General features: G+C 45.8%; 57 protein-coding genes (2 of these 57 running past the window's edge). 17 read left to right on the top strand and 40 right to left on the bottom strand.

Translation table 11 applies throughout. From position 1 onward, the window contains the following. A protein-coding gene (locus tag BLU98_RS04170; protein WP_257574693.1) for a serine hydrolase crosses the window boundary here: on the bottom strand, window positions 1-751 show its 5' portion. The gene continues 146 nt to the left of window position 1, outside the view; 751 of the gene's 897 nt are visible here — the first part of the coding sequence; the start codon lies at window positions 749-751; its stop codon lies off the left edge, out of view. Between the two features lie 88 nt (window positions 752-839). Between BLU98_RS04170 and BLU98_RS04175 the strand changes: the two genes are divergently transcribed. Beyond that, window positions 840-1,547 (top strand): DUF4197 domain-containing protein, encoded by a 708-nt coding sequence (locus BLU98_RS04175; RefSeq protein WP_092722309.1) that lies wholly within the window; start codon window positions 840-842, stop codon window positions 1,545-1,547. A 38-nt stretch (window positions 1,548-1,585) separates the two neighbouring features. Here BLU98_RS04175 and BLU98_RS04180 read toward each other — a convergent pair whose 3' ends face one another. The 16 genes from BLU98_RS04180 to BLU98_RS04255 form a co-directional block, all read right to left on the bottom strand. Next, complete coding sequence (locus tag BLU98_RS04180; protein WP_092722311.1) at window positions 1,586-4,741, bottom strand: WD40/YVTN/BNR-like repeat-containing protein; 3,156 nt, start codon at window positions 4,739-4,741, stop codon at window positions 1,586-1,588. Window positions 4,742-4,778: 37 nt separating this feature from the next. Beyond that, complete coding sequence (locus BLU98_RS04185) at window positions 4,779-7,676, bottom strand: VPS10 domain-containing protein (RefSeq protein ID WP_092722313.1); 2,898 nt, start codon at window positions 7,674-7,676, stop codon at window positions 4,779-4,781. A 10-nt stretch (window positions 7,677-7,686) separates the two neighbouring features. Then, window positions 7,687-7,869, bottom strand: coding sequence for a hypothetical protein (locus BLU98_RS04190; protein ID WP_092722315.1), 183 nt, complete (start codon window positions 7,867-7,869; stop codon window positions 7,687-7,689). 109 nt (window positions 7,870-7,978) lie between these two features. Next, window positions 7,979-8,416: an HvfX family Cu-binding RiPP maturation protein gene (locus BLU98_RS04195; protein WP_092722317.1), complete on the bottom strand. Its 438-nt coding sequence runs from the start codon at window positions 8,414-8,416 to the stop codon at window positions 7,979-7,981. Window positions 8,417-8,425: 9 nt separating this feature from the next. Next, window positions 8,426-9,166: an HvfC family RiPP maturation protein gene (locus BLU98_RS04200; RefSeq protein WP_092722319.1), complete on the bottom strand. Its 741-nt coding sequence runs from the start codon at window positions 9,164-9,166 to the stop codon at window positions 8,426-8,428. Further along, entirely contained in the window at window positions 9,153-9,983 is an 831-nt protein-coding gene (locus BLU98_RS04205; RefSeq protein ID WP_092722461.1) for an HvfB family MNIO-type RiPP peptide maturase, read from the bottom strand. The genes BLU98_RS04200 and BLU98_RS04205 overlap by 14 nt, the downstream gene beginning before the upstream one ends. Window positions 9,984-10,049: 66 nt before the next feature. Next, window positions 10,050-10,391, bottom strand: a complete 342-nt coding sequence (locus tag BLU98_RS17520; RefSeq protein ID WP_139173829.1) for a hypothetical protein — start codon at window positions 10,389-10,391, stop codon at window positions 10,050-10,052. A gap of 98 nt (window positions 10,392-10,489) precedes the next feature. Then, window positions 10,490-10,759 carry a hypothetical protein gene (locus BLU98_RS04215; protein WP_092722321.1) on the bottom strand — a complete coding sequence of 90 codons (270 nt, stop codon included), beginning with the start codon at window positions 10,757-10,759 and terminating at the stop codon, window positions 10,490-10,492. Further along, window positions 10,756-11,349, bottom strand: a complete 594-nt coding sequence (locus BLU98_RS04220; RefSeq protein WP_092722323.1) for a sigma-70 family RNA polymerase sigma factor — start codon at window positions 11,347-11,349, stop codon at window positions 10,756-10,758. The genes BLU98_RS04215 and BLU98_RS04220 overlap by 4 nt, the downstream gene beginning before the upstream one ends. Before the next feature lie 2 nt (window positions 11,350-11,351). Further along, entirely contained in the window at window positions 11,352-14,591 is a 3,240-nt protein-coding gene (locus BLU98_RS04225; protein ID WP_092722326.1) for a S41 family peptidase, read from the bottom strand. A 112-nt stretch (window positions 14,592-14,703) separates the two neighbouring features. Further along, window positions 14,704-15,447, bottom strand: a complete 744-nt coding sequence (locus tag BLU98_RS04230; protein WP_092722328.1) for an RNA polymerase sigma factor — start codon at window positions 15,445-15,447, stop codon at window positions 14,704-14,706. Window positions 15,448-15,501: 54 nt separating this feature from the next. Continuing rightward, on the bottom strand, window positions 15,502-15,852 hold the full coding sequence (locus BLU98_RS04235; RefSeq protein WP_092722330.1) for a YciI family protein: 351 nt from the start codon (window positions 15,850-15,852) through the stop codon (window positions 15,502-15,504). 36 nt (window positions 15,853-15,888) lie between these two features. Then, complete coding sequence (locus BLU98_RS04240; RefSeq protein WP_092722332.1) at window positions 15,889-16,374, bottom strand: DinB family protein; 486 nt, start codon at window positions 16,372-16,374, stop codon at window positions 15,889-15,891. Window positions 16,375-16,455: 81 nt separating this feature from the next. Then, window positions 16,456-17,619, bottom strand: a complete 1,164-nt coding sequence (gene uxuA / locus BLU98_RS04245; protein WP_092722463.1) for a mannonate dehydratase — start codon at window positions 17,617-17,619, stop codon at window positions 16,456-16,458. 33 nt (window positions 17,620-17,652) lie between these two features. Beyond that, the gene (gene xylA / locus BLU98_RS04250) at window positions 17,653-18,963 is read right to left on the bottom strand and encodes a xylose isomerase (RefSeq protein WP_092722334.1); all 1,311 of its coding nucleotides are present in this window, start codon (window positions 18,961-18,963) and stop codon (window positions 17,653-17,655) included. A gap of 13 nt (window positions 18,964-18,976) precedes the next feature. After that, window positions 18,977-20,455, bottom strand: a complete 1,479-nt coding sequence (locus BLU98_RS04255; RefSeq protein WP_092722336.1) for a xylulokinase — start codon at window positions 20,453-20,455, stop codon at window positions 18,977-18,979. A 127-nt stretch (window positions 20,456-20,582) separates the two neighbouring features. Here BLU98_RS04255 and BLU98_RS04260 point away from each other — a divergent pair, with 127 nt between their 5' ends. Genes BLU98_RS04260 through BLU98_RS04275 form a run of 4 tightly spaced genes read left to right on the top strand, consistent with a single transcriptional unit; the run spans window position 20,583 to window position 24,352 of the window. Then, a complete protein-coding gene (locus BLU98_RS04260) occupies window positions 20,583-21,614 on the top strand; it encodes a LacI family DNA-binding transcriptional regulator (RefSeq protein ID WP_092722338.1) in 1,032 nt (343 codons plus the stop codon). 14 nt (window positions 21,615-21,628) lie between these two features. Next, on the top strand, window positions 21,629-22,384 hold the full coding sequence (locus BLU98_RS04265) for an SDR family NAD(P)-dependent oxidoreductase (RefSeq protein ID WP_092722340.1): 756 nt from the start codon (window positions 21,629-21,631) through the stop codon (window positions 22,382-22,384). A 12-nt stretch (window positions 22,385-22,396) separates the two neighbouring features. Further along, complete coding sequence (locus BLU98_RS17685) at window positions 22,397-23,410, top strand: glycosyl hydrolase 115 family protein (protein WP_257574694.1); 1,014 nt, start codon at window positions 22,397-22,399, stop codon at window positions 23,408-23,410. A 12-nt stretch (window positions 23,411-23,422) separates the two neighbouring features. Further along, a complete protein-coding gene (locus tag BLU98_RS04275) occupies window positions 23,423-24,352 on the top strand; it encodes a sugar phosphate isomerase/epimerase family protein (protein ID WP_092722342.1) in 930 nt (309 codons plus the stop codon). Window positions 24,353-24,355: 3 nt separating this feature from the next. Here the strand turns inward: BLU98_RS04275 and BLU98_RS04280 are convergent, their stop codons facing one another. Beyond that, complete coding sequence (locus BLU98_RS04280) at window positions 24,356-24,769, bottom strand: DsrE family protein (protein WP_092722344.1); 414 nt, start codon at window positions 24,767-24,769, stop codon at window positions 24,356-24,358. A gap of 111 nt (window positions 24,770-24,880) precedes the next feature. On the opposite strand from BLU98_RS04280, the gene BLU98_RS04285 reads away from it, so the two are divergent. From BLU98_RS04285 to BLU98_RS04305, 5 genes are all read left to right on the top strand, one after another. Beyond that, window positions 24,881-25,255, top strand: coding sequence for a hypothetical protein (locus BLU98_RS04285; protein WP_092722346.1), 375 nt, complete (start codon window positions 24,881-24,883; stop codon window positions 25,253-25,255). A 97-nt stretch (window positions 25,256-25,352) separates the two neighbouring features. Beyond that, window positions 25,353-26,261: a hypothetical protein gene (locus BLU98_RS04290; protein ID WP_092722348.1), complete on the top strand. Its 909-nt coding sequence runs from the start codon at window positions 25,353-25,355 to the stop codon at window positions 26,259-26,261. 157 nt (window positions 26,262-26,418) lie between these two features. After that, the gene (locus BLU98_RS04295) at window positions 26,419-26,892 is read left to right on the top strand and encodes a hypothetical protein (RefSeq protein WP_139173831.1); all 474 of its coding nucleotides are present in this window, start codon (window positions 26,419-26,421) and stop codon (window positions 26,890-26,892) included. A gap of 69 nt (window positions 26,893-26,961) precedes the next feature. Continuing rightward, window positions 26,962-28,572, top strand: a complete 1,611-nt coding sequence (locus tag BLU98_RS04300; protein WP_092722352.1) for a discoidin domain-containing protein — start codon at window positions 26,962-26,964, stop codon at window positions 28,570-28,572. Between the two features lie 58 nt (window positions 28,573-28,630). After that, window positions 28,631-31,396, top strand: a complete 2,766-nt coding sequence (locus BLU98_RS04305) for a TonB-dependent receptor (RefSeq protein WP_092722354.1) — start codon at window positions 28,631-28,633, stop codon at window positions 31,394-31,396. Here BLU98_RS04305 and BLU98_RS04310 read toward each other — a convergent pair. The 6 genes from BLU98_RS04310 to BLU98_RS04330 form a co-directional block, all read right to left on the bottom strand. Continuing rightward, window positions 31,386-32,441 (bottom strand): NAD(P)-dependent alcohol dehydrogenase, encoded by a 1,056-nt coding sequence (locus BLU98_RS04310; protein ID WP_092722356.1) that lies wholly within the window; start codon window positions 32,439-32,441, stop codon window positions 31,386-31,388. The genes BLU98_RS04305 and BLU98_RS04310 overlap by 11 nt on opposite strands. Window positions 32,442-32,477: 36 nt before the next feature. Beyond that, window positions 32,478-32,654, bottom strand: coding sequence for a hypothetical protein (locus tag BLU98_RS17690; RefSeq protein ID WP_257574695.1), 177 nt, complete (start codon window positions 32,652-32,654; stop codon window positions 32,478-32,480). A 107-nt stretch (window positions 32,655-32,761) separates the two neighbouring features. Beyond that, window positions 32,762-34,024 carry a multidrug effflux MFS transporter gene (locus tag BLU98_RS04315; protein ID WP_092722358.1) on the bottom strand — a complete coding sequence of 421 codons (1,263 nt, stop codon included), beginning with the start codon at window positions 34,022-34,024 and terminating at the stop codon, window positions 32,762-32,764. A gap of 44 nt (window positions 34,025-34,068) precedes the next feature. Beyond that, window positions 34,069-34,770 carry a LytR/AlgR family response regulator transcription factor gene (locus BLU98_RS04320; RefSeq protein ID WP_257574696.1) on the bottom strand — a complete coding sequence of 234 codons (702 nt, stop codon included), beginning with the start codon at window positions 34,768-34,770 and terminating at the stop codon, window positions 34,069-34,071. After that, the gene (locus BLU98_RS04325) at window positions 34,770-35,798 is read right to left on the bottom strand and encodes a sensor histidine kinase (protein WP_092722360.1); all 1,029 of its coding nucleotides are present in this window, start codon (window positions 35,796-35,798) and stop codon (window positions 34,770-34,772) included. Before BLU98_RS04325 ends, BLU98_RS04320 begins: the two co-directional genes overlap by 1 nt. A gap of 21 nt (window positions 35,799-35,819) precedes the next feature. Then, a complete protein-coding gene (locus tag BLU98_RS04330) occupies window positions 35,820-37,037 on the bottom strand; it encodes an acyltransferase family protein (RefSeq protein ID WP_092722362.1) in 1,218 nt (405 codons plus the stop codon). A gap of 242 nt (window positions 37,038-37,279) precedes the next feature. Here BLU98_RS04330 and BLU98_RS04335 point away from each other — a divergent pair, with 242 nt between their 5' ends. Together BLU98_RS04335 and BLU98_RS04340 are read left to right on the top strand one after the other, a co-directional pair. After that, window positions 37,280-40,531 carry a SusC/RagA family TonB-linked outer membrane protein gene (locus tag BLU98_RS04335; RefSeq protein ID WP_092722364.1) on the top strand — a complete coding sequence of 1,084 codons (3,252 nt, stop codon included), beginning with the start codon at window positions 37,280-37,282 and terminating at the stop codon, window positions 40,529-40,531. A gap of 26 nt (window positions 40,532-40,557) precedes the next feature. Beyond that, window positions 40,558-42,330 (top strand): RagB/SusD family nutrient uptake outer membrane protein, encoded by a 1,773-nt coding sequence (locus tag BLU98_RS04340; RefSeq protein WP_092722366.1) that lies wholly within the window; start codon window positions 40,558-40,560, stop codon window positions 42,328-42,330. A 35-nt stretch (window positions 42,331-42,365) separates the two neighbouring features. Here the strand turns inward: BLU98_RS04340 and BLU98_RS04345 are convergent, their stop codons facing one another. After that, the gene (locus BLU98_RS04345) at window positions 42,366-42,809 is read right to left on the bottom strand and encodes a putative quinol monooxygenase (RefSeq protein ID WP_257574697.1); all 444 of its coding nucleotides are present in this window, start codon (window positions 42,807-42,809) and stop codon (window positions 42,366-42,368) included. Window positions 42,810-42,993: 184 nt separating this feature from the next. After that, window positions 42,994-43,455: a hypothetical protein gene (locus tag BLU98_RS04350; RefSeq protein ID WP_092722368.1), complete on the bottom strand. Its 462-nt coding sequence runs from the start codon at window positions 43,453-43,455 to the stop codon at window positions 42,994-42,996. Window positions 43,456-43,650: 195 nt separating this feature from the next. Here BLU98_RS04350 and BLU98_RS17695 point away from each other — a divergent pair, with 195 nt between their 5' ends. Together BLU98_RS17695 and BLU98_RS04355 are read left to right on the top strand one after the other, a co-directional pair. Further along, the gene (locus BLU98_RS17695; RefSeq protein ID WP_257574698.1) at window positions 43,651-43,785 is read left to right on the top strand and encodes a hypothetical protein; all 135 of its coding nucleotides are present in this window, start codon (window positions 43,651-43,653) and stop codon (window positions 43,783-43,785) included. Window positions 43,786-44,051: 266 nt separating this feature from the next. Next, entirely contained in the window at window positions 44,052-44,927 is an 876-nt protein-coding gene (locus BLU98_RS04355; protein ID WP_092722370.1) for a creatininase family protein, read from the top strand. Between the two features lie 21 nt (window positions 44,928-44,948). Here the strand turns inward: BLU98_RS04355 and BLU98_RS04360 are convergent, their stop codons facing one another. The 5 genes from BLU98_RS04360 to BLU98_RS04380 all read right to left on the bottom strand — a co-directional run bounded on the left by BLU98_RS04360 (window position 44,949) and on the right by BLU98_RS04380 (window position 47,890). Then, a complete protein-coding gene (locus BLU98_RS04360; protein ID WP_092722372.1) occupies window positions 44,949-46,010 on the bottom strand; it encodes a glycoside hydrolase family 53 protein in 1,062 nt (353 codons plus the stop codon). A gap of 121 nt (window positions 46,011-46,131) precedes the next feature. After that, entirely contained in the window at window positions 46,132-46,701 is a 570-nt protein-coding gene (locus BLU98_RS04365) for a dihydrofolate reductase family protein (RefSeq protein WP_092722374.1), read from the bottom strand. Between the two features lie 135 nt (window positions 46,702-46,836). Continuing rightward, window positions 46,837-47,139, bottom strand: coding sequence for a hypothetical protein (locus BLU98_RS04370; protein WP_092722376.1), 303 nt, complete (start codon window positions 47,137-47,139; stop codon window positions 46,837-46,839). Continuing rightward, window positions 47,115-47,402 carry a hypothetical protein gene (locus BLU98_RS04375; protein WP_092722378.1) on the bottom strand — a complete coding sequence of 96 codons (288 nt, stop codon included), beginning with the start codon at window positions 47,400-47,402 and terminating at the stop codon, window positions 47,115-47,117. Before BLU98_RS04375 ends, BLU98_RS04370 begins: the two co-directional genes overlap by 25 nt. A gap of 29 nt (window positions 47,403-47,431) precedes the next feature. Continuing rightward, window positions 47,432-47,890 carry an ImmA/IrrE family metallo-endopeptidase gene (locus BLU98_RS04380; protein WP_092722380.1) on the bottom strand — a complete coding sequence of 153 codons (459 nt, stop codon included), beginning with the start codon at window positions 47,888-47,890 and terminating at the stop codon, window positions 47,432-47,434. Window positions 47,891-47,982: 92 nt separating this feature from the next. Between BLU98_RS04380 and BLU98_RS04385 the strand changes: the two genes are divergently transcribed. Together BLU98_RS04385 and BLU98_RS04390 are read left to right on the top strand one after the other, a co-directional pair. After that, window positions 47,983-48,291 (top strand): hypothetical protein, encoded by a 309-nt coding sequence (locus BLU98_RS04385; protein WP_105471299.1) that lies wholly within the window; start codon window positions 47,983-47,985, stop codon window positions 48,289-48,291. Between the two features lie 48 nt (window positions 48,292-48,339). After that, a complete protein-coding gene (locus tag BLU98_RS04390) occupies window positions 48,340-50,496 on the top strand; it encodes a TonB-dependent receptor (RefSeq protein WP_257574699.1) in 2,157 nt (718 codons plus the stop codon). A gap of 169 nt (window positions 50,497-50,665) precedes the next feature. On the opposite strand, the gene BLU98_RS04395 is transcribed toward BLU98_RS04390, so the two are convergent. Continuing rightward, a complete protein-coding gene (locus BLU98_RS04395; protein WP_092722386.1) occupies window positions 50,666-51,343 on the bottom strand; it encodes a hypothetical protein in 678 nt (225 codons plus the stop codon). Window positions 51,344-51,383: 40 nt separating this feature from the next. Then, window positions 51,384-51,956, bottom strand: coding sequence for a dihydrofolate reductase family protein (locus BLU98_RS04400; RefSeq protein WP_092722388.1), 573 nt, complete (start codon window positions 51,954-51,956; stop codon window positions 51,384-51,386). Window positions 51,957-52,083: 127 nt separating this feature from the next. On the opposite strand from BLU98_RS04400, the gene BLU98_RS04405 reads away from it, so the two are divergent. Next, the gene (locus BLU98_RS04405) at window positions 52,084-52,998 is read left to right on the top strand and encodes an alpha/beta fold hydrolase (RefSeq protein WP_257574700.1); all 915 of its coding nucleotides are present in this window, start codon (window positions 52,084-52,086) and stop codon (window positions 52,996-52,998) included. A gap of 295 nt (window positions 52,999-53,293) precedes the next feature. Here BLU98_RS04405 and BLU98_RS04415 read toward each other — a convergent pair whose 3' ends face one another. The 7 genes from BLU98_RS04415 to BLU98_RS04455 form a co-directional block, all read right to left on the bottom strand. Then, window positions 53,294-53,752, bottom strand: coding sequence for a hypothetical protein (locus tag BLU98_RS04415; RefSeq protein WP_092722394.1), 459 nt, complete (start codon window positions 53,750-53,752; stop codon window positions 53,294-53,296). A 635-nt stretch (window positions 53,753-54,387) separates the two neighbouring features. Continuing rightward, on the bottom strand, window positions 54,388-54,810 hold the full coding sequence (locus BLU98_RS04430) for a type II toxin-antitoxin system VapC family toxin (RefSeq protein WP_092722400.1): 423 nt from the start codon (window positions 54,808-54,810) through the stop codon (window positions 54,388-54,390). Next, a complete protein-coding gene (locus BLU98_RS04435; protein ID WP_092722402.1) occupies window positions 54,800-55,081 on the bottom strand; it encodes a DUF6364 family protein in 282 nt (93 codons plus the stop codon). The genes BLU98_RS04430 and BLU98_RS04435 overlap by 11 nt, the downstream gene beginning before the upstream one ends. A gap of 222 nt (window positions 55,082-55,303) precedes the next feature. Further along, window positions 55,304-55,504: a hypothetical protein gene (locus tag BLU98_RS04440; RefSeq protein ID WP_092722404.1), complete on the bottom strand. Its 201-nt coding sequence runs from the start codon at window positions 55,502-55,504 to the stop codon at window positions 55,304-55,306. A gap of 47 nt (window positions 55,505-55,551) precedes the next feature. Continuing rightward, a complete protein-coding gene (locus BLU98_RS04445; protein ID WP_092722406.1) occupies window positions 55,552-56,265 on the bottom strand; it encodes a hypothetical protein in 714 nt (237 codons plus the stop codon). Next, window positions 56,231-57,460, bottom strand: coding sequence for a hypothetical protein (locus BLU98_RS04450; RefSeq protein WP_092722408.1), 1,230 nt, complete (start codon window positions 57,458-57,460; stop codon window positions 56,231-56,233). The genes BLU98_RS04445 and BLU98_RS04450 overlap by 35 nt, the downstream gene beginning before the upstream one ends. Window positions 57,461-57,514: 54 nt before the next feature. Next, a protein-coding gene (locus BLU98_RS04455) for an 8-oxoguanine DNA glycosylase OGG fold protein (protein ID WP_092722410.1) crosses the window boundary here: on the bottom strand, window positions 57,515-57,671 show its 3' end. Its footprint extends 494 nt past the window's final position; 157 of the gene's 651 nt are visible here — the last part of the coding sequence; its start codon lies off the right edge, out of view; it ends in the stop codon at window positions 57,515-57,517.

The following is a 57,671-nucleotide window of genomic DNA, read 5'->3' on the forward strand; positions in this document are numbered from 1 at the left end:
GGTGTACCCCGGTAATAGAACCAGTCTTATGCGCCACTTTTATACCCGGCGGCAGTCCGGCAGGTATCACGCTGCTGTCTTGCTGGTCAAGCAATACATCGATCATGCTTTTAGAAGCAGCAACGCTTACGGCTTTGCCCAACGACAGTTGTTCGTAGATCAGCATCAGGTCATAAGCGGTGGTCGTATTATTCAGTCCCTTATCAAAAGCTTTCTGGTCTTCCACACCCCTTAACACCTGTATGTCTTTGGCTCCCATGGAACGCATGGTCTTTGTTACTTCTGCGCCGCTCACCATTTCCATTAAAATATTGGTGGCCAGGTTGCTGCTCCGGATGATCATTTGCCGTACCAGTTCTTTCAGGAGCATTTTGGTTCCTGTTTGATGATACAAAGCCTGCTGGCTGTCGTCGGTACTGTCTAGCTTATAGGGGCTGCCATCCACTATGCTTTTGAATGCATTCTTCACTGGTATTGAATCGTTGAGGGAGAACCTGCCCGCTTCAGCCTGTTTAAACACTTCAATCATCACAGGTGTTTTCATGGTGCTCGCCGCGTGGAACGATTCATGTTCGTTCCACAAGAGGGTTTCGCCGGTGGACAGGTCCCTGAAAGCAACAGCAAAAAATCCTTTTTGCAGGGCGAGCGTATCTTTTACCTGCTGCATGAGTTGTTCGGGAGAAAGCCGGGACTGAGCAGTAGCTGTTTCGATCATGGTCATCAATAATAACAAGAATCTAATCCTTTTCATACTTCAATTTACAAAGAGAAATAGTATTTTGATCCCATTATCATATCAATTGGCATACAATTGGTACGCACAACATTAAAATCCAGTTATGAAGCAACTCGCCACATCCGTACTATTGATGGCAACCTTTTTCCTTTCCGGTTGCAGTACTTTAAGAAATGTTTTTTTATCTGAATCCGATGCTGCCAGCGCCATTCGTGAAGCGTTGATCCTGGGGGTCAACAACGGGTCTTCTGTACTCGGACAAAAAGGCGCCTTTGGCAAAGACTTAATCCTGAATGCCATCCTGCCGCAGGACCTGCAAAAAGTAGTAAGAACCCTCGACCAATTGGGCTTTACCCCGCAACTGAACCGTTTCACGACTACATTGGAAAATGCTACTGTTGAAACGGTTGCCAAATCTACGCCCATCTTCCTCAGTGGTATCAGGCAACTGACCATCCGCGACGCCGTTACACTCGTAAAGAACGGAGGCACTTCCGCTACCGATTATCTTAGAAGGAGTGTCGGTGACACCCTGCACAGGGCAGTTACGCCAATCATGCGCAATATGCTCGATCAATACAATATCTCGCAAGAATGGAATAAACTGGTGAGTCCCGCCAAGCTGCTGTTGGGCAACAAAGTAGAACTGAACCTGGGTCTCGACAATATTATGGCCTTACTGGTGGTGAACCAGATGTTCAAGAAAATTGAAGAACAGGAAGTCGCTGTTCGTACCAACGCACAGGCCAGGACTACTCCGCTCCTGCGGCAGGTATTCGGCCGGGATTGGAGTAATGTCAACGTTCGATAATCATATCCGGAACCCCATCATCATTTGCAGATTACCCGTTATGGTTTGAAACCAATGACGGGTAATTTTTCTTCATGTATCAGGTTATTGAATGATGCCAGGTCATTACTGAATATATTGTCAAGTTTTTGCAATTGCTGCACCGCCTGCCCATTCAATTCTGCAAATGCTTCCTTTGCCTGTTTGCTGGGTGTCGTATTTCCGCTGGATACTACCCAGAAAATACCGGCAATCTTATCATTCAACCGGATGGGATAATTCAATACATCCTGTCCGCTCTTCGCTTTGGTCTGGTACAATGTTTCTTCTATTGCCGTCAGTTTTGTTTTGATGCTGTCTGCCTCTTTGCGAACATCTTTTGTTGTAGCCGTATCCAGCTTCGCCGTAAAATCATTGATCTGTGTTCTTACTTCCCGGATACGTTTGATGGCTTTCTGGATATCGCTGAAACTTTGTTTAACATCCAATAAAAACGAAACCGTGTTGTCGTAATCCACTTCCGTCATACCATAAGCTGGATTGTCTTTGATCACAAAAGGTACATCCATCGAATCTTTTTCATAGCGGAACCTGGCCATGTACTTGCCGGGGGCCGCTTTTACTGTTCCTACATTGCCGTTCCACAAAATCATATTATCGATCTTTTCTGCAGGCGGGTAATTCATATCCCATACAAACTGGTTCATGCCGCTGCTGAAATCTATCTTATCAGCTTCTTCTTTAGCATTCTTGCTGAAGGTTCTGATGGGCATATTCTTTTTATCGAAAACAGTAATGGAGAATTTCGTTGAATCATTCGCCTGCTTCAGGTAATAATTGATGACTGTTCCGTTAGGCGGATTGGTACCTGTATTGGGCGGTGTTTCCATCCCTGCTTCTGAACGGGCCCTTCTTCCTCCGCCCTCCATCCGGTAAGCATCGCTCACTGTAAACACATGCCAGGATTTACCGGTGGTAGATCCATCTTTTTGCTGTATCACACTTAAATCGTCAATGGCCCAGAAAGCTCGCCCCTGTGTGGCCACCAGCAGATCATTGTCTTTGATCGTAAGATCGGTAACCGGCACCACGGGCAGGTTGAGCTGGAATGATTTCCATTGCGCACCGCCATCGTAACTGATGTACATGCCGTATTCTGTACCGGCATACAATAACCCGGGCCGCTTTTGATCTGCACGCAGGCAACGGGTAAAATGCATGTTATTGATGCCATTGGTGATCTGCTTCCATGTTTTACCGTAATCGGTGGTTACGAATATATATGGCGCATAATCATCGAGCTTGTATTTGGTTCCCACAAAATAGGCGGTACCTTTTTGGAAAGGATCGGTTTCTATACAGTTCCACATCATCCATTTCCCTGCCTGCGGTGGTGTTACATTCTCCCAATGTTTGCCTGCATCTTTACTTACGTATACCAATCCATCGTCGCTGCCGGTCCACAAGAGGTCTTTTTCCAGGGGAGATTCCGTTGCGGTAAAAATGGTACAATAATATTCTACCGAAGTATTGTCTTTGGTGATGGCGCCTCCGCTGGAAGCCTGTTTGCTTTTGTCGTTCGTGGTGAGATCGGGGCTGATGGTTTCCCAACTGCGTCCCTCGTTCTCCGTTACGAATAACTGGTTGCCGCAAGCATAGAGCCGTTTGGGATTGTGTGGTGAAAAGAAAACAGGGAAGTTCCATTGGAAACGGTATTTCTGTACATCAGCGCCGGCGCCCATAGGATTATCGGGCCATACATTGATGGCCCTGTTTTCACCTGTCTTATGATCGAGCCGGGAAAGATAACCACCATAATTACCACCATACACGATATCGGGATTCAATGGATCAGCCACCACATAACCACTCTCGGCGCCTGCTGTAGGATCCCAGTCGCGCTCGGTGATACCTGCACCTGCCGAGCGGCTGCGGATGCGCACGGTAGAATTATCCTGCTGTGCGCCCAGCAAACGATAAGGATAGGCATTATCGGTTGTGATGCGATAGAATTGCGCCGTAGGCTGGTTGTTCATGGTACTCCAGTTGGCCGCCGCATCGAAACTGATCTGCGCACCCCCATCATCCCCAATGATCATCCGGTTGCCGTCTTCCGGATCGATCCAGAGATCGTGGTGGTCGCCATGCGGCGTGGAAACGGGTTGAAAGGTTTTACCACCATCCTTGCTGCGCATGAATTCCACATTCAGGCAGTATACCAGGTTATCGTTCTTGGGGTCTACAAATATTTTGGAATAATACCAGGCGCGCTGGCGAATATTATTATCGCTGCTCTGCAATGTCCAGCTGTCTCCGCCGTCGTTGCTCACATATAAACCGCCATTGGCATTCTCTATGATAGCAAATATTTTATCCGGATTGCTGGGTGCAGATGCTACACCTACAATACCCCAGGTGCCTTTGGGCATCCCTTTTTTGGTAGTGAGGTTGGTCCAGGTTTCGCCACCATCGGTGCTCTTCCACAAACCACTGCCTTCACCGCCGCTTTCCATGTTATAGGGCCTGCGTATCACATGCCACATACCGGCATACAATACAGAAGGGTTACCTGCTTCCATTACCAGGTCTGAACAACCGGTCTGGTCATTGGCATACAACACCTGTTTCCATGTTTTACCTCCATCGGTGGTTTTGTATACGCCTCTTTCTTTGCTGGGTCCGAATAAATGTCCCATCACCGCTACCCATGCCGTGTTCGGATCTTTGGGATGTATTACGAGGCGGATGATGTGCCGCCCTTCTTTCAATCCCAGGTTATGCCAGCTCCTGCCACCATCATCACTGCGCCAGATACCTCCCAATCCTTCCGACACATTGCCACGCAGGGTATTTTCACCCTCACCTGCATACAGGATGGTTTCATCACTGGGCGCTATGGCTACTGCACCAATCGATCCGCCGAAATATTTATCTGAAATATTTTTCCAGTTACTGCCGCCATCTGTTGTTTTCCATACACCGCCACCCGTAGCGCCAAAATAGAAAGTGGTCTTGTTTTTATAACTGCCGGTAACAGCAGCGCACCTTCCACCGCGGAAGGGACCTATCAAACGATACTTGACATTCGAAAAATAAGTCGCGTCATTATTCGCGACAGGTGTTGCAGTAACAGGCTTTGTCTTTTTTTTCTCCTGTGCAAGGGCCGGCACGGTTAAAAGGCCGATCGCAACCAGCAGGTAGAAGGCTTTTCTCATGGTGTAACTGTTTAGCTAAAATTGGGCAATAAATGTATCAATGTTTAGTGGAATTCAAAGATTGCAATTTTTGCTGCCAACGTTTTACTGCTGCGATGAGCTGTTCGGTTGGCGGATTATCTGTTTCTTCCAGTTGTTGTAAGAGTGATAAAAATGCATTTTTTACTTCGGTATATGCCGACTCTCCTTTCTCCATCGCTCTCCTGCTGCCTTCATAACAGATCATGGCATAACGGTGCTGATCAGACAAATCTTTCAACGATGTAGTCACCCGCGGATCCATTTTTACCTGTAAGGGCTGCACATAACTGCTTCCGTTCACCGTGAGTGTAACCGTATAATTGCCGGGCATCACCCAGGGCGATCTGGGGTCAGGAGCTGTGTTCCCATAAATAGCGGCAATGGGAAATGAAACCGGAACCGGTAACGGCGCATAATGCAGGTCCCAGGTAAAGCGATGCGCTCCTGCTGCAGTGCCCAAGCTTTCCTGCGGACGTATCCAATACAAAGGAATGTTCACTGCCGGCAATGCATAAGGCTGATCGCTGTTACTGAATTTTCTCACCGATTTTCCGTTGGCATCTTTTATCTCCAGGGTAACGGCACCTGCCGGTACTTCCAGGAAATAATCAATGATGGCGCCATCGGGCGGGTTTTGTCCCGCCGGCTCTTCCTGTGGCAAAGGCGTATCGGTATTCATGTTCCAGCGCACACGGATAGCTTTTTGTGGGCGGAACAAAACAGTCTGTGTTGTAGTTGTTTTTTGTGCAGCCAGTTGGCGCAGTGAAGTGATGTTATCGAGTATCCAGAAAGAACGGCCATGGGTGCCTACCACTATGTCATCATCTTTGATCACCAGGTCGCGGATGGAAGTAGCCGGCATGTTCAATCGCAGCAGTTGCCATTGTTCACCATCGTTGAACGATACATAAACAGCCGTCTCAGAACCGGCGAATAACAATCCTTTCTGGTAAGGATCTTCCCGTACCACATTGATAGGATCATTGGGCAACCCGTTCACGATCTCTTTCCAGCTAACACCATTGTCGTTTGTTTTATAAATATGCGGATGCATATCATCGAGCCTGATCCTGTTCACAGCTGCATACGCTGTGCCCTTATCAAAATGACCGGCATCCATCAATGATATCTTGCTCCACGAATCAATAGCAGCGGGTGTTACATTTTTCCATGTCTTGCCACCATCGCGGGTGAGTTGTATCAAACCATCGTCTGTGCCGCACCAGATGGTGTTGCTGTCTTTGGGTGATGGGGCTACTGTGTAGATCACTCCCCTGCGTGGCATTTTTTTCAGCTCATCTGTAGTGAAGATGCCTACACTGGCGGGGATATCCCAGGTGCTTCTTGTTAAATCGGGACTGATCTCTTTCCAGGAATGCCCACCGTTATTGGTTTTGAACAACACATTGCCGGCAAAGAAGAGTGTCTTAGGATCAATGGGTGAAAAAAGAACCGGCGCCGTTCGCAGGAAACGGTACTTACCGCTGCGCACCGCTTCGGGTGCGATGTTTTGTACCTGGCCTGTGCGTTTATTATACTTTGTGATCTTTCCTCCGTAAATAATATCGGGGTTCAACGGATCGGCGGCTACATAACCATATTCTTCTACTCCCACCGGATGCCATTCGCGGAATGTAACCTGTCCGTCGTTGCCGCGGGATGCAATACCTACAGAACCGCTTTCCTGTTGCCCTCCATATACGTTATACGGGAATGCATTATCGGTACTCACATGATAGAACTGTGCAGTAGGTTGATTATACCAGGATGAAAAAGTTTCGCCACCGTTAACGGTAATGATGGCGCCCTGGTCCGATGCAATGAGCATGATATTGGTATGTTCCGGATCTATCCATATACGATGGTAATCATCTCCGCCCGGCGCCCCCCTGAAATCTTTCCAGGTATTGCCACCATCGGCAGACCGCCATACCACTACATTGGCTGTATATACGATATCGGCATTTTTAGGATCGGCCTTTACTTCTGCAAAATCGCTTCCACGGCCCCAATACCTTCCGTCGTTGCTGATGCTGGTCCAGCTTTCTCCTGCATCATCACTTCTATACATTCCTCCATACTGGCCCGCATCTACTGTTGCATACATACGATTGGGATTGCTGGGTGCAATGCAAAAACCAATACGTCCCAATCCCTGCTCTGCCGTAGGCAACCCTTTGGTGAGATGTGTCCAGGTGTTACCGCCATCAACAGATTTATACAATCCGCTACCCGGACCATTCCAGGCGCCGTTCTCCCACGGGCCCTGGCGACCGGCCCACAAATCGGCATAAACGATATTGGGATGTTGCGGATCGATAGCTACCTGTATGGCGCCTGTGTTCTCATCTTTATACAATACCTGTTGCCATGTCTTGCCGCCATCGGTAGTGCGGTATACGCCGCGCTCTTTATTGGGCCCATAGGGATGTCCCAACATGGCTACAAACACACGGTTGGGATCATGCGGATCAATGGCAAGACCACCTGCCTGTTGTCCTTCACTCAATCCCAGGTGTGTCCATGTTTTACCCGCATCGGTTGATTTATAAATACCATTACCTACTGAAAGATCGGGTCTTTGCAAGCCTTCACCGCTTCCTGCATAAATGATATTGGGATCGGAAGGAGCTACTGCTACATCGCCGATAGAGCCTGTAGACTGCTGATCGAAAAGCGGAAACCATGTGCGGCCATAATCTGTGGTCTTCCACACGCCGCCATTGTTCACACCAATGTAAAAAGTACCAGGCTGCTGCGGCACACCTGCTGCGCCTACGGTGCGGCCGCCGCGGTGCGGACCGATCATCCTCCATTTCAATGCCTGTAAATAACCTGACGGGGTGTTTTGTGCAAAAGAAAAAACAGCTGGCAACGCTATTGTTGCCAGCAAAGCAATTCGAAGGTATTTCATCTGTGTATTTTTAAGCTACTACTGTCTTTATCGTTCCGGAAGCGATCAACGAAAATAAACCCAATATCAATCCGGAAACAACACCGATCACCGGCACTATGACCAGCTGCATTACCCGGGGGTTCTGACCGGGCATTTTTGCATTCATTTGCGCGGCCATATCGGCATGATGCGCCATATATGTATCGTACAAGATCAGGTGTACAGCGATGATCCATACACAATTAAAAATACACTAAAAAACTAACTATATCTATTAAATGAACCTTATTTCTTCTGGAATGAGCTGGCTGTGCGTCTTTTTACGACCTCCGGCGGATCAGGTAGTCGACACTCCATTTACCCGGGCCATATACCAACAGGGTCAGGAGCATAATGGTATAATAAAGGGGTATCTCAAAGCCGTTATCGGCTGCTTCAAAACCATTGGTCCAGTGTACTGTTTTGATGGCTACCAGCATGGTAATCACCAGCGGTATAGCAATCAGCCGCGTACCCAGTCCCAATACCAGCAAGACCACTCCCAGCATTTCCGTACCTGCCGCCAGGTAAGCGTTGAATACTGGCGCCGGTATACCAATGCTGCCAAACCAATCAATGACACTGTTGATATCTTTCCATTTCATTTTGGCCGGTCCGTAAAAACCATAGGCCAGCACCAGTCTCAATAAGAGCAAGGGTACAGCAGCTGATTTTTCAAGATGACCAACCAGCGAATAGTATTTTGTTGAAATAGACATATAGGGTGTTTAAAAAATGATCAATTCTTGCGCTAAGGCGCTTTTGAAAAAAAGATGCATGGCCTGCCTGTCGCTTGCTGAAGAAACGATACCATAATCTTTCTCCAGCGTTTCCAGCAGTTCGTCAATAGTAGCTGGCGCCTCTTCCAGTAAAGAAAGTATGATGGCCAATGCAGGCGAGAGATCGGTGAAGATCACCGTACCGGCTGTATTCCGGTGTGCCGCCAGGAAATAATTTCCTTTATCTGCGATTGTGATATCATGTGCCGGTTTAAGATGCACCGGGTATTGAAATGAAAACAATTGATGCTCGGGGTTGATGACCAGCTTGCCGGTTTCCAATGAATAGGTAGCTGCCGGCTTTTCTCTCCTGTCTTCCATCATGAACAACTCCACTTCCGCCCATTCAAAACACAATAATTCTTCAAGGAAAGGATATTTTTCCAGTAGCGGATGTTTTACCGTTACCAGGTACTGGTAAAATTCTTTGGGCATATACCATACCTGTGGCGACTGGCAGGGGTGATGCGTGAAGAATTCATTCACCAGGTTCTTCCATTCAATTGCACCAAGTAAAGCGTGTGTCAACGGGTAAGCATTTTGCAGCATATCATCCACTACATTGTACACAAGCCTCCTGTAATGACTGATGTGTTCGTTGTGGATACCGGGAATGGGTTCCAGTTGTCCGCTGCGACAATAACCGGCCAGGGCCGACTGGTACCGGCGGGTAGTATCATGCAGTAACATAGGATGGTTGTTTTAAAGCGGCTGTTTTGATGGTGTTCAGCCTGTTTATTTCTTCCTGCAGTTCTTCCAGTTCAGGGATATTGAAATCTCTTTCGAGTAATACCGGTACATCCCTGCCAAGCCTGCGCATGGTATAATCGAAGAGCTCATAAACAGGATCGATAATGGCTTCGCCATGCGTGTCGATGATCAATGTATCGGATACCTGTTCGTGTCCTGCCATATGTATATACCGTACACGTTCCATCGGCAGTTGATCGATGAATGCTTTGGCATCGTAACGATGGTTGAAGCTGTTCACATAAACATTGTTCACATCCAGCAACAGATCGCAATCGGCTGCTTCCAATATAGCATTGATAAAATCAATCTCTGAGAGTTCGGGTGCAACCGGACTGTAATAACTCACGATCTCGATGGCCATTTTTCTTTCCAGCAAATCCTGTACTGTTTTGATACGTTCCGATACATGTGCTACTGCATCGGAAGTGAAAGGGATGGGTAATAGATCGTACAAATGTGCGTTATCGCATTTGGCATAGCTGAGGTGTTCCGAATAAACAAGGGCTCTGGTGGATGCCAGAAATTGTTTCAGCTTCTTCAGGAATGCAAAATCAAGCTCATCCGGACTGCCGATCGAAAGCGACAAACCATGTGTAAAGAGCGGATATTTTTCCAGGGCTTCCCGGAATTTCTTGTTCCAGAAACCACCCACTCCTATCCAGTTCTCCGGTGCCACTTCAATAAAAGCAGGTTGCAATGTGCTGCTTTGGAGGAAAGCTTCGGCGAAGTCTTTCCTGTATCCGATTCCTACCATATCCATTGGTTTAAAAGTGAAGAATAAGGACAGGCTACCAACGTAACCCGTCCTTACCGGAAAGGATTACATGCCGGATTTTGTTTTTCCGCTCTTGTCCTTGGTCTTGTTGGCTTTTTTGCCGTCTTTCTTGTGACTACCACATTTACCTTCTCCGCACTTGCCTTCGCCACATTTCCCATCCTTTCCTTTTTTGCCCATGGTTGAATCGGCTTTCCCTTTCTCACCGCATTTCAATTCCAGGCTCCTGCTAACAGCAGTACGGCTGAGCAGGTTACCCCTTACCGCTTCTCCTGAGCCCATATTGTTGTAGTGAAAGGTTCCGGCAGCATTGGCTGCAATACCTGATACGGCAATCATGGCTCCTGCGAGGATAGAGCCGGCTACGATGTTTCTTTTCTTTTCCATTGTTGGATGGTTTTAGTTTAAAAAATGATGCATTTGCAGGAATAGTCTGCGCATTCTTTAAAACCTGACAATGGAGTAAAAATTTTTTTTGGGGAGATTTACAAACGTTCGATGATGCGTTCCTTCAATTCATTGTTTTGCAGTTGAGGAGCATTTTCTTCGTGGTGATCATGGAGGTGGAGGTGGTGGTGCAGGAGCCGGTCAATCAGTCTGCTCTGCTTATCGTAAGTAGTACAAGCGTCGCAAAGGCTTTTATGCATGAACAGCCTGATACTTTCTATCCAGGATAAGCCCATGACCGACCGTTTATCGATCAGCTCTGTTGCTTTCCTGCACGAGTATAAGATGATGTGCATTATCTTTTTCATTCCCCTCTTTTAAACCAGTTGTGTTCCAGGCATTTTCTCAATTGCAACTTTGCACGATGCAGTATTTGCCAGAAGTTAGTCGGCGCAATTTGTAATTCCTGACAAATCAGTTCGCCTTTTTTTTCTTCCAGGTATTTTAATTGCACAGCAGCCAGCCAGGTTGCCGGAAGTTTGTGCATGCATTGCCGCAAAACTTTGGTGAAATCCATATCATCCAGCAGGTGTCCCTGCTCATCTCCCCATTGCTGCGGCCGTTCCTTTTTCACCCACGATCCTTCTTCATCAAAAAAGCTTTCCATCAACGCATTACCGGCCCGTTCCTGTTCCACCTGTTCCGTAACAGCAGCACGCTTGTATTGCTGCCGGTAATGATCGGCGATCTTGTGATTGAGAATGCCCAGCAGCCAGGTCCTGGCATCAATTCCTTTAAAAGAGAGCAGCGACTGGCAGGCGGCCAGGAAGGTTTCCTGCACAAGGTCCTCTGCTGTCTCTTTATTATCGGTCTTGTAGAAGGCCCAGGAATACAGATCGTCTGTATACCTGGTTACCCATTCTTTGATTGTATTTGCCGGATTGTCGGAGTCTGACATATTTATTTCTTCACTTTTACCGGGAAAGGCGGCCGCTGGGGCGCTTCCTGCGGATGCTGTTGCAATTCTTTCATGGCTACTTCAATGGCTTTCTGCAGTTGCGGATCGTTGCCTTTGATCACTTCCGAAGGCGTTTGTTCCACTTCTATATCGGGCGCCACACCTACGTTCTCTACTACAAAGCCGTCCTTGGTCCAGATACCCACATTCGGCGCTGTTACGCCACCGCCATCCATGAATTCGGGAAAACCGAGAATGCCTACCAGTCCGCCCCAGGTGCGTTTGCCTACTAAGGTACCCACTTTGAATTTGCGGAACATCCAGGGCAGCATATCACCACCCGAGCCGGCTGTTTCATCGATCAACATTACTTTGGGGCCTTGTATAGAAGCGCTGGGACTTTTGAGATCATTGCCATACCGTGTGTGCCAGTACGCCTGTAAAGGTCTTTGTAAGATGTCGATGTAATAATCGGCCAACTGTCCGCCCCCATTGAAACGCTCATCAATGATGATGGCTTTTTTATTGGCCTGGGGGAAGAAATAACGTTTGAAGTATTCGAAGCCCAATCCGGCGGTGTTAGGTACGTACACATAAGCTACCTGCCCTTTGGTTGCTTCTTCTACTTTCTTCAGGTTACCTTCCACCCAATCCCTGTTGCGCAGGTCGGTCTCGTTTTCCACCGGCACTACTTTCACCGTGCGGGAGCCGGTGTAATCAGGGTTCGGGCCAATGGTCAGCGTAACGATCTTCCCGGCGGTTGCTTCAAAAAACTGGAAAATATTTTCTGTCGCTGTTACGTCTTTTCCGTTCACTGCTAAAATGTATTCTCCTGTTTTCGCATTCACACCCGGTTCGGTAAGCGGTGAACGGAGGTTAGGGTTCCAGTTGAGTCCGCCATATATTTTTTTGAGCTGGTAACGGTTGTTCGCAATGGCAAAATCAGCGCCCAGTAACCCACCGTTAACAACAGCCGGATTCATTCTTCTTTCACCAAACGCGGTGAGCCGGTGGTGGCCTATCGCCAGTTCACTGCACATCCATTGTATGAGGGTATTCAGGTCGCTGCGGCAGGAAAGATCGGGCAGGAATTGCGCATATTTCTTTTTGGTAGCTGCCCAGTCAACACCGTGCATGCCGGGATCGTAAAAATAATCGCGGTTGATACGCCAGGCTTCATCGAATATCTGCGGCCATTCTGCTAACGGATCAAACTTCACCTGCAGGTCGGCGGTATTGAGCATGCCCTTTCCGGGTTCCGGCTTATCGCCTGTGGGTGCGATACCCCAGGCGCCGCTTTTGTTATACAGCATTTTCTTGCCATCGGCAGCAATGATGTATCCGTCGAGCTCCATCACCTCATTGTCTTTTCTTTTTTTGATGTCGTATTTGTGCAGCATACCGGCAGCTCCATCATAACCATATACTACGTACAGCAATTCTCCTTCCTTACCCATGCCCAAACCGTGGTAATTACCCGCTTTCAGGGGTATATCGATGGTACGCTCCTGGATGCCGTCCAGGTCGATGCGGAAAGTTTCAGTTGTTTTTTTACCCGCTTTGGCAGTGTCCTGGCCCTTTGTTTCTTCATCGCTTTCTTTGGCGAAAGGTGAAATGGTTTCTTTTTGCAGTGTGAGCAGGTAGATGGAATTGGTGGAACGGGTATCGTTGTTGGATTGATCGAACCAGTTCACGACCGGACCCGCATCGGTGGAAGCAAAGAAGAACAGGTATTTGCCTCCGCGGTCAAAGATGGGTTCCGATACATCGCTCAACCCGTCGGTTACGGGGAAAGATTTATTCTGGTCAACCGAATAAAGGATCGCTTTTTTGAAGAAGGTACCGGTTACTTTGGTATACACCAGCCATTTGGAATCGGGCGACCAATCGCCGAACTGCTCGCGGAAAGCGCCTGGCACATATAATTCATCTGCATCTATCTTTTGTTGGTTTCCTGATGCTACATCCAACAGATAGAGATTCCTTCCATTGTCTGCAAAACATATTTTCTTACTGTCGGGCGACCAGTGTATGTTGGCATAGAAGCCGGTTCCATTCAATTTCAGCGCCCTGGCAGTCCCCGATCCATCCTGTGGTTTGATATGCAGTGTATATTCACCGGAGGCATCGGAGAAATAAGCGATGGATTTTCCATCGGGCGACCAGGCAGGATATTTTTCGTGCGCATTATCGGTTTCGGTGATGTTGCGCGCATCGCCTTTCTCTGCCGGCACGGTCATGATCTCACCCCTGAAATCAAAAACAGCCCTGTTACCCGAAGGAGAAATATCGGCGCTGCGAATGTACCGGCCGCCTTTTGCAAAACGCTGGCGCAGTTCCAGCAGATCTGTTGCAATGCCTACGGTGATGTCTTTAGGCGCGTTAGCAGCTAGATCGAAATGGTGCAGGTAACCGGCTTGTTCAAATACAATCTTTCCGTTTCCGGCAGATGCATGTATAATGGGAAAATCTTTGTAGGCAGTTAATTGTTTGATCTCTTTCGAAGCAATCGTGTAAGCGTACAAATTGAACTCTCCGTTGCGGTCACTCAGGAAATAAATTTTGTCTTCTATCCACATGGGTTCTGTATCGTTACAGCCCTCTTCGGGTTGCGGAATTTTAACGACCGATTTGTTGGCAAAAGAAAAAATAGATATCGTAGAAATAGTACCGCCACGATAATGCTTCCACTGCCGGAAAGCTTCAGCAATCGGTGTATACGCCATAAACTTCCCATCGGGCGAGTAAGTAGCATGGAAAGCGTTGGGAATTTCCAGCTGTGTTGGATAGCCTCCTGTAACGGGGACTGTAAAGAGCTGGGCATATCGATTGGTGAATACAGCGCGTTTTGAAATAAACAGCACATTTTTCCCGTCGGGCGTGAAGCCTCTTACAATATCTATTCCGGGATGCCAGGTAAGGCGTTTGGGAACGCCGCCTTCTACCGGAACCACAAACACATCTGTATTACCATCGTATTGTGCGCTGAAAGCGATCAGCTTGCCATCGGGCGAAAACACCGGGTTCGATTCGATGCCCTCATCAACGGTTAATCTTCTTGGTTGAGAGCCATCAAGATTGGCCACCCAAAGATCTTCTGCATAAATAAAAGCAATATGGTTAGCACTGATAGCCGGTTGCGACAACATACGGGTATTATGTGTATCGATGGCGAATAAGGAAACCGGCAATACCAGTAAAAGGCATACCCCAAGCCCAAGCAAGTGTTTACGTAACTGCATAAGCATTGTTTTAAGATAGAAACAAAATGTGCACAGATGGGATAATAAATATAAACAACATTACTATTCGGCAAAAATAAAGGTCAAAATGGCTGCAACCCGCACCTGAATACTATATCAACGCTGCTATTTTATTTCTCAGCACTTTTTTTTCCGCTTCCGATCCTGTCAACTGAATCGCTTTAGTAAAAGATTGTTGAGCCTCATTCTTGCGGCCGAGTTGAGCATACAGCTCTCCTAACAGACTGTGATAGAGATAATAAGACTGGATGGCTTTTTCAGGTGCCAGGTCATTGAAAGCTTCCAGCGCTTGTTGCGGACCATACACCTGCAATATGGCCACCGTTTTATTCAGTGCGGCGATGGGTGAATAAGCAACCCGGCATAGCCACTCATACAATTCCAGTATCCGCTGCCAGTTGGTTTGTTCAAAATTTGGAGTGGTGCAATGTTCGTAAGCAATAGCAGCTTCTATATGGTAAGGAGTAATCACAGAGCCGAATGCCGCTTCATTCATATAAGCATTACCCAGTTCAATTCGTTTGGCATCCCATTTCGACCGGTCTTGCTGCGGCAGCAAAATGATCTCTCCCTCGGCAGTGAGCCGGCTGTCGCTGAAATCGAACTGAACGGCATATTTATTCCGGCGGATGCTGTCGATCGCTTTGTTCTTCGCCACACGAAACAGCCAGGCAGAAGGGTTGTCCGGGATGCCTTTCAGTTTCCATACATGAATAGCATCTATAAAAGTCTGCTGTACCACATCTTCTGCCAGCTCCAGGTGTTCTGTACCGAATACCCTGGTTAAAATAGAAACCATCTTTCCCGATTCGCGCCGGAAAAGATGGTCGGTCAATTTATTGATATCATAGTCGTACGTAATAGCCGGGCTATTTTGGCCAAATGTAACTTACACTTTCAATTCCTGTATCTCTCTTACTTCCACGATACCGCTATCGAACAAAAGGATCGGACAACCGTTTGCGATCTCTACTGCCTCTTCATAGTTATCGGCTTTGCAGATCATGTAACCGCCTACCATTTCTTTTCCTTCCATGAACGGCCCGTCTGACAATACTTTCTGACTGCCTTTCACCACTTTACCATCTTGTTTCAGGGGTTGTGCACCACCGAACTTACCTACTGCTGATAAGGCCCCCATCCATTCTGTCCATTTCTGCATGTGGGCTTGCCATTTTTCGGGTGATTGTTGTAATGCAGGAGCTTCACCTCCTCTGAATATTAAAAGATACTCTGCCATTGCCAATGAATTTTATTGTTTAAAGAATGATTTGCATTAATTGTACTTCATTGCTTCCCCGGTATAATATTTTTTGAGGAAAGCAATTTGCCCGATATCATAGCTTTCGTGTTGGGCCAGGAAAGCTATGGTACCACTGATGGTTGTGTCGCCCATCGGGCTCTTAACAGGCGATTCTGCAGCGAGCTGTGTTGCTGATACTGCCTGGAAGGCCTCCTTCAACAAAGCACTCGCTTTATGCCACTCTGCTTTGATGGTTTCCAATAGGGGGTATTCGATTGAGTCGCTGTAAGCTTTGAATCCTTCGAAATGTGCGTCGAACGGATTTTTAGCAGGTTGGCCCAGGAACATCAGTGTATTGTACCTGGCCCATACCGTATGAGCCGCAATCCAACTGATGGGGTTATTATGCCCGCTAAGCCTTTCTTTAATCTGTACTTCTGTAAGCCCGTCCAATGCATTGATGAAAAGGCGCTCATTCAAATTGAAAATGAGCACTGAATGATAAATTTCGTTAGCCATCTTTACCTGTTTTATTGTTTTCTGATCTAATGACGAACAGAAAGGTAAAATTTGGACAGGGTTCCCGAAATTATTTTTTAATTACTTCTGCAAGTTCCTGCTGATACCGAATTCCAGTCCCCTCAGTTCGGCCAGTCCGCGTAAACGGCCAATGGCGCTGTAACCCGGGTAGGTTGTTTTTTGGAGGTCATCGAGCATCTGGTGCCCGTGATCAGGCCGCATGGGAATGCTGCATTGCCTTCTGCGCATCAGCAGCACGATCTCTTTTACGATCTCGTACATGTCTGCATCGCCTGCCAGGTGATCGGCTTCGTAGAAATTCCCTTTCTCGTCGCGCTTGGTATTGCGTAAATGGAGAAAATGTATGTGATCGCCGAATTCACGGATCATCGCAGCCAGGTCATTGTCGGCCCGCGCGCCATAAGATCCGGTGCAGAAACAGAGTCCGTTCGCGGCTGAAGGCGCCGCCTGTAAAATTTCCCGCACATCCTGTGCGGTACTTACCACACGTGGCAGGCCCAGGATCGGGTAAGGCGGATCATCGGGATGGATGGCCATTTGCAAACCACATTCCCCGGCAACGGGAATTACCTGTTGCAGGAAATAGAACAAATGCTGTTTCAGTTTTTTTGCATCGATGTGCTCATAGGTTTGCAGTGCAGCCAGTATCTGTTCTACCGTAAAACGGTCTTTACTGCCGGGCAATCCCAGCAAGGCATTCGTGTACAGCCTTTTTTTATCCGCATCGCTCATGGTTTCAAATCGTGCTTTGGCTTCTTTGATCTGCGTGGCGGTGTAATCTTTTTCGGCGCCAGGTCTTTTCAACAGGAAAAGGTCAAAAGCCATGAAAGCCGCTTTTTCAAAATACAATGCTTTGCTTCCGTCCGGCATCTGATAATCTACATCGGTGCGCATCCAGTCCAGTATGGGCATGAAATTATAGGTCACTACTTTCAGTCCACACAAAGCAATATTGCGCAGGCTCTGTTTGTAGTTCTCTATATGCAGGGCATAAATCCCCGATTGTTTTTTGATCTCTTCGCTCACCGGCAGGCTCTCAATCACCGTCCAGCTCATACCGGCGGCTTCTATCAGTGCTTTGCGTTGATTGATCTCTTCGATGCTCCAGATATCGCCCACCGGTATATGATGCAGGGCCGTTACCACGCCGGTGCAGCCGGCCTGCCGGATATCCGAAAGACTTACGGGGTCATCCGGACCGAACCACCGCATTGTTTGTTCCATTTGCATTGTATGTCTTCTCTTTCTACGATCTCATTAAATAAAACGGTTGATGAGGTTCTCTATCCACTCCTGTTTACCGCTGGTGATAGCAGGCTCTCCCTGCTCAATCGCATAGGCACGCAGGTCTTCCAGCGACAACTTACCTTCTTCGTACGCTTTTCCTTTGCCACTATCGTAGCTGGCATAACGTGTTGCGCGGAATTTTTTATACTCCGATTGCCGGAGGATGGCATCTGCCACGAGCAGGGCCCTTGCAAAAGCATCCATGCCGCCGATATGTGCGTGGAACAGGTCTTCGGCGTCGGTAGAATTACGGCGGATCTTCGCATCGAAGTTGATACCGCCGCCGGCAAAACCGCCCGCTTCCAGTATGATGAGCAGGGCTTCTGTAAGCTCATTGATATTGTTGGGGAACTGGTCGGTATCCCATCCGTTCTGGTAATCGCCGCGGTTCGCATCCATGCTGCCCAGCAAACCGGCGTCGGCTGCTACCTGTAGTTCATGTGTGAACGTGTGACCAGCCAGGGTGGCATGGTTCACTTCAATATTCAGTTTGAAATCACCCAGCAGATCATACTGGCGCAGGAAACCGATCACGGTTTCACAATCGTAATCGTATTGGTGTTTGGTGGGTTCGCAGGGTTTGGGTTCGATGAAGAAAGTACCCTTGAAGCCATTCCTTCTCGCATAATCTTTTGCGGTATGCAGGAAACGCGCCAGGTGTTCTTTTTCTCTTTTCATGTTGGTGTTCAGCAGGCTCATATAGCCTTCACGACCTCCCCAGAATACATAGTTCTCGCCACCTAATTCAATGGTAGCATCGAGCGCCGCTTTTACTTGTGCAGCAGCATGCGACAATACATGAAAATCGGGATTGGTGGCGGCGCCGTTCATATAGCGCCTGTTGGAGAACAGGTTGGCAGTGCCCCACAGGAGTTTCACACCGGTAGCCGCTTGCTTTTGTTTGGCATAGGCTACCACCTGTTGCAGGCGTTTTTCATTGTCTGCTACATCGTTGGTAAAATCCACCACGTCCACATCATGAAAGCAATAATAAGGTATGCCCATCTTGGTAATGAATTCAAACGCCGCGTCCATTTTCTTTTTAGCTCTTGCTACGGCATCGGGTTCTTTATCCCAGGAAAACAAATGAGTAGGTTCTCCAAAAGGATCGGCGCCGCTGCCGCAGAATGAATGCCAGTAAGCACAGGCAAACCGCAAATGGTCTTTCATCGTTTTACCGGCTACTATTTTATTTTCATCATACCAGCGAAATGCAAAAGGGTTATCACTTCCGGTTCCTTCATATTTCACTTTGCCAATGCCTGCAAAAAATTCGTTCATGTTTATTAATTTTTTAATGATGATTGATATGGTTGTTCAGGTGTTGTTTCCATACCTGGTAATAATCGTTGTATTGTTCTGCATCTGTTACTTCTATCCTTTTCACCGGTTTCATATAAGCCGATGCTTCGCCTGCGGTAAAAGCACCCACACCGATCCCCGCTCCCAGCGCCGATCCACAACTGCCATCATTCTCATACAATTCAACCGGTATACCTGTGGTGTTTACAAAACTGGAAGCGAATACATCACTCAAAAACATATTGGCATGGCCAGCCCTGATCACAGTGGGCCGTATGCTGTTCTCCTGCATGATCTCGAGCCCATAACGGAAAGCATGCGCCACGCCTTCCAGTCCCGCCCGGTATATATGCGCAGCCGTATGATTGTTGAAGTCAAGCCCCGTGAGTTGCGCGCCGATCATTTGGTTGTTGAGCATCCGTTCTGCGCCGTTACCGAAGGGCAGGAAAAAAAGTCCGTCACTGCCGGCTGGAATCGCTTCGATGCTGCGGTTCAGGTCTGCATAACTTGTTTGGCCTGCCCCCATTGAACGCACCCAACTGCTGGTGATGCCCGCGCCATTGATGCAGAGCAATACACCGATCCGTTGCTGTTCGCTTCTGTGGTTAACATGCGCAAAACTGTTGATGCGCGAGAGCGGGTCTGCCGCCAGTTCATCGGTTACGCCATAGATCACACCCGAAGTGCCTGCATTGGCCGCTACTTCACCCGGCTCCATCACGTGCAGCGACAACGCATTGTTGGGCTGATCACCGGCTTTATAAGTAACGGGGATGCCGGGTTTCAGCGAGAGCGCTGTTGCAGCCGCAGCTGTTATCCTTCCATGATCGTCGAACACATTTTTCACTTCCGGTATAAAGGCAGGGTCGAATCCGAAATATTCCATCAACACAGTTGAAATACCATGCTCTTTGAAATTCCAGAACATACCTTCCGATAAAGCGGCGGGTGTAGTGGTAATGGTACCCGTGAGTTTCATGGCAATGAAATCGCCCGGCAACATCAGTTTATCGATCCGTTTGTACACTTGTGGCTCATGTTCCTTCACCCAGGCCAGCTTGGAAGCCGTAAAATTACCGGGTGAGTTAAGCAGCGTAGAGAGACAATACTTTTCTCCCAGCGCTTTAAAAGCCGCATCGCCATAAGGAACGGCGCGACTATCACACCAAATGATGCTGTTACGGATACACTGCTGCGCAGCATCTACAAGTACCAGTCCGTGCATCTGGTAAGCAATGCCAATGGCTTCGATAGCTTGCGGATCGTATTTACCCGAAGCATGCAGGCGCTGAATGGCTACCTGTGTATATTCCCACCACTGATCGGGCGATTGTTCTGCCCACCCCTGTTGCAATGAAACGATCTTTGCTTCCGTATCGGGGTAAGCGGCTGTTGCAATGCATTGAAAAGTTTGGGTATCCAGTACCGAAACTTTGACTGAAGAAGTGCCTATATCTATTCCTAATAACATATTTCGTATGGCTGCATGGTAAAGTTAGAGCCCAAAATAACAAGTTTTTCAATTAATGCAACCGATTACATAAAATTTATAGTAAAAAAACTATTTTAGCCTTATAATTTATAATGAAAGCGATTGTATGAAGCCAGGTAAGGAAGTGACTATATATGATATAGCCAAAAAGCTGAACATTTCTCCCGCCACCGTGAGCCGGGGCTTGCAGGACAACCCCGCCATCAGCAAAAAAACCAGGAAGCGCATATTCGATATGGCCGATGAACTGGGCTACCGTACCAATCATTACGCCCGCAACCTGCGGCAGAGCCAGACCAATACCATCGGCGTGCTGGTGCATGAACTGAACAGTAATTTCATCACTTCCGTACTGGCAGGTATAGAAAAAATAACTACCGAAGCCGGGTACGACCTCCTCATCGCCCACTCATCTGAAAGCGCCGTTAAAGAGGCCGCCAATGCCAGGAACCTTTTTCACAAGAGGGTAGACGGACTCATCGCTTCTCTTGCATTCGATACCACTTCGCTTGATCATTTCAAACCTTTTAAAGAAAAGGGTGTTCCGCTGGTCTTTTTTGACCGGGTGGAACAGGATGCCGACAATACTGTTGTGATCATCGACAATGCCAAATGCGGTTATATTGCCACGCAGCATTTGATAGAGCAAGGCTGCAAGAAGATCGTTCACGTTACCGCCAGCCTGAAACGGAATGTGTATGCGCAGCGTTATAAAGGCTTCCGCGATGCGCTCCATGATCATGGATTGAAATTCGAGGAATCGCAACTGATCGTGAACGACCTCAGTGAGAAAGCCGGCGTTGAAGCGGCGCTCAGGATGCTTAAGATGAAACCCATGCCCGACGGCATTTTTATTACCAATGATTTTGTATCGGCTGTTTGCATGCGCACACTCAAAGAAAACGGCTTACGCATTCCGCAAGACATTGCAGTAGTAGGTTTCAACAATGATGCCATCGGCAACCTCATTGAACCGGCGCTCACCACCATCAACTACCCCGGTATCGATATGGGCGAGATCGCTGCGCGGAACCTCATCAATCATTTAAAAGGCATCAGCGACATACACCAAACCAATACCATCATTGTTCGCTCCGAACTGATCATCAGAAAATCATCTCTCCGTAAACCAGTATAAATACCGTTGAACAGATGTCAACAGCACAACAAAACAAAATAGCCATTGTAACAGGCGGCGGATCGGGCATTGGTCTGGCCATTGCAGGTAAATTGGTGCAGCGCCAGGTGCATACCATTATTGTAGGGCGCGACGAAGCAAAACTCGCTGCTGCCAAAGCGCAATTAGGCGGGTTGTGCAGCATTTATTCCTGCGATCTCAGTCAGCTCTCTGCCATTCCAAACCTAATAGCAGACATTGTTGCCGCTCATGGCCGGATAGACATACTGGTGAACAATGCAGGCATCAACATGAAAAAAGAATTCACCGAAGTAAGTGATGAAGATTTCGAGCGGATCATTCGCACCAACCTCACCGCGGTATTCGCGCTTTCGCGTGAAGTGGTGAAGCAAATGCTGAACAATCCACATGGTGGCTCCATCGTGAACATCAGCTCCATGGCTTCTCAATATGGTATTCCAAAAGTGATCGCCTATACCGCATCCAAATCGGCCATCGAAGGCATGACAAGGGCCTTGGCTACAGAACTGTCGCCCAAAGGCATACGGGTTAATTGTGTGGCGCCGGGTTTTATTGCTACTGACATGTCGGCCAAAGCACTGAACAACGATCCTGAAAGAAAAGCGAAAGCGCTGGGCCGTACGCCGATGGGTGTATTGGGTCAGCCTGCAGATATAGGCGATGCGGTAGCATTCCTTGCTTCCGATGCCGCACAATATATCACCGGCGTGGTATTGCCGGTAGACGGGGGCAATTCGATCGGGTTTTAAATCATACTGCAGATGAAAAAATTCATTCCCGTTCTTTTTTTATTGCTGCCTGCTGCTCCACTGCCGGCACGGGTAGTGAGCAGCGCTGCTCAACACTCCAATGATTTCGTTATTGTTTCGCATAATCAGCAAGCGGTTATCGCGGTAGACGCGTCAGATGATGCCCTGGTGTTGAAAGCCGCTGCGTTGTTGCAACAGGATATAGCAGCTCTTACAGGGAAAAAATTATCCATCGTTCACAATAACACTGGCGCTGCCCCTGCCATCATCATCGGCAGCCTGCAGCATTCTGCATTGGTGCAACAGTTGGTGAAGGAAAAGAAAATACAGGCCGATAGCCTGAACATCTGCACTGCCGAACAATACGGCATAGTGATTGGTACTACGCACCACGAACCACTCATGCGCGCACATGTGGAATGGAGGCGGTATGGCAAAGGTTTATGGAATTATGACAGCAATGCTACCGTACTGGCCGACTTCTGGAGAAAAGGCATGCAACGCGCTACCAATGAAAAGACCGTCAGCATTGGCATGCGCGTGCCCGACGATATTACACTGCCGCTTTGCGACGACAACTGGGGCAATATCTGCAAACTGCCCAGGCTTACAGATGCGCCCCGCAGTGGTGGATATGCTTTCTTTCAACTGGTACTCCATCCCATCAAAGCTTATGGCAACCTGCAACTTGTTCCTATCAAAGGCAATAAAACAGTTACTGTGCATGCCACTGTGAAGAATACAGGAAGCAGAAACGGAGAAGAAGTGGTTGAACGCTATGTATCCCATCATGCTGCACAACAAGATGCGATCCGCTCACTGAAAGGGTTCCGCAGGATTTCATTGAAAGCAGGAGAAAGCGCAACTGTCAGCTTCAAACTCGGTGCAGAAGAATTGTCTACCCGCGATAACAACGGCGGTTACCTGCCTTTCAAAGGCAATACACTGATCGCTGTTGGCGGTTGCCAACCCAGCGAAAGCAGTGTTCAAAATAAACAAACCGTGCAAGCATTTCTTAACCTATAAAGTATATTCTTTATGAAGTCATTTTCCCGCAGAAATTTTCTGAAGACCGGCCTTGCTGTCCTGCCTGTTCCTTTTGCAGCGACTGCATTCGGAAACGCAATAAAAAAACATAAGCCTTTGCTGGCTTTCTCTACGTTGGGTTGCCCTGACTGGACCTACTCCCAGATACTAGACTTCGCTCAGCTAAACGGTTACAACGGCATCGAGATCAGGGGAATCCAACGACAGATCGATCTGGGAAAATGCCCCGAGTTCAGTACAACTGAAAAAATTGCGGCCAGTCTGCAACAGGCAACCGACAAAGGATTGCGGTTTGTTGACCTGGGCTCTTCTGCCGAATTACACCATGCTAATGTTGAGACAAGGCAAAAAAACATAGCTGCTGCCAAACAGTTCATCGACCTGGCGCAACAATTGAATTGTCCTTATGTGCGCGTATTCCCTAACAGTCTGCCCAAAGACGACCAGCGCAAAGCAACGATCGACAGGATCATCAGCGGATTACTGGAACTGGGTAATTATGCGCAGGGCAAAAACGTTAAAGTGTTGCTCGAATCGCATGGCGATGCGGTGAAGACCAATGAGTTGAAAATGATCATGGATGCGTCGAAGCATCCGCATGTGGGCATGGTATGGGATGTGGCTAATATGTGGACGAAAGAAAAGGAATCACCCGCATCTGTCTATGCCCAATTGAAAGATTATATTTTCCATACCCACCTCAAAGACTTTAAGTATGTTAATGGCAAAGAGCATTATGTATTGCTGGGCCAGGGAGAAGTACCCATTTTCGAAGCCATCGACGCACTATACAAAGGCGGATACAAAGGTTATTACAGTTTTGAATGGGAAAAACTCTGGCATCCAGATATTGATGCACCGGAAGTAGCCCTGGCTGATTTTCCCAAAGCCATGTATAAACATTTCGGATCGGTTCTGTAGCGGTTAATGCCCCACTTTGATATAGCCCCAACCATCCCGCTGTTTTGAGATGATCTCATAAATGCCGTCGGGTACGACTTCCACGCCGGGCACTAATTGATCTTTGGTGAGGTTATTCCTTTTCAGGGTCATGGCGCAGACTTTGAAGCTTGCTTTGTTATCGGCAATGAGTTGCTCTACAGCGGCCTGTTGCGAAGAGTGGCCCTTGACTACCAGGTCGAGCCCCTGGCCATACACCACAACTTCCAATTTCGCTTCCGGTGAAGCGCCTTTGATGAGTCCAATTTCGCGGGTGACCGCCTGTTGGTTGACGGTATCCTTGCTGGACATATCGAATACCACTTTGTAATTTTTTTCCTGTGCATGAACAGACACAATGATTACCAGGGTAAAGAGGTACAAAATGCTTTTTTTCATAGAACAAGATTTAAGTCATATATAGTATTGATAACAATCAGTTTAAAAATACTCATATTTCGATGGGATTCATACTACCTTTGTCCGGAAATTTATACAGCTTAATAGTCAATGTTTAAACAATTCACGGCAGCGGTATTTCTGATTGCGTTTTCTGCGCAGATATTCAGCAAAGCTGTGATTGTTGTCAACTTCTACGCTAACCAAGCATACATTGCTAAAACCCTCTGTATCAACAAGGCCAACCTCAAAATGCGTTGTTGCGGCAGATGCCAGCTTTCCAAAAGACTGAAACAGGAAGACAACAAGGAGAGGCAAAACCCCAACCTGAAAATTGAAAAGGGTAATGAAGTGATCTCTTCAAAATCTTTTTTTGCCAGTTACCAGTTTCAAGAAGTGAATGCAGGGGTAGACGTCTATCCTGATTACAAGGCTCATAAATTGGTCGATCGATCACAGGCTGTCTTTCATCCTCCTACTGCGTAGCCTTCTTCTCTCTATTAGCTATAGATAAATTTCTCACACGTATTACACCGGCTGAATTAGCCGGATGATATGTCATTTACCCAACTCATCAACCAATATGAAAAAGACATTACTCATCATAGTTTTCATAACTGCCGGCTTGAACAGTTTCGCTTGTGATATCTGCGGATGCGGAGGCGGTAATTTTTATATGGGCCTGCTGCCTCATTTCAAAAGCAAATTCATCGGTCTTCGTTACCATTATATGAATTACAATACACGGCTCGCAGCAGACTCTTCGCAGTTCAGCAGAAATTTTTACAACACCGTTGAAGTCTGGGGCGGTTTGAATGCAGGCAGGCACTGGCAATTACTGGGCTTTATACCTTATCACCTCAACAAGCAGATTGATGACGACGGCATTAGTCATCGAAACGGCGTGGGCGATATTACCCTGCTTGCCAATTATCAGGTGTTGCACAAAATGACCAGGGGAAACAGGAGGGGTACGGAGCAGCAACTGTGGATCGGCGGTGGCGTAAAGCTGCCTACCGGCACCTTCGGTGTGAATGTCAAAGACCCCAACCTTACTGTAAGAGATGTGAATGCACAATTGGGAACCGGCAGTATCGATTTCCTGTTCAATGCCATTTATAACGTGCGTGTTGGCAACTGTGGCGTGAATACCATCGCCAGTTACAAACTCAATACGGCTAAAGATGCTTATCGTTTCGGAGATAAGCTAACCGTCAACAGCATTGCTTTTTACAGTTTCCCTGTTGGTAAAGAAATCAACCTGCTACCCAATATCGGAGCCATGTATGAGTATACGGCAGGCGATGTGCTCCATCGCCAACCGGTAGATGCAACAGGAGGATATATCGCCACTGCTTCTGCCGGTGTGGAAATGAACCTGCAACGTTTTACAGTTGGTTTGAATGCACAGGCGCCTTTCAGTCAACGCTATGCCGATGGCCAAACCAGGTTAAACTGGAGAGGAAATTTGCATGTATCGGTTACACTGTAGCAACCTTTGATCAGAAAGCAACAGCGAAGCATCTATGAGTTTGGAGGCTTCGCTGTTATATCCAGATTATGGCCAAACATCTTAACACTTTATTTACTGGCATTAACTTCATATTAACCTTAGATTGAATGTTTTCAGTAGGCCATATCTAAGCCTTATGAAACATTATTTACTCCTACTAGCGCTATTATGCTGGAGTCCATTTCTCGTACAGGCACAAATTCCGGATAGCAGTTTTTCTACACACAATGACAGCACTATTACACGAAGAACAATCCGCTTAGGGAAATATTTTCGGGAGGTTTATACATTGAATGGTGAAAAGCTGAATAAAAGATCAGTAGTGTCTATCCTAAAAAATTACCCGGGCTCCGCTGATGAAATGAAAGCATATTCCCGCAATGGCCATGCGCTTTCTGTCGCGTGGCCAGTTGTTATTACTGCTTTCCTTGCAACCTGCATACAGCTCAGCAATCAAAACAATTCCCCTGGCAATGCTTTCGATAAGGCACCAGTTCCTATCACTATTTTATTAGGATCGTTAATAGGATCAGGCATCATATCCCTCAACAGAGATCATCACTTAAAAAAAGCAATTAAAGTCTACAATAGTCATAAGGAAAAATTTTAATGCCTTATTTGCAGGATTCATAATGGAGTCGTAATTTTATACAGAGCCCCCTGCTCAAATGACAACCTGATGAAAAAAATCTTTTCCGCAGCAGTATTGTTATGGGCATTGGCTTCCTGCTCTAAATCTGATGTACAGGCACCCCCCGCCCCTCCTGCTGTCGCTCAAAAACCATCTGGGCCTAATGCTGGGAATTTTAGTTCCGACAGGGTTCATAACCTTAACATTGTTTATTTCGTTCCCAGCGATGTAGATACCATCAAGGGGTATATCCAACGTTTGAGTGCTTTGCTGTTATACGATCGCAACTGGTTCAAATCGGAAATGCTACGCAACGGATATGGCGACAAAACTTTTGGATTACTCGCCGACCCTTCTACGCAACTCATCAAGATCATCACGATTTATGACAGGAATCCGAAAAGTATGTTCCCTTCTTCAGGTTCAGAAAGCGGTCGAAACATGGTATTGGAGATCAATAGTTATTTTAAGGACCATCCGCTGGATAAAACAAGTGAATGCACCCTGGTAATTACACCAGCTTATACATATGATGCGAGTGGTGAGCCAGATGGCCCTCCTTTCTATGGATTGGGAAGATGGGCCTTTGCATTGGACTATCCCGACTTTAACATCCAATACCTGGGACAAAAAAATATGCTTGGAAAACGTCTGACCAAATGGTTTGGCGGAATGACCCATGAATTGGGACACGGATTGGGCCTGGCTCACAACTATTCGAAAATGAGCGAAGTGAATCCACTGGGAATAACACTGATGGGAGCTGGGAACAACACCTTCGGACAATCACCTACTTTCTTATCAGCCGCCGATTGTGCGGTATTAAACGTAAACCAGGTATTCAATACAGATGCCAAAACTTATTATGGTCCGGTCAAAGCATTCATTACCAGTATCAACGCTTCTTACAATGCAACAAAAGGAGCGATTGTACTTTCAGGAAAATTCAACGCAGATGTACCCGTGACCGATGTAACCTATTTTAATGACCCGAACGTAAATAACGAAGGTACCGGGGCAAATACGGACTACAATGCTATTGCGTGGGAATCGAAACCCATAGGTACCGACAGTTTTTATGTAGAAATGAAAATATCCGACCTGGAACACAAAGAAGACAGCATACCTTATGAGTTGAAAGTAAAACTGATACACCAGAACGGAAACATCACTGAAACCATCTATACATATACTTTCAAGAATGGTGTTCCTGTCATGAACTTTAGTACTGTTAATGAGATCAGCAAGCAAGGCTGGTCTGTTAAAAGTTTCAGTTCACAAGAAACTGCGGCAGATAACGGAGCTGCCATTAATGTTATAGACAACAATCCAGCTACCTACTGGCACTCGCGATGGTCGAACGATCCAGCGCCCTTCCCCGATACGATCACCGTTGACATGGGGCAGACACAAAAAGTCAATGGTTTTACTTTTCTCCAAAGACAATCCCTGATCAGATCGATAAAAGACCTGGAAATACAATACAGCACTGATGGTAACAATTTTTCCAGTGCAGGCAATTTCGTAGCAGCCAATAATACTGGCACACAGAACTTCTCATTTGCTGCTCCTCTGACATTCAGGTATTTCAGGGTTATCGTCAAATCGGCATACGATGGAAACATGTACGCCTGCTTTGCCGAAATAGGCATGTTCTGAAGCGGAAGTATGAAAGGATTTTACTATTTTTAAGTAATCCTTATCTAAACTCTACGCTATGATGACCTCTGCTGCTTTCCGCCGTTTAGGCGTTACCCTTTTTTGTGGATTTCTCTCGATTGCTATTTTTGCTCAAAATACTACTGTCACCGGTAAGGTTTCCGGCGATGGTACTCCTTTATCTGGCGCTACCGTAAGCACCGGTACCAAAAGCACTTTGGCCGATGCCAATGGTGTTTTTACGCTGAGCCTGAAACCAGGCACTTATACCATCCGTGTTTCTTATGTAGGCTATAAGCCTGTCACCAGGAACATCACTGTTCAGTCCGGACAATCCACATCGCTCGACTTTTCCCTTGAGCGTGGTGAAGCTACCAACCTCAATGAAGTAGTGGTACTGGGCTCGCGTTCGCGCCTTCCGCGAAGCAATACTGCTACTCCGGTACCGGTAGACGTGTTTTCTGTAACGGAACTCACTGCAACCGGACAGGTAGAACCTACACAGATGCTCAACCTGGTGGCACCTTCTTTCAATTCATCGCGACAAACCATTTCCGATGGTACCGATCATATTGATCCGGCTACGCTTCGCGGACTGGGTCCCGACCAGGTACTGGTGCTGATGAATAGCAAACGAAGGCACAACTCTGCACTCATCAATATCAATGGAACCATTGGCCGCGGATCGGTGGGTACCGACATGAACTCTTTGCCCACTTCAGCCATCGACCGTATTGAAGTGTTGCGTGATGGCGCAGCCTCGCAGTATGGCTCTGATGCCATTGCGGGTGTGGTGAATGTGGTATTGAGAAGATCGAAAGGCACTACCATTACTTCACAGATTGGCCAACAATACCAGGGCGATGGTAAAGTGGCCCAGTTGGGTATCTATCATGGCTTCAATATCAAAAACGGTTACCTGGGTATTGCTGCCGACCTGCGATACAGGGGCGCTACCAACCGGGCGGGTTACTATACCGGACCCGTATATACAAACTGGAACGTAGGCAGGAACAGCGGAGAGTCCGACGCTGCTTATATAGCACGCCGCACTGCTTTGTACAACCAGGATCAGGCTTCAATAAGCCAATACGGATTCGACAGGAACAATAACATGGCCATCGGTAACTCATTGTTGCGCAACGCCCAGCTGATGGTCAACGGCGGGTTCTATATCAATAAGCAAACAGAATTTTATTACAGCGCGGGCGCCAGCTACCGCAAAGGAGAAGCTGCCGGTTTTTACCGTTATCCTTTCCAGAAATCACAGGTCATTCCTGAATTATATCCCAACGGTTTTTTGCCGCAGATACTTTCAGAGATATGGGATAAGTCGGTGATGGCAGGTATCAAATTCAATACGAACGATTGGGCATGGGATATCAGCAACACATATGGCGGCAACTCTTTCCGTTTCGATGTAGCCAATTCAAACAATGCCACACAATATGCCATGACCACCAGCGCTCCCACCAAATTCTATGCGGGTAAGCTGGGCTTCAACCAGAATACATTCAATGTAGATATAACGAAAGACCTGGGCGCCATCATGGGTATGGAACGTGCCAACTTAGGTTTGGGTGCTGAATGGCGTACCGATTTTTATAAGATCACTGCGGGTGAAGAGGCTTCCTGGAAAAACTATGATCCATCTTCCGGTAAAGCCGGCGGCGCGCAGGTATTCCCCGGTTACCAGCCTGCCAATGAAGTAAATGCTACCAGGACCGTACTCGGCGCCTATGCCGATTTTGAAGCAGATATTACCCATAAATGGCTGGCCGATGTAGCTGCAAGATTAGAGAACTACAGCGATTACGGTACCAATATTGCCGCCAAGCTGGCCATGCGTTATAAACTCAGTGATGTAGTAAGTTTACGCGGTGCCATCAGTAATGGTTTCAGGGCTCCTTCTATACACCAGCGTTATTTCAGCGCCGTGTCTACTTTATTTGTGAACGTCGGAGGCACACTTACTCCCAGACAAGTGGGTACTTTCCGCAACAACAGCGATGTGGCGCAGGCATTCGGTATTCCTTCGCTCGATGCAGAGAAATCGATCAACGGAAGCCTGGGTATTACACTCAAACCGGCGAATAATTTCTCTGTTACCATTGATGGATATTATATTCGCATCGATAACCGCATTGTGTATACCAGTCAGTTTACCCGCAGCAACCCTGTGGTGAATACTATCCTCACTCCCTACCCCGATGTGAACGCTGCACAATTCTTTACCAATGCAGTGAACACAGAAACCAGGGGTATTGATGCGGTATTGTCGTACAGGCCACGGATGCGAAAAGGCTCTTCACTGGAACTTTCACTGGCGGGTAATTACAACCGTACATTGGTTGTAGGCCCCATCAAAGGCACCGATAAGATCCCTGCAGACCAGTTTGGCAATGTGTTGTTCAGCCGCCAGGAAAAATCAAGACTGGAAGAGTCACAACCCCGCAGCAAAGTGAGCATCTCCGGCAATTACAAAGTAGGCAAATTCGGCACCATGATACGCTTCACCCGTTATGGCGAAGTATATACCAGAGATGCAGCCGACCCCGGACTGGATGAATCATTCGGCGCCAAGATCGTATCGGACCTGAGTGTATCGTATAAAGTGGCCAAATCATTAACAGCTACACTTGGCGCGAACAACGTGCTCGACACCTATCCAGATAAACTACAAGTGGTGAATGTGCCGGTTCCCGGAAGTGTTGGGCCTTTCCTGGATAACAGCAGCTTCGGCAGGTTTGTCTACAGCCGCAATGCTACCCAGTTTGGTTTCAACGGCGGATACTATTACCTGAACCTAACGCTTAATTTTTAATAGAAGCCATATCAATCACAAAACGATATCGCACATCGCCTTTGAGCAGTCGCTCATAAGCTTCGTTGAGCTGTTGTATGTTGATCAGTTCTATATCTGCAGTGATGTTGTGTTTGGAACAGAAATCAAGCATCTCCTGTGTTTCTTTGATACCGCCGATGAGTGAACCTGCCAGGCTTCTCCTGTGCAACACTACATTGAACGGCAATATCGGGAGTGGCTGTTCGGGTAATCCTACCAGCACCATAGTGCCATCCAGCTTCAGCAAGGGCAGGTATGCATTGATGTCGTGCACAGCAGATACGGCATCCAGTATAAAATGAAAAGTTTTCACGTGCTTGTTCATCTGCTCTTTGTCATTCGATAATACTACTTCATCTGCACCCAATCGCTTCGCATCTGCGGCTTTACCAGCCGATGTAGTGAACACCACAACTTCAGCACCCATGGCTTTAGCTATTTTGATGCCCACGTGTCCGAGGCCGCCTACTCCTATCACGCCTACTTTCTTGCCTGGCCCTACCTTCCAGTGATTCAATGGTGAATAAGTAGTGATACCTGCACAGAGCAGAGGTGCAGTAGCTGCCAGGTCGAGGTTTTCGGGTACACGCAATACAAAATGTTCGTCTACCACGATGCTTTCGGAATACCCGCCATAAGTGGGTGTGCCTAGGTGTTTATCAGGACTGTTATAAGTGCCTACCAGCCCTACATCGCAATACTGCTCAAGACCTTCTTTACAATGCTCACACTCTCCGCAGGAATCTACCATACAACCTACCGCAGCGAGGTCGCCCACTTTGAATTTGCTCACGTGATCGCCTACACGGGTTACTTTTCCTACAATTTCATGACCGGGCACCACGGGGTAAACAGTGCCGCCCCACTCGTTCCGTGCGGTGTGCAGGTCAGAGTGACAAATACCGCAATAGAGAATTTCGATCTCTACATCGTGCGGTGTTGGCTGCCTGCGCTGGATATTCATTGATTTCAAAGGCGCTTCGGCCGCTTCAGTACCATAAGCTTTTACATTCTTCGTTTGCATATTGTTTATCTTTTAGCTAAGGGGTTTAAATAATAATCAGTTACCGGTTCTCCGTTCCAGTTCTTCGGGATAGCGTTCTCCCTGTATGGCAATATTGGCAGCCGCATTTTCAATAGGCACAGTGGTATCTACGCGGTGTTGGTAAAACAGATCGATGGCCTCTACTTTCAATCCGCTCTTGCCGAGCTTTCGTTTTTGCATTGTATTTGCCATATCACTTGTATTGGAGTTTACAATATGGACGCAAAGTTCAACAGCCAATGATTGCCGGTTATTACGCGAATCAATCCATGCTTTACAAAATTCAAACTCCTTTACAATTACAAGGTACTGATTACTTCCACTTTACCCTCATCCACCACTTTTTCGGCTGCCTTGTAAATGAGGCGTTTACTTCCCCGGAATAACACTACCAGGGCCGTTAGCGTACAGGTGGCCATTACACCGGTCATGGGTAAGGGAGTATGATTATGTAAAAGGCTCACCAGGGCCGAGGCGCCCGCACCAATGCTCATTTGAATAGCGCCCAACAAAGCCGAAGCGCTGCCAGCATTATGTCCGAATAGTGCAAGGGAAAGCGCAGAAGCATTGGGAAAGATAAAACCCTGGCAACTCAGGAAAAGGAAAATGAGAAAGATGATGAGGAACACTTCATCCCAACCCAGCAGGGTGATAACAACCAATAACAATCCGACTACACACTGGCAACGCAAAGCCCCGTTGATGATCTGTTCGTTGTTGTAATTTTTCAATAATACATTGTTGATCTGGCTTGCACCGATCAATCCCATGGCGATGAGCGCGAATATCCATCCATACTGCTTTTCACTTACTTTGAATATTTCCATGAACACATAAGGCGATCCGCTGATGTACGCATAGAGTCCCGCATTGGATACGGCCCCTGTGAATGCATAAGTGGCGAACTGCGGGTGGCGGATGATACCATAAAAATTTTTAATGATGGGTTCCGGTTTCAAAGAAAAGTTGGGATCGGGTTGTTTGCTTTCCGGCAATAAATAATAGATCCCGGCAAGGATGAAGAGCGCAATATAAATGAGTATGATAAATACATAGCGCCAGCCCAATACGGCGGTAACATATCCTCCCAATGTAGGCGCTACAATGGGCGATACGGCCACCACCAACATCAGCGTGGAAAATATTTTGGCATTCTCTTTCACTTCAAACAGGTCGCGTACCATGGCCCTTGCCGCTACCATGCCCACACAACCGCCCAGGGCCTGCAAAAGCCTGAGTGCGATCAGCCCCTGCACCGATCCAACCATAACGCAGCCCACAGATGCCAGCAGGTAAATACTCAAGCCAAGGTACAAGGGCTTTTTCCTGCCAAAACGTTCCAGCAAAGGACCGTACAGCAATTGTCCCGCTGAGATGCCAATGAAAAAACTCGAGAGCGACAGCATTACCTGCGATACGGAAGTATGCAATCCTTTTGCAATGGCCGGGAACGCCGGCAGGTACATATCAATAGAAAAAGGGCCAATAGCCGTGAGCAGGCCCAGCACAAGAATGAGGTAAATTTTTTTATTGGGTACACTAGGTTCCAGGCTGTTCTTCATATCATAAAGATAGAAAATCAAATCTTGCCTGTTCCAGGTGTATTTTAATGCAGTTTGTTTTTCAATATCTTTTCCATAACCTGTTCTTTCTGTTGTCTTGCCACCGGTACGCGGAAGCGGTCTATTTGCAGCAGGTTGCCTTCTACCGCCTGTATCCTATCGAGGTTCACCAGGTAAGACTTATGTGTTTGCGCGAACTGTTGTGCCGGCAACGACGTCGCCATCGTTTTCAACGTAGAACGGATCATGATCTTCCGGTCGGGCAACTGTATGGAGAGGTAGTTTTCCAATGCCTCAACAAAAAGTATTTCATTGAAAACAAGTTTCTCCAAGCGGGTATCTGTTTTTACAAACAGGTACCCGGCATCGTTAGATTGTTGCAGCCGGAAATAATCGTAGGCTTTATTGGCGGCTTTCAGGAAACGTTCGAAGGAAATAGGTTTGAGCAGGTAATCCAATATATCCAGTTCATACCCTTCCAAAGCGTATGCTTCATAAGCCGTAGTGAATACCACTTTAGGTGCGATTGGATTCATTTTCAGGAACTCAATGCCGCTGAGCAGGGGCATATTGATATCGAGGAACAGCAGGTCGGCGTGTTGCCGGCGGAGTAATTGGTTCAGTTGCATGGCGTCTTCACAAACCGCTACCAGTTCCAGGAAATCTATTTTCTCCGCATAGCCGCGAAGTCCTTTCCTGGCCATCGGTTCATCGTCGGTAATGATGCATTTCAGTTTCATGGTCATTAGCTCAGTAATAAGTTCAGGGACGCGGTATAATTGTCGTTGTTTCTCCGGCACGACAACTGGTGTTTGCCCGGGTAAAGCAATGCAAGCCTGCGGCGTAAATTTTCAATACCAATCCCGGTAGCTATTTTTTTTACCGGCAGGTGCTCGGGTAAAGAATTACACACTTCCAGCAGGATGTTATCATTCTCTTTCTGCAACCGGATGGATAAGTGATAGTTCCCTCCTACATATTTGAATGCATTTTCAATCAGCGGGAGAAATAACAACGGGTACACCTGTTCTCCGTTCAAGTGCTCATCGAAGTCAACCTGTAAACGCAACCGCTCCGACGACCGCGCTTGTTGCAGCTCAATGAAATTGCGGAGATAATCTATTTCCTGTTTTATGGGCACCATCTGTTGCTGGTCGTACAACTGGTAGCGCAGCAGGCCGGAAAATTTCTCAATGCTTTTCTTGGCATCTGCTACGCTCTCATCCATCTGGAAATAGATCGTGTTCAATGCATTGAATAAAAAATGCGGGTGGTATTGCGCTTTCAGGAACTTGAGTTCGGTTTGCAACTGGTCGTTCGTCATTTTTTCCAGTTGCAATTGATTGTCTACATACGCCTGTAATAGTTTGTTACTCCTCACCACCATGTAGTAAATGAGTGAAAACAATAAGGGAATGATATTGATGGTGGCAAAATCGCCCCAGGAAAGGCCATCATCCGTGAGTGCAGCCATTGGCGTGAAGATGGCATTCGATGAGACCAGTACATATAAGAACACCCAACCCAATTCACCCATCACTGTTTTATAGCTGATGGGCTTGCTCAACTTTCGATCGAACCTGTCGAGCATTTTCCTGAAAATGAACACCGTTACAAAGCTCATGATAATACAACAAGTAATTTCGATGGCATTCACTCTCCAATCGCGTTGCCAGAACTTGAAGCCGGTGATGCTATCATCCAGTATCCTCAAGGTGATATAGACGAGTAAGCCATAGCAGCCGGGGAACAGATATTTCCAGAAGAATTTCATCTTTCACAAATTACAACATTATCAGGCGATTGCTTCCAACGTCGGCTTTACAGTGACTTGTTGTTCAGGCGCTGCTACTGTTTTTTTCTTTTCAATAGGTTCTTTCATCCCAAATAAGAACCGCATCACCCGGTAAGGTCTGATGAACAGATGGAACAGGCAGACGCAGATACCAAAAGTCACTGCTACAATGAAAAAATACTTTGCCTCTATCGTGTCCTTTAACTGTACCACATAATAGGCCAAAATCACAATCACTGTCTGGTGCAGAATATAAAAAGGATACACTGCCTGATTAATATAAGTAAGTGCTTTGTGTGGCCTGTTCAGGTATTTCTTACCATAACCTACCAACGCCAACACCCATGACCAGGCAATAATAGGATATAATGCGAGGTAGCAGTAAGTTAAGGGTTGCTCTTTCCAGTTTGCCCACAGGTCGGAAGGTTCTACGTTGTTCCACCGCAGATAATTGATCGACACAATAGAAAGAAACGCAACCAATAAAGACAAGCGACGGTTTCTTTCGATGGCATTCATCAATAAAGGATTGCTGATGCAAATAAAGCCGGAAAGCACGAACAGGAACCAATAAGGCAGGTAAGCCAGATCGTTTACCAGGTCGTTGGTTTCGGGATATCGCAATATGAGCGAAGTGAAAACCAATATAGCAGGCAGGCAAAGCAGGTACATTCTTTTGCCCTGCGACAGCCAGGTGGTAACTTCAGCAAACTTTTTTCCCCGGGGAGATATGATCCAGGCGAAGAGTGGCGCTGCCAGCAGGTCGTACACGAACAGGTACAGGATGAACCAAAGATGGTGCCAGCTGAGGTTCCCTTTCGGGTAAGGGATGCCCTTGAAGATAGAAGGATAGAAATCAAAGAAATTCCCCTTGAAGCCTTGTGTGAGCCTTTCCATATACACCTGAGGCGGAACGATTACCAACATGCCAAACAAGAGCGGCACCATCAGTCGCTGAAAACGCATGCCAACAAATTGTTTCCCGCTTTTGCGCTGCATGATAAAATAAGCAACAGCCCCTGAAATAAAGAACAACAAATGCATACGAAACCGGCTTAGCCAGAAAGTAAATTCGAGGTAGAGGTTGCTGGTTTCTTTGTTCTTGATATGCCATGAACTTTCAGCGGCAAATGGCTGGGCAGCATGAAAGAACAGTACGCCAATGATGGCCAGCAGACGTAGCCAATCTAAATAACTCTGGCGGGAAATCGTTTGCATACAATGAATTTTATGCTAAACTAAAATCCCCTGCTGCCCGCTAAAATATCTGTGACATAAGGGTGAAAATGAGTGACGAATGTCGGTTTTAATAGTACGTACAATCAGGCAACAATAAAATAACATTCCCGCAGGATATGCGGAATTGCTTTTTGTTTTAATATTTTTTATATCTTTTCCCACAGAACCTCCGGGTTCTTTATAACCTGCATTTTTATTTTTTATCTAAAACCCATTGCCAAATGAGAACACGATTCTGCATTGCTAGAATGCTCGTGGTGTTAACGCTGCTATGGGGCTTAGCATCCACGGCTATGGCACAGAACCGGCAGATCGCCGGTACTGTAACCGATGCCAAAGGACGAGCCCTGCAGGGTGTTTCCGTCTCCGTTGCCGGAACAAACACCTTTACCACAACAGACGCCAACGGAAAATTCACCCTCTCTCTTAAAAAGCCCGACGACCAGGTCTCTTTCGCGTATGTAGGCTATGTTACGAAGAAAGTAGCGCCGGGCACACAATCACAACTGTCGGTAGTACTGGCCGAAGACGAAAGCACAACCAGCGAAGTAGTGGTTACCGGTTACACCGCACAACGTAAAAAAGACATCACGGGTGCGGTAACCGTAGTCAATGCCAAACAGCTCACTTCCGTGCCTGCTGCTTCTGTAACACAGATGTTACAGGGCCGCGCTGCCGGTGTGAACGTGGGTAACGACAATTCACCGGGCGGCGGTACCATGGTGCGTATCCGCGGTTTCGGTACAGTAAACAACAACAGTCCGTTGTACATTATCGACGGTGTACCTACACAAGGAACCCTGAACCAGATCAACCCGAACGACATCGAAAGCATGCAGGTACTGAAAGATGCCTCTTCGGCTTCCATCTATGGCGCCAGGGCCGCGAACGGCGTGGTGATCATCACCACCAAAAAAGGTAAACCAGGCGAATCGAACATCAACTTCGATTATTATACAGGCTCTCAAAGACCCGATAAAATGCTCAACCTGCTGAATACGCAGGAACTGGGTCAATACCTCTACCTGGCCGACCTGGGTGCAGGCAAGAACCCCTCTGTTACTTCCCCTTCGGCGCAGTACCGTTTCGGTCCGAACGGAGAAGAAACCATTGCCGATTATATTTATCCCAATGTCTTCGGTACACTTCCTTCCAATTACACGTATACCAATGACATCGCCAATCCGCAGTTGGGTAAAACAGCCTTCAACATTACCAAGGCCAACAAAGATGGTACCGACTGGCAGAACGTGATCTTTGGTCCGGCTACCATTTCCAACTACCAGTTGGGTGCTACCGGCGGTGGCAAGAGCGGCCGTTATGCGATCTCCGGTAATTATTTCGATCAGAAAGGTATCCTCAAGTACACCAAGTACAAGCGTTATTCTGTAAGGGCCAATACTGAATTCACCAAAGGCATCATGACTTTCGGCGAAAACCTTACGGTAGCCTATGATGAAAGACAGGGTATCGACAACAACAACGAGTCCAACCCCATCATGTTCGCCATTCGTGTGCACCCCATCATACCGGTGTTCGATATTACCGGCGGTCCACCCGAGTTGGGCGGAACCAACACTTCTCCTTACAATGGCTTCGCGGGCAGCCGGGGTAGCAACCTGGGTAATGCGCCCAACCCCTTTGCACGTTTGTATCGCGAGAAAGATAACATCACCAAGGGCATCCACATTTTCGGTAACGTGTTTGCAGAACTGCAACTCACCAAGAACCTGAAAGCAAGGTCCAGCCTGGGTGTGGAGATCAATCAATACAACCGCAATGAATATTTCCATCGCGATATTGAAGCGGCCGAGCCCCGGAATACCAACAGCCTGAACGTGATCAATTCTGTAGACCGGTCTCTCACCTGGTTCAATACATTGAACTACAACAAAGCTTTCGGCGATCACCTGTTGAATGTACTCGTAGGTACTGAAGCGGTGAAAACCTATGCTGCCACTACCGTTGCCAGCAGGAGCGGTTTTGCATTCGATGACCTCGACTACCGCTACCTCGATGCAGGTTCTGCATCAGGCCTCAGCAACAGCGGTGCAGGCGCTACGCGAAGCGCGCTGTTCTCTCAGTTCGGTAAAGTGAACTATTCTTACAAAAACACTTACCTCGCCGATTTCACTTTACGCCGCGACGGTTCTTCCCGTTTCTCTGAAAGCAACCGTTATGGTATTTTCCCGGCGTTCTCTTTGGGTGTGCGCCTCACCGAGTTTCCCTTTATGCAAAAACTGCGTTTCGTGAACGACCTGAAAGTTCGCGGCGGTTGGGGAAGAACCGGAAACCAGCTCATCCCCAATGTGTACAACGCTTATACTTTGTACGCATCCGATCCCAACAACAATGCATATGATATCAATGGTACCGGATCATCCATCGTGGGTGGCTTCAGCCTGGTACAGTTTGGTAACCGCAACGGTAAGTGGGAAACCACCACTTCCACCAACGTGGGTTTCGATGCGTCGCTGTTGAATAACCAGATGGATGTTGTGTTCGACTGGTATACCCGCACCACATCCGACATGCTGGCGCAGATTGCTATGCCACGCACCATGGGAACGGCTACCATTCCTTACACCAATATCGGTGAGATGCGCAACACAGGTTTCGACCTGGGTATCAACTACAAGAATAAGATCGGTAATTTCCGTTACCAGGTTGGCGCCAGCATCAGCCATTACAAGAATGAAGTAATCAAACTCAACGATGATCCCAATGCAACATTGTTTGGTTTCAGTACACGTCTCCCGCCCATCTCCGCTACTAAAAGAGGTCTGCCTATTGCCGGCTTCTACGGTTATATTGTAGATGGTGTGATCAAAGACGATGCAGAAGCCGCTACCGCGCCTAAATTCGGCACCTATACCCGTGCAGGAACCTTTAAGTTCAGGGATGTGAATGGCGATGGCGTGATCACTGCTGCCGACCGTACCATACTGGGTAATCCGCATCCGGATTTCACTTACGGACTGAACCTGAATGTAGGATATAAGAACTGGGATCTGACTGTATTCGGACAGGGATCGCAGGGCAATAAGATATTCAACTATGTAAGGTACTGGACCGATTTCAATACGTTCCAGGGTAACCGTTCCAAAGACATCCTGTACAATTCCTGGAAGAAGCAGGGCGATATAGCCAAACTGCCCCGCCTGAATTCAGGAGATGCGACCAGTCAGCAAGTGTCTTCTTATTTTATCGAAGACGGTTCTTACATGCGCATCAAGAATATCCAGCTCACTTATACCATACCTTCTTCCTGGCTGAAGCGGGTGGGTCTCACCAGCGGACAGATCTATATACAGGGTCAGAACCTGTTCACCATCACCAAGTACACAGGACTGGATCCTGATATCAACCTGAGAACTTCCGGAAACGATAACCAGGATATCCACATGGGTATCGATGAAGGCGCTTATCCGGTTGCCAAATCTTACCTGGTAGGTGTGCGTATCGGTTTTTAACCCATTGACTTAAACTTTTATCAATCATGAAAAAAATATTCATCATCACCTTAGCGATTGCAGTAGCAGGTACTTCCTGCTCCAAGAGCTTCTTCGATCTCAAGCCGCAGGGTCGTGCATCGGTAGACCAGCTGAGCAATAAGAACGGGGTGAACGGTTTGCTCATCGGCGCCTATTCGCTGATGGATGGCGTAGGAGCCGGTAATGTGGGGCGTACTTCCGCCATCTCCAATTATGTGTTTGGTGGTATCACCAGCGGTGATGCCGTAAAAGGCACCGATGCCGGCGACCAGCCCGAACAGTCATTCATTGAACAATACAACTGGCTGGCCGATAACTCTTATTTCCTGGGCAAATGGCAGCACGCTTATGCCGGTGTTTCACGTTGCAATGAAGTGATACAGATCGTGAACAGCAAAGCAGTAACAGATATGACCGATGCCGAGAAAACACAGGTGGTTGCGGAAGCGCGCTTCCTGAGAGGGCATTATCATTTTGAAGCCAAGAAAATGTGGAATATGGTTCCCTATATCGATGAAACGATCTACAACAGGGATGATCCCAATTCCACCAAAGTGCCCAACAATGTAGACATCTGGCCCAAGATCGAAGCCGATTTCGATTTTGCCGCCAAGAACCTGCCTGCCGTACAATCGCAGAAAGGAAGGGCTACCAAGTGGGCAGCGGAAGCATACCTGGCCAAAGCTTATGTGTTCCAGAAAAAATGGGCGCAGGCAAAAGTGTTGTTGTTAGATATTTTGCAGAATTCGGGTAAAAAACTCATGGCCAATTACCATGATAATTACCGCACAATTACCAACAACAACGCCGAATCTATTTTCGAGGTGGAGTTCTCTGTGAACGACGGAACCACCGGTAACAACGGTAACCAGGGCGATAACCTCAACTGGCCTTATTCTTCCACTGCACCGGGAAGGGGTTGTTGCGGTTTCTACCAGCCTTCTCATAACCTGGTGAATGCTTTCCAGACCGATCCCGTTACGGGGTTGCCCATGATCGGCGCTGCTGCCGACGGAACGCAGGATACTTTCAACAAGATCGACCTGCCTAACGATGAAGGCATCAAGAGCAGTGATCCGTTCACACTCGACAAAACGATAGCAGTAGATCCGCGACTCGACTGGACCGTAGGCCGCCGCAGCGTGAGCTTCCTCGACTGGGGTCCGATGCCCGGTTCCAGTTGGATCAGGGACCAGAACTATGCAGGTCCTTTTACCGGTAAAAAATGGATGTACTACCTGGCTGAAGAAAACAGCAGTACGCATTCCACCAACCGCCGCAGTGTGAACAACAACTACCGTTTACTGAAACTTTCGCATGTGATCCTCTGGCTGGCTGAGTGCGAAGTGGAGCTCGGCAACCTGGGTTCTGCGGAAGGTTATGTGAACATGATCCGCAGCCGTGCCAAAGCAGGTTCCGTGCAGGACGCTTCTGTTACTTATAAAGTAGAGCCGTATGTAGTGGGTACTTTTGTTGCAAATGGCGCTGATTATGCCAGGAATGCTGTGCGCATGGAAACGAGGCTGGAGTTTGCAATGGAAGGTCATCGTTTCTTCGACCTGGTTCGTTGGGGTATTGCAGAGAAATACCTGAACAAATATGTACAGGAAGAATCTGTTCCCGGTACAGAACCTTCGGGCAGGCATTTCAACAAACGCACTTACCTCTCGGGAAAAGTGTTCACTTCCAAGAACAATTATTTCCCTATTCCGCAGGATGAGATCCTGAACTCACAAAAAGATGGTAAGCCAACCCTGGTACAGAATCCGGGCTATTGATTGATCCATTATTATGAACTAAAAGAAGCCGGGAGTCAACTCCCGGCTTCTTTGTTTGGGGGCTTTGTTTCAAGGCCAATGGGAACCACATCTGTCAGTTCGAGAGACACCACCATTTTTTGGGTGGCACTTTTGTATTTTTTGAAATGTGCGGTTTGTAAATGTGCTTTGTACGCCTCTTCATTGGCATATATTTCAAGCACAGTCACATGGGTGGGGTTGTTTTTGTCATACACTGCATACAACGTGAGCACGCCGGGTTCCAGGCGCACGGCTGCTTCAATGCCTTCTTTGAGGGCCGCTCTGTAATTTTCCAACTGCGTACTGTCTACTACAATTTTTGCCAGGCGTATCATACGGTCTTTTTTTTGTGCAGAAACGGTTGTGTATGAAAATACAGTGAGCATGCAAACAGCAGTCAGTAAATAATACCAACGGCGTATGTTTCTATGGGTATGAGTAATGGAGTTGATTATCATGCCAGTTTGTTTTAGTTCGTCTTGTACCTGTAAAATTCAAAAGAAAATACAAAGAGTTGTTTACAAACTTCAATCTATCGATTACAAAATTCAAATCATGATTGGCTAAAAATAAAGAATGACCCTTGTGCAGGGTCATTCACGCATAGAAATGCTGCTTTAAATACGCACACTGAGGTTTAAATTATTTTTTCGATCCGGTAAAAGTACCTGCCCAGGTAGCGCTTGCGGCCCCAGTAACCGGTATACCACCGAAATTACCACTCACAGAACCGGTATTGTTGACCATTACCAGTGTTCCGTTCAGGAAGCTGTTGGCGAAGGCGGCGGCTGATGCAGAAGTGCTGATCATAGTGTTCAGGGCGCCACTTGCATTGACTGTTCCAACGAATACAAATGTCTGGCCAACGATTACAGACGATGTAATGGTGCCTGATGTCTTGCCATCGGCGGCAACGCTCATCGTCCAGGTACCGTTGTCCTTGGTATTGCTGCTATCGCTCCTGGAGCCCGAATAGGTGCCCGACCAGTTTCCCTGGTATTGAGCGGTAGCAGAAGAAGAGGTGTTATCATTTTTGGTACAACCAACAAAAACCATAGCGGCTAAAAAAATCGATGTAATTGCGTGAAATACATTCCGTTTCATACTAAAAAATTTAAATTGATGAATGATCAATTATGTGCAGGCAAGTATGATGCCAATAATTTTTAATAAGGTTAATTTAAGATCATTTTATCTTGTCCTGAACTGCATGAAATAATGGATAAAGCATTGAGATTTACATTTTTATTGACATTTCGTTTTGTTCCTTTATGAACCTTCCCAATTAAATGAATGTTTATGAAGATGAAAACTTTACTAATCTTTATTCTCTTTTTAACCATTACCAGATCTGTTGTTGCCCAGGCATCCACGCCAGAAAATATAGTGCTTGATGGAAAAATTGTAGAAAAAGGAACTCATCTGCCGGGATGATCAATTGGAAGGATTGGTTTTTCATGGCTAACTGTGCTTTCAGATCGGTTCTTTTGATGAAACAATGGTTCACAGTGTCCATATGAACAGCTATTAGTTGTGTTGATCTTAATATCCTTGAATAATATTATATTAATGATAAATAATGGATATTTATAAATATTTTTATTTTGCCGTTCCCCCTTTAACTCATCCGCTAACCGTTACGAGATTCGCTAATTGCAGATTAGTAAAAGAGAAGTAATTTCCCTGTATAAACAACCACCATGAGAAATAGGTTTTTTCTTTTATTAGGTGTTCTGTTCCTGCTGCTGAGCGATAATATAGTTACAGCACAAAACAGTTTACCGAGCCGATGGGATGAACTGACGGCCAGCGACTGGCCCAGGGCGATAGAGCAATCTGCACGCACCTGTATATTACCCATTGGTATTCTTGAGAAGCACGGTCCGCATGTACCCATCGGTTCTGATTTGATAAAAGTGCGGGAATGGGCAGCCAGGGCTACTCAAAAAGAGTATGCGGTGGTATTCCCCGATTATTTCTACGGACAGATCAATGAAGCAAGACAACAGCCAGGCACTTTTGCCCTCCCCGAACGGGTAGTATGGGATATGATTGAAGCCACCTGTGATGAAATTGCCCGTAATGGGTTCAATAAGATCGTTATCATCAATGGCCATGGTGGCAACCCGGATTTTCTGAGATATTTTATCCAGACGCGGCTGGAGAAGCGGCGTAATTATGCTGTGTTCTTTTTCCAGCCTTCTTCAGATTCTGCCTTTAGCACACAGATGGCCAAACTGCACCAGTCCGATCCGAAAAATGATGCCCATGCCGGAGAGCGGGAAACTTCTGAATTGTTATACCTGCGACCTGATCTCGTAAAAATGGACAGTGCTGCCAATGAATCGGGCGCCAACCAAAAACGTTTATTAATTCCCGATATGTATACGGCCATTTGGTGGTATGCCAATTATCCCAACCATTACGCAGGAGAAGGCGCCAAAGCCACCCGGCAGTTGGGAGAGCTGGTAACAGAGCATACGATTACTTCGTTGGTCAGGGCGCTGAAAGCAGTGAAGGCAGATACACAAACGCTGAAGCTGCAGGAGGAATATTTTGACAGGGTAAAAAAATAGGCAATAACTGCCCTGTAAGATTCAGTTTGTTTTAGTGGAAAAGGCATCCATCGCTTTAGTGGGCCTGCCATCGTCTCCCCATGCACTTAAGGAATATCGGCTCCAGCTTTTGGCACCCTCTGGCTCCCAATACATCACCCCCAGCCCTTTGTTTCCCTGAACAGCTTTTACCTTATTGATGACTGCCACCAGCATATCGTATGTATTTTGTTCTTGCACATCTTCGCCGCCCACTTCCACAACCATTACTTCCTTACCATACCGGGAGGCCATATCGTTCAAATTATTTCCCAAATCATCTATCGATAAAGTATAATCGGGCTTGCCTTGCAGCCACCAAGGATAATAGGACATCCCAATCACATCAAATTTTACATTATTTTTTACTGCATTGTCAAACCACAACCGGAAACGTTGGTTGTTGTTGCCCTGGTCTACATGCAGTACCACTTTAGATGCAGGGGAAACCGCTTTGATCGCCTCATATCCTGCATTCAGCAATTGTGCGAGTTGTGGCCAATTGCCGGTACTTCCTTCCGGCAAAAGCATTCCACCCGGTATTTCGTTTCCCACCTGCACCCACGCAGGCATTATTCCTGCATTTTTCATTTGGGTCATTACGTCGAACGTATAGTCATACAACGCTTTTTTAAGCCCTGCAAAATCCAGGTTTGCCCAGGCCAACGGCTTGCGTTGTTGGCCCGGATCAGCCCATGAATCGCTATAATGAAAATCGAGCATTACTTTCATTCCGTTTTGCCGGGCGCGAACAGCCATGGCTACCGTTTCGGGGGCGCTGCAATGGCCGCTGATCTTATCATCAGAAGGATTAACCCAGGTCCGCAACCGGATGGCATTGATGCCATGGTCTTTTAAAATCTTAAAACAATCTTCCTCAACGCCATTCCTGTTATAAAACTTATAACCGGTCGCTTCCATTTGTGGCAGCCAGCTAATATCTGCCCCTTTAACAAAAGAGGTATCGTTTACAGACCTGACTGCGACAGTGGCTTTTTTGCAGCTACTGCTTATATGCGCCGCGAAAAGAGCTGCGAAAAGGAAAATGGCCGTTTTTTTTCTCATCATTATATTTTTTGCATGGACTACTAAATGTACTGACTTAATTGGGTTTACAATTTTATACAATCAGTATATTTGCCAATCGTATCTTCCCATCCACATACTTTAATGGAACACCTTATGTTTAGTGCTCTCTTTTCCAGTATTCGAGAATAAGAACGCCGTTGTTGATCGTGCGTGAATATTTGAGTTCGAATTTCTTTAATACCCGGTTGTCTTCGAAGAGCCTCAATCCGCCGCCGATCGAGAGTGGAAATACCATCAGCCGTAGCTCGTCTACGAGGTCGTGGTGGAGCAGCGCTTTTACGAGTGTGGCGCTTCCATACACAAGGATATCTCCCCCATTGGTTTTCTTAAGTGCGGCAACATCTTTGGCCACGTCGCGCAGGATATGGCTGTTGTTCCACTCTGCTTTTTGCAGGCTATGTGACACCACATATTTCGGATAACGGTTGATGCGGTCGGCAAAACCACCGCCAGTCTGGCTGGGCCAGTACCCGGCGAACAATTCATAAGTGTTTTTGCCCAGCAGCAAAGTGTCTACGCTGGCAAGCTCATCCACCTTGTACTGCCCGGTTTCCGGGGCGTTGTAATTAAATTGCCAACCGCCATGAGGATGCAACGTTTCATTACCGCCGGGCGCTTCCACAACACCATCGAGGGTGATGAATTCAGTTACGATAATTTTTCGCATAATCCTTTTTTTTTGTAAAGTTAGCGGATGTTGTTTGGCAAGATTTTTATAAATAACTACATTTAATTAACTACCAAATATTTAGAAATCTTATAGGAGGGTAGAAGATATACAAGCATCCTGACTATTAAACAATCAATATAAATTAGGCTTTTCGATGCCCATTTTTTGGTAGCGTTCCTTGTTCATCTCATAATGCGTGCTTGTCATTAGATTCAAATAATCTCTTAAAGACCCTAAGTTATATTCTTTTCGAAGCTTGTCAACATTTGCTGAATCAACGAGTCCATTTTTTGGTATTGCGCATCCTGTTGTATTCACCTCATAAGTAACTTGCGTACCAAATAACTGCTTCTCTCCTGCATTTACCTTAACCCTGTCATACAAGTAAGCATAGTTATTGGAATTGGCGTTCATCTTTTTAACTTCTTTGTCCATTGCTGCCAACACTTTCTTTTGAAACTCCGGGTATTTGTCGCAATGTTGAACCAGTAACCAAAAATGCTGTCCTTAAAATTATTCCATTGTTCTTTCGTATACTCCTTGTACACTCCCTGAGGCATACCTGCTGCTACCTGGTCTATTTTTACCATTTCTGCAAGTTCATTCTTAAGAACAGTTTTCTTATTGTCGGTCAGTCTTACAGCACAGCTTACCACTAAGAACGAAGTGAATAAGACGGAAATAATATTACATTTCATGCTTTAAAGATTAATAGTCTCACAGATGATTATTCAAATATTACCGGTTCAAAATACTCTCTGTCTAAAGAATAAGGAATGAGTTTTTTGTGTTGAAGCCTTCCTATAATAATCGCAGGATGGGTATTGAACTGTTCTGCAAAATTTCTGATATCATCCTCTTCCAAAGGTGCAGCAGCTAATATTTCCGCTTCTTCATCATCGGTCAATGTCCATTTACAGGCAAAGTCATCCGCTTCTTTTTCTTTGATAAGGTCTTTATCGGAATATTCTACTTTCTCCAAGAAAATATCTTTTTTACCATGCAAGAGGATATGACCAGCTTCGTGAAAGAAAGTGAACCAGAAACTATCATTCCGGTTGTAGCGACCTGTAAGCTGAATGAATGGTGTATCGTTCAACCATCGAGTGGAACCGCTGATAGGCGCTTTATTGATGCATGGGGTATGAACCACTTTAACACCTGCTTCCAGGCAAATACTTTGCAACTGGCCAAAAAAACCTTCAGGAGAAGCTTACATAACTATTACCGCCCATTTTGGGTTTCAATCAGATCGATTTCAACTATTTTTGCCCTGAAATGAAAAAGTGGCTGGCATTCCTTTTACTGTTGGTTACCGTTGCAGCAACTTTCTATCCTTGCAGCAGGGAAGATTGTTGCAGGGATGAACTATCTGCAAAACCCACCAACCGCAACAATCAAAAACCGGCGTGCAATTGCTCTCCTTTCGTTACCTGTGGCACTTGTGCAGGGTTTACATTGACAGCCGCCGCTTTTGTTGAGGTTCCCAGGATCACAGAAGAAAAAATGGTACATTATACCAGGATCGTTGATCCGGCTCTCTCCACTTATACAACTTCGCTTTTACAACCTCCCCGAATGGCATAGTATCTCATTGCAGCACACCTTATTCCATTCATGTCCTTAACAACAAATATGAGGCACACATTATTATTGTGTATGCTGCTCATGGCCAGTACAGGCATTTATGCGCAGCATACGATCAGGTTACAAATAAAGAAAGACGAAGAAAAACAACTGCTTGCCGGAGCAACAGTAACTATTCCCTCACTTAAGAAATCCGTTGTATCTGACAGCGCCGGTATTGCCGTCTTTACCAATATAACAGCAGGATCTTACAAAATAACCATCTCCTATGTGGGGTTGGAAGAGGTATCCATCACCGTTGTTGTTCCGCAACCGACTGCAAATCTTACAGAAATACTATTGAAAGAAGCAGAAGCCAGCGAACAGGAAGTGATCGTAACTGCTACCCGGACCAGCAGAACCATCAGCGATATTCCCACAAGGGTAGAGACCATTTCAGGAGAAGAACTGGAAGAAAAAGGCAACATGAAACCCGGCGATATCCGGATGCTCCTGAATGAAAGCACCGGTATCCAAACCCAGCAAACATCGGCCACTTCCTACAATTCCAGTATCCGCATACAGGGGCTGGACGGACGGTACACTCAAATACTCAGGGATGGGTTTCCTCTCTATTCCGGCTTTTCCGGCGGATTGAGTTTAATGCAGGTAGCGCCGCTTGACCTCAAACAAATAGAAGTGATCAAAGGCTCCTCTTCTACACTTTATGGCGGTGGCGCTATCGCAGGCCTGGTGAACCTGATTTCCAAAACACCCACAGCGAAAAGAGAACTCTCATTTCTGGGTAATGCAACTTCTGCCGGAGGTATTGACCTCAGTGGTTTTTACAGCCAGCGTTTCAAAAAGACTGGCATAACTGTTTTCGGTTCCGGGAATACCAGCAAAGCGTATGATCCCGCAGGCATCGGCCTTACAGCCATTCCTCAATCGGAGCGTTATACTATTCAACCGCGCCTGTTCTTTTATGGTGATCGAACAACTGCCAATATTGGCTTTGGTTATATCACCGAAAACCGCACTGGCGGCAGTATGGATTATATTGAAAAAGGAGCGCCAGGTTATTTTGAAAAAAACCATACCGACCGGTTCTCCACGCAGGCAGAGTTGACACATAAACTCAGCAACAAAGAACAACTGATTATCAAATACAGTTATACCCGGTTCAATCGTTTGATTCAAATCCCCGGTTATGCTTTCAGCGGCTTACAGCAGTCTTCTTTTTCAGAAGCCACCTATAACCGTTCAGGCGAAAAAACTCAGTGGATTGCAGGAGCCAATTTCCTCACCGATGATTTCAAAGAGAAAGGCAACGATCCCCTGCGTAATTATGACTATCATACCCTAGGTGCATTCATCCAGAACACCTGGACACCCATCAAAAAGCTTTCCTTTGAAACAGGGTTGCGGGGCGATTATGTAAAACAGTTTGGTTTTGAATGGTTGCCCAGGGTCGCTGTTCTGTTCAAAATTTCTCCTGCACTCACAGCGCGACTGGGAGGCGGCATGGGTTACAAAAATCCTACGCTGTTCACCGAAGAAGCAGAGCGCATGCAGTTTCAGCATATCCTGCCTATGAATGAAAATACCACCGTCAATGAACGCTCATCCGGCGGCAGCCTGGATGTGAACTATCGTACAAAGATCGGCAATGCCGGTATCTCGTTTAATCAATTGTTCTTTTATACCTGGCTCAACAAGTCATTGGTATTAACCGCAACGGGCGCTAACAGTTACCAATTCATCAATGCCAACGGGCATATAGATACCAAAGGAACAGAAACCAATGTGCGCATTACTTATGGAGATTTCAAGTTATTCCTGGGTTATACTTATGCTTATGTGAATACACATTTCGATCATGTGAAGAGCTGGTACCCTTTAACATCCCGGCACAGGCTGAACAATGTATTGATGTATGAGAAAGAAGGCAGGTTCAAGATCGGGGCCGAAGCTTATTATTACAGTCCGCAAAAATTAAACGACGGGGCTATTGGCAAACCTTACTGGACAGTAGGATTGATGGGAGAACGGTCATGGCGCCGTTTTGCTGTCTTTCTCAACCTCGAGAACATCACCGATACCAGGCAGACCAGGTTCGATACCATTTACCAGGGCACACTTGCCAATCCATCATTCAGGGATATTTACGCGCCCGTTGAAGGTTTTGTTGCCAATGGAGGAGTAAGGATCAGGCTTAAAATTTAATTGCAAGGGCCGATCCCTGTCTATTGCATAACCAAATACGCCACCTTTTTGCCTTTGCGGGGTTCCCATGATGCCAGGATCATACAATGGCTCAACAATCGAAGTGTTTTCATCTTTTTGTGTTTTTGAGTGTTAAAAACACTAAGACGAACGAGACGAAAACAGGTACCTATTTACTTTCATAAATCTTTACATCAGCAAAGTAGCCCTCTGTTCCTCCATCAGCCCAAAAGCCAATGGCTCCTGCAGTATTTGACCCGAGTTTCAGATCATTAACGATCAGAGATGGCTGTTTACTATTGTTTATAAAAAGCTTCGCCTGGCTGCCGAGAACAACAATCTTCAATGTTATCCATTCATTCAATCCCATGTCTGCATAGGATTCATATTGTTCAGGAGCTTCTTTTCTAAGTCTTGAAAACGGGTAATCGGGATATGAAAAGTATTGTATTGAATGGTTTCTTCTTACCTGGTCGTCAGCCCTTCCATTCGTTGGGCGTATATAAATGCTTTCAAATTGGGAGCCATTGTCATTGATCCTGAAAGCGATGCCAATAAAGCCGCGGGCCCACTGAGCTGCGTTGGGAAGCAGCCTGCTCAATACCTTTACTTCAATCGTACCGTTTTTGAATGCAATACCTTTTAGTTTAGCGAAAGTAGACGCATCAGGTTGATTCACGGCAGTATCTTTTATGACTTTCACCACTTCTTTTCCCATGAATTTTTCAACCAACATAGATACATTAACTGCTTCAAGTTTGCTTTTATCAAGCTTGACGATCTGGGCGTACAAGGTCGATGAACAAGCAAAGCAAGCAATGAATAATGTCAAAACGAGGTTTTTCATTTATGGTTTTTTGATAAGACGATACATTTACGGCTAACAGTTATTGTCTATCTACTGTGTAATTCAGTTCAGTTACCCCGGAAGTAAATTGCCGGGTAGACAATAGTTTTAGTTTTATTTTGTCTTTGATGTCTACAAACAATGGAATGCCTTTTCCAAGAACAATTGGGTTAACAAAGAGCCAGTAGCCATCAATTAAGCCCAGTTGAATCAATGAATGTGTTGCTCCTGGACTGCCAAAAAGCAAGATATCATTACCTGGCTGTTGTTTTATTTCATTTATGTTGTTAGAAATATTTCCGTTTATAATTGTTGTATTAATTAAACCATCCTCCTTCATTGTTTTTGACAAAACAACTTTGTGAACTTTTTTATACCACTTTGAATGTTCAATATCATGCTTGGAGGCTCCCGGCTTGTCTCCTGCGGTAGGCCAGTAATTTTCCATCATCTGGTAAGTTACCCGGCCGTATAATGCGGTGTCGCCTTCGCTTATCCGCTTACCTACATAATCAAAGATTTCTTCATCAACTTTGATCCAGTTCATTTCTCCGTTCGGTCCTGCTACAAAACCGTCGAGCGATATGTGCATGAATGAAATTATCTTTCTCATATAACTCTTGTATTTACGAAACTTAAGATAAGCACTTTTGCAAATACATCCAAATAGCCGCAGTTGTCGCATTCAGCCCTAAATTTGTCGTATTTACACAGCTCAAATCCTCAAATATCTTCCATATTTGTACTGTAAATACAATTCAAACTATAAGTTACACTGTGTTATGAAAAATTTACTCAACACCAATTTACTTAGGTCAATATTGCTCATTGCAGTCATTATATCTGCTGTATTTCAATCGAACGGACAAGAAACCAAACCTTCCGCTAGTGGCTACGCCCCTGTGAATGGCATCAAAGTTTATTACGAAGTATATGGTGAGGGCAAGCCAATCATTTTGCTGCATGGCGCTTTTTATACCATTGAAATGAACTGGGCTCAATTGATTCCTGAGTTATCGAAAACCAGGAGAGTAATTGCCATTGAAATGCAGGGGCATGGGCATACGCCGTATTCAGACAGGGCATTATCAATCACTACTTTAGCAAGTGACGTGGAAAAACTGATGGATTACCTGAACATAGACAGTGCCGATGTAGCAGGATATAGTATGGGCGGCTCTGTGGCTTACCAGTTTGCTGTACAAAGTCCTAAACGGTTAAGAAAATTAGTGATCATTTCTTCTACGTATAAAAGCAATGGTTGGCTCCCCATAGTAAATGGTGGGTTTAAAAATTTTAAACCTGAATTTTTCGATAACACACCCATAAAAACCGCATACGATGCGGTGGCGCCTGATAAAACAAAATGGAGAAAATTTTTAGCGCAGATGTTTGCTTTCGCTCAGGTTCCATTCAATGTCGGTGATTCCAAGGTTGCGAAAATTGCTGCACCTGTATTAATCATATCCGGCGACAACGACGGACTGGATAAAATTGAGTTGGCAAAAACCTATCAACTATTGGGAGGTGGTGTTGCTGCTGATTTGGCGCCGATGCCAAAATCGCATTTGGCCATTGTTCCTTCACAAGGGCATGTTACCCTGATGATGCAAACGAAAACTATATTAGGCTATCTGAATGATTTTTTAAAGTAAATGCTACTCCAAAATCGGATTCAATTGATCAATGTAATCGAATTTTGCAATATATAAGTTTGCAGTGTATATGCTGCTCATTGGCTAAGCCTTTTGTAGCTAATTTCACGAGTGTTCGCAATTATAGATTGAAACACTTTCCATTTCGCAAGATTACCATCGATAGAAAAAGTCTTTGAGGTCAGCACTGGAGTCAATATCAGGTTTTTCAACTTCTCTATCAGCTGAATGATACTTTTCCGTTTTGCTGTTTGCTTAGATACCCGACTACTATATTTATTCGAAGTTCTTTTCATCATTCAGACTGAAGGTTTTCAAGATCGTTGAGGTCTTTTGACCTACCTGATACTTTCTTGGCTTCAATCAGGTTATTTTTATGAATGGTTCTGATCTTCAGTCCATCATCTTCAAACAATACCGATTGATTGAAACAGGTTTCAAAATCCAAGCCCTTCACCCTGATCATAACATCGATTGCTACGGGTGGATTTCCAAATGTGAATACGTCCCAGTTCGGATGGAACAGAAAGTTATCTTCCGTCATGTCGAAAACCGGCATGCCAAATTCAGAAAAAGCTTTTTTTAGCTTTTGATAATTCTCACTCGTACGATCAACCCATATATCCATGTCGCCGGTTGTACGGGAATAACCATACAATATCACTGAGAACCCTCCAACAAGTAAATAACGGACTTCATTGTTATTAAGTGCAGACAGGAAGTCTCTAAAATCTTCGTTGAATATATTACTCAAGCGGGTCTGGATTTAGCTGCAAACTTAGTTCGATCAAGTTTGGGAGGGGTATTCTCTGGGTAGTTGTAGGCAACACTATTAAGAAACGAAGACACCTTCAATCGTTCCTGCCAGCTTAAGTTCTTGTAATAAGCTGCATGATCCGCTGCTGCGGCAGCTGTTTGGGCCTTAAATGATGTCCTATCCAATTTAAAAGATGCCATACACGAAGTTAATCATTATTCACATTTTTACTACCTGCCCCCTTTTTAAGGGTACATTATAATAATCCTCTGCGATCCTGTTGAGTATATCGAATCTTTCAATAGGATTTTTTGCCAGGTATAAAGCTTTTTTTAAGCTATCGACATTCCTGTTTTGGGATATGCCTGCGATGGTCATAAACCCCAGCAATAGAAATATGAAGCGGAAAATGCATTTCATATTTACTTAATGTTATTGTTTCTACTTTGCCTGTTAAATTCGGGGTTTACCTGAGAGAACCTTATCAAAATCCGGACAAAGACTTATAGATTTCGGACAAAAGGGGGCAGGAGAACGTGCCTGGATAATGAGGCGGCTACTTGCCGATGCAGAAAATGACTTTGGTTGATTTTAGTGGGTTGTAGAGGAATTAGTATCAGAATTGTAACTGTTTAGCTTTCAAACTCTTTTAAGAATTCTTCCGGGGTATAAACAGCCAATGCCGGAACGCCTTGTTTTTTTAATTGTTTATCGCGTGAAATAAAATAATCGAGTTTGTGATGAATGGCTGTATAATATTGTAGTGCGTCTTCAATGTCAGTGATCTTCGAATGAAGCGCATTAACTGCAATCTCATGTGGTAGATCTATGACTGTTATATCTGCAAGGAGTCCAAGCAATAACTCTTTAGCTTTAGTATTACCGTACTCCTTCGATAAGTAGTGTCCAAGAATATGGACAACAGAAGGTGTAATAAAAGCCTGAATACCCCCTTCAACAGCGAGCGCTACAACCCGTCTCGCCTGTTCCGAATTATCACGATTTAATGTGAAATCAAGCAGAATATTGGCATCAAGAAACACTTTAAAAGCCATACTTCTTTGCTTTATCCTGATAATACAATTCCTTCAGGTCTGCTTTTGTATCAACCTTAGTAGGCTTCTTCAGCTCGTCCACCATAGTGAGAATGTTCTTACGCTTTACAGGTTTCGTAACAGATTTAAAATAATTTTCAACCAATTCTGAAATACTGGTTTGCTGCTTTACTGCATACCCTTTTACATGCTCAAGCAGGGCATCATCAATGGTAAGGTTTAATCTTGCTTTCATACTCCAAATATACGCATATTTCAAAACAATGCGCATACTATCTGTTTTGTGGCGGTTTTTTGTTTATTCTAAGGCCTTATCGCACGATTCGCAATTCGCGAATTGCGAATTGAAAGGATCTATATTAATCTAATAGATTGATAATCAATATAGATTAATAGATTCGAGTAAGCTTCTGAGAATGACACCAGCTTCTTTTCTGCCCGGTATACATCCAACTGTTTACTTAGACTTCTTTAAACTTTTACGGAAACTGGCTTACTCTATTTGTTTTAAATGTTTCAGGAAATCCCTTTTCTCAGCTTTTGTAAGCAGTGCAGTTTTCTTTCCCTTCTGTATAGCATTAACCAAAGCAGCATCTTCTTCGGCTTCGGAGTAGAAACCAATATCAAGACTGTTCAAAAAAGCTCTTACTACTTTTTCCTGCTGCTTGTTCCGTGGATTAATGATAAGTGCCATAGCCCCAATTTAAAGATTTTATCGGGAAATCTTTCCATTTCAATACTCTATCGGAAAAACCGTTTCATTTCCATGTCGCCGACTTCTTTCAGAAAGATCAGATCATCAGGCGAAAATATTAGCTCTGTACCCAATACGTTCATTTGTTTCGGGATGGGCTTACCAAATCTCCGCTCAAGTTCAATATTCAATGATGGATTGATTTGTATAAGCTGCTGCAACAGGTTCCGGTAAGAAAGTCCACTGGCCAAGATCGTGTGAACCTTTACAGTTACTCCGTCAAGTAATATGCTCATTAGGGATAAGCCAACCGATTGGGGTTTCGCAGTAACCAAATCCCATACGTCATCAATAATTAAGAATTGATGTGGTAGTTCCTGTTTGTCTGCGACCTTCTCTCTTTTTTTTATTTCCCTCTGCACCCTTTTCAATAAATGCAGTCTTGACTTAACGGTCGATTTTCCGGGGTCGTCCTTTAAGAAAACGACATCGTTATTTATATGCTGGTTTTGTTGAATAATCTTTGACGTAGCGATGATGTAATTTTTTTCCTTGTAGTAACTGTTCAGTTGTAACAGTCTACTAATCACTTCTGTCAGTTGATTATCCCTGCTGTAAGAAACCATCAATAATGAAATTGCAGCAAGGTCAATGTATTTGTCTTCCCCATTACTGTTCTTACCTATTAGTAAAGGAATTATCATCTCCAACAATTCTAAGTGGGGCTCACCTTCCCTTATATTCTTCTTGATATTCTCCAAAGAGTGCTATGTAAGGTTTGAAAGTGATACTTGTGAAATTCTCATTCAGAATATTTGCCACTTCATATCTTACAATGAACCGCCCTTTCTTCTCCGCCAGCACTCCTTCAATGTATGGCTTAATATTTTCCTGCGGCGGGAGCTTCGTAAATTCAACTCCTTTTTTCCCGCATTTCGCAATAGTAATCCCTTTAACAAAGAATATTCGCATAGAATCTATTTGGGCCTTTGTAAGAACCTTTTTTCCATACAAGGTTATCATCGGAAGCGGAACACTACTTGTCCGTACTATTTTCATATCGTTATCGGTTCCTGATAATAATTGACCGGATACAACTGTGCGTATATCATTAGAGCCTGCTATGATAACATTTCCTCTTTGTTCGGTCTCCCTGCTATTATCTTCCATTTCGTACAAAACATTATAAACATTATTGTAACTGATGAAGCCATTTGAGGCACCTTTATACCCATACCACAAATCCTTATACTCAGGAGCATTACCTCTGCAATAGTTCAAGAAATTCTTCTTTAACACATTCAGAAACCGGTTGAACATTGTAGTATCATATTCTCCAAGATCATAACGTGTATGCCTGAAGTTGTAATCTTCAACTTCTCTTTGCGCTTGCGTGATTCTTTCATTTTCCTGTTGCAGTGTAATTCGGCTCTTTGCTTCATTCATTGACTTTTTTACAGTTTCTCGTACACTCGGTGGAAAGTCGCTCAACTTCGTTGTCTTTGTTTCAGCAGTAGCTAACTGGTTTGAGCCTAAATATATCTTCGTATAAGCCGAATAATCATCATTGAAATAGTAATCGTTTATCTTATTACCATTATAATTTGCTTTAAACGACCTCATAAGGTCTGACACGCTTACATCAAAATATTCCTTCAGCACGCGACTTAATACACCTGCGTTCATTACATATCTTGTCCTGAAAGAAATAGGTCGCCGTAAAAACATTTCTGGAACATTTTCTTGCTGCAAGATTACTTCACTGATACTACCGTTGGCCATTACTACTTTGTAGTCTTCTCGAACGGAGTGAGGGCCTTGCCAATCATAAGATTCTTGCATATGCATTTGAACAAGAAATTTCACTTTTTCAGCTGCGTCCCCAAATTTCTGGGCTTTTGAGTAGAAATTAACCATACACAAAAGGTGTATAGTCAGGATAATTGCTTTTTTCATCGTGTTTGTATTTTTCCTGAAAATCAGACCGATTGTTCGGGTTACAACGGATTTCTACTGGTTTTTCAGGTTATTTCCGAACAGGAAGAGGAATAGTTCCAGTTGATCTGGTTTATATCCGTGTTTCGCGCTCAACTCTGCGCATATTTTCAGATAATCTGGATAGAAACGCTCTTTATTGTGTTCGCGGATATTTACAAGTGAATTGAAC

Source organism: Hydrobacter penzbergensis, from assembly GCF_900106985.1.
Taxonomy (GTDB): Bacteria; Bacteroidota; Bacteroidia; order Chitinophagales; family Chitinophagaceae; genus Sediminibacterium; species Sediminibacterium magnilacihabitans.

Excerpts from the sequence above, each read along its gene's own strand:
- BLU98_RS04175 (WP_092722309.1), top strand. The coding sequence starts at position 840 with ATGAAGCAACTCGCCACATCCGTACTATTGATGGCAACCTTTTTCCTT.
- BLU98_RS04180 (WP_092722311.1), bottom strand. The coding sequence starts at position 4,741 with ATGAGAAAAGCCTTCTACCTGCTGGTTGCGATCGGCCTTTTAACCGTG.
- BLU98_RS04185 (WP_092722313.1), bottom strand. The coding sequence starts at position 7,676 with ATGAAATACCTTCGAATTGCTTTGCTGGCAACAATAGCGTTGCCAGCT.
- BLU98_RS04195 (WP_092722317.1), bottom strand. The coding sequence starts at position 8,416 with ATGTCTATTTCAACAAAATACTATTCGCTGGTTGGTCATCTTGAAAAA.
- BLU98_RS04200 (WP_092722319.1), bottom strand. The coding sequence starts at position 9,166 with ATGTTACTGCATGATACTACCCGCCGGTACCAGTCGGCCCTGGCCGGT.
- BLU98_RS04205 (WP_092722461.1), bottom strand. The coding sequence starts at position 9,983 with ATGGTAGGAATCGGATACAGGAAAGACTTCGCCGAAGCTTTCCTCCAA.
- BLU98_RS17520 (WP_139173829.1), bottom strand. The coding sequence starts at position 10,391 with ATGGAAAAGAAAAGAAACATCGTAGCCGGCTCTATCCTCGCAGGAGCC.
- BLU98_RS04215 (WP_092722321.1), bottom strand. The coding sequence starts at position 10,759 with ATGAAAAAGATAATGCACATCATCTTATACTCGTGCAGGAAAGCAACA.
- BLU98_RS04220 (WP_092722323.1), bottom strand. The coding sequence starts at position 11,349 with ATGTCAGACTCCGACAATCCGGCAAATACAATCAAAGAATGGGTAACC.
- BLU98_RS04225 (WP_092722326.1), bottom strand. The coding sequence starts at position 14,591 with ATGCAGTTACGTAAACACTTGCTTGGGCTTGGGGTATGCCTTTTACTG.
- BLU98_RS04235 (WP_092722330.1), bottom strand. The coding sequence starts at position 15,852 with ATGGCAGAGTATCTTTTAATATTCAGAGGAGGTGAAGCTCCTGCATTA.
- BLU98_RS04240 (WP_092722332.1), bottom strand. The coding sequence starts at position 16,374 with ATGGCTAACGAAATTTATCATTCAGTGCTCATTTTCAATTTGAATGAG.
- uxuA (WP_092722463.1), bottom strand. The coding sequence starts at position 17,619 with ATGGAACAAACAATGCGGTGGTTCGGTCCGGATGACCCCGTAAGTCTT.
- xylA (WP_092722334.1), bottom strand. The coding sequence starts at position 18,963 with ATGAACGAATTTTTTGCAGGCATTGGCAAAGTGAAATATGAAGGAACC.
- BLU98_RS04255 (WP_092722336.1), bottom strand. The coding sequence starts at position 20,455 with ATGTTATTAGGAATAGATATAGGCACTTCTTCAGTCAAAGTTTCGGTA.
- BLU98_RS04260 (WP_092722338.1), top strand. The coding sequence starts at position 20,583 with ATGAAGCCAGGTAAGGAAGTGACTATATATGATATAGCCAAAAAGCTG.
- BLU98_RS04265 (WP_092722340.1), top strand. The coding sequence starts at position 21,629 with ATGTCAACAGCACAACAAAACAAAATAGCCATTGTAACAGGCGGCGGA.
- BLU98_RS17685 (WP_257574694.1), top strand. The coding sequence starts at position 22,397 with ATGAAAAAATTCATTCCCGTTCTTTTTTTATTGCTGCCTGCTGCTCCA.
- BLU98_RS04275 (WP_092722342.1), top strand. The coding sequence starts at position 23,423 with ATGAAGTCATTTTCCCGCAGAAATTTTCTGAAGACCGGCCTTGCTGTC.
- BLU98_RS04280 (WP_092722344.1), bottom strand. The coding sequence starts at position 24,769 with ATGAAAAAAAGCATTTTGTACCTCTTTACCCTGGTAATCATTGTGTCT.
- BLU98_RS04285 (WP_092722346.1), top strand. The coding sequence starts at position 24,881 with ATGTTTAAACAATTCACGGCAGCGGTATTTCTGATTGCGTTTTCTGCG.
- BLU98_RS04290 (WP_092722348.1), top strand. The coding sequence starts at position 25,353 with ATGAAAAAGACATTACTCATCATAGTTTTCATAACTGCCGGCTTGAAC.
- BLU98_RS04295 (WP_139173831.1), top strand. The coding sequence starts at position 26,419 with ATGAAACATTATTTACTCCTACTAGCGCTATTATGCTGGAGTCCATTT.
- BLU98_RS04300 (WP_092722352.1), top strand. The coding sequence starts at position 26,962 with ATGAAAAAAATCTTTTCCGCAGCAGTATTGTTATGGGCATTGGCTTCC.
- BLU98_RS04305 (WP_092722354.1), top strand. The coding sequence starts at position 28,631 with ATGATGACCTCTGCTGCTTTCCGCCGTTTAGGCGTTACCCTTTTTTGT.
- BLU98_RS04310 (WP_092722356.1), bottom strand. The coding sequence starts at position 32,441 with ATGCAAACGAAGAATGTAAAAGCTTATGGTACTGAAGCGGCCGAAGCG.
- BLU98_RS17690 (WP_257574695.1), bottom strand. The coding sequence starts at position 32,654 with ATGGCAAATACAATGCAAAAACGAAAGCTCGGCAAGAGCGGATTGAAA.
- BLU98_RS04315 (WP_092722358.1), bottom strand. The coding sequence starts at position 34,024 with ATGAAGAACAGCCTGGAACCTAGTGTACCCAATAAAAAAATTTACCTC.
- BLU98_RS04320 (WP_257574696.1), bottom strand. The coding sequence starts at position 34,770 with ATGACCATGAAACTGAAATGCATCATTACCGACGATGAACCGATGGCC.
- BLU98_RS04325 (WP_092722360.1), bottom strand. The coding sequence starts at position 35,798 with ATGAAATTCTTCTGGAAATATCTGTTCCCCGGCTGCTATGGCTTACTC.
- BLU98_RS04330 (WP_092722362.1), bottom strand. The coding sequence starts at position 37,037 with ATGCAAACGATTTCCCGCCAGAGTTATTTAGATTGGCTACGTCTGCTG.
- BLU98_RS04335 (WP_092722364.1), top strand. The coding sequence starts at position 37,280 with ATGAGAACACGATTCTGCATTGCTAGAATGCTCGTGGTGTTAACGCTG.
- BLU98_RS04340 (WP_092722366.1), top strand. The coding sequence starts at position 40,558 with ATGAAAAAAATATTCATCATCACCTTAGCGATTGCAGTAGCAGGTACT.
- BLU98_RS04345 (WP_257574697.1), bottom strand. The coding sequence starts at position 42,809 with ATGATAATCAACTCCATTACTCATACCCATAGAAACATACGCCGTTGG.
- BLU98_RS04350 (WP_092722368.1), bottom strand. The coding sequence starts at position 43,455 with ATGAAACGGAATGTATTTCACGCAATTACATCGATTTTTTTAGCCGCT.
- BLU98_RS17695 (WP_257574698.1), top strand. The coding sequence starts at position 43,651 with ATGAAGATGAAAACTTTACTAATCTTTATTCTCTTTTTAACCATTACC.
- BLU98_RS04355 (WP_092722370.1), top strand. The coding sequence starts at position 44,052 with ATGAGAAATAGGTTTTTTCTTTTATTAGGTGTTCTGTTCCTGCTGCTG.
- BLU98_RS04360 (WP_092722372.1), bottom strand. The coding sequence starts at position 46,010 with ATGAGAAAAAAAACGGCCATTTTCCTTTTCGCAGCTCTTTTCGCGGCG.
- BLU98_RS04365 (WP_092722374.1), bottom strand. The coding sequence starts at position 46,701 with ATGCGAAAAATTATCGTAACTGAATTCATCACCCTCGATGGTGTTGTG.
- BLU98_RS04370 (WP_092722376.1), bottom strand. The coding sequence starts at position 47,139 with ATGGACAAAGAAGTTAAAAAGATGAACGCCAATTCCAATAACTATGCT.
- BLU98_RS04375 (WP_092722378.1), bottom strand. The coding sequence starts at position 47,402 with ATGAAATGTAATATTATTTCCGTCTTATTCACTTCGTTCTTAGTGGTA.
- BLU98_RS04385 (WP_105471299.1), top strand. The coding sequence starts at position 47,983 with ATGAAAAAGTGGCTGGCATTCCTTTTACTGTTGGTTACCGTTGCAGCA.
- BLU98_RS04390 (WP_257574699.1), top strand. The coding sequence starts at position 48,340 with ATGAGGCACACATTATTATTGTGTATGCTGCTCATGGCCAGTACAGGC.
- BLU98_RS04395 (WP_092722386.1), bottom strand. The coding sequence starts at position 51,343 with ATGAAAAACCTCGTTTTGACATTATTCATTGCTTGCTTTGCTTGTTCA.
- BLU98_RS04400 (WP_092722388.1), bottom strand. The coding sequence starts at position 51,956 with ATGAGAAAGATAATTTCATTCATGCACATATCGCTCGACGGTTTTGTA.
- BLU98_RS04430 (WP_092722400.1), bottom strand. The coding sequence starts at position 54,810 with ATGGCTTTTAAAGTGTTTCTTGATGCCAATATTCTGCTTGATTTCACA.
- BLU98_RS04435 (WP_092722402.1), bottom strand. The coding sequence starts at position 55,081 with ATGCGCATTGTTTTGAAATATGCGTATATTTGGAGTATGAAAGCAAGA.
- BLU98_RS04440 (WP_092722404.1), bottom strand. The coding sequence starts at position 55,504 with ATGGCACTTATCATTAATCCACGGAACAAGCAGCAGGAAAAAGTAGTA.
- BLU98_RS04450 (WP_092722408.1), bottom strand. The coding sequence starts at position 57,460 with ATGAAAAAAGCAATTATCCTGACTATACACCTTTTGTGTATGGTTAAT.